A 57671-nucleotide genomic window follows, 5' to 3' on the forward strand; every position below is an offset into this window, starting at 1 on the left:
TCACGTACAACCTGGCACCCGCGATCTGGCGGAAGGGTGCTTTGGCCCGGGAGGCCAAAACAAAGAGCCCGTAGGAGGGCAGCAGCATGACCTCCACGAACACGAACAGGTTGAAAAGATCTGCTGTGAGCAGGGCTCCGTTCACACCTGCCACCAGGACCAGGAGAAGCGGCGCAAAGTACTGGGAGGTGGCGTAACCCGAGTACAGAGCAAACACCGCACAGGTCACGGAGAGCAGGCCCGTGACGGAGAGCATCAGGGCTGCGAACATGTCCGCGGCAAATGGGATGGCAATTCCAAAGGGCCACAGAGCCACCCCGTGAGCCATGGGTCCGGTGTGGGTGAAATGGGCCACCAAAGCCATTCCGGCCACCATGGAGGCCACCAGGTTGGCCATCAACAGCACCACGTGCAGTTTGGGCCGGCCCCCAAAAATGCTCAACAAACCCGCGGAGACAAAGGGAATGCCGATGAAAAACGGCAGAAGAGCTGCTGCGGTCATCGGGCACCTCCTTGATTCTCGGCACCATTCTCAGAGGAGCCCAGCGGGGCCCTGCCACCGTGATCTGCCAGCCCCAGATTGTCGGCCAGGCCCGGATTGTCTGCCAGGCCCATGTTGATGGTCTGCGTGGTGATGTCCTCCGGCTGGATGATGCCCTTGGGCAGGGTGGACACATTGAACTCGGGATCGTCGTCGTCACCGGGTGGCTCGGTGGTGTCGTCGTCGTCCTTGCCGGTGACTGCTAGCACCAGCATGAAAATGGTGATGGAGAAGGCGATCACAATGGCGGTGAGCACAAAGGCTTGCGGAAGCGGATCGGCCACCGCGGAGGTGTCCACGGGGGTGCCGAACGGTTCCTCCCGGCGTGAGGTGCCACCGGCAGCAATCAGGATCAGGTTGCCGGCATGGCCCAGCAGGATGAAGCCCAGGATGATGCGCAGCATTTCCCGCTGCAGGAACAGGTAGGTGGCTCCGGCCACCAGGATTCCGATGGTGATGGCAATGGTCATCGGGCACTCACCTCGTCATCGATGGCGTCGAATTCGGTCAGGAGAGCATCGTGTTCGTCGTCTTCAGCGTCGTGACTGGGGTGGGTGGGGTCTGAGTGGCGATCGTGACGGCCCAGCAGGTTGAAGGCAGCCAACATCACGCCCAGCACGCCCAGGTACACACCGACGTCGAACAGCAGCGGGGAAGTGAGCTTTAGCCCTAAGATCTCCACGTGCAGCGGGGTCAGGAAGGAGCCTTCCAGGTAGCCCAGGAATCCGGTCCCGGCGCCCACAATGAACCCGGCGCCGATCAAGCTCAGATACGGCCAGCGAATCCTGGCGGCGGCATCAGAAGGCGCTGCCAGGTAGAGCAAGGCGAATCCCGCCCCACCCACCAGGGCGGAAATGAAGCCACCGCCCGGTTCCTGGTGGCCGCGCAGCAGCAGGTACAGGGACAGGAAGATGATCAGCGGTCCCAGAACCTTGGTGGTCACCCGCAGGAACACGGAGTTCTCCACGGCGTCGTAAATGGGGGTCCGCCGGTCCAGGCGAGCCGAGCGAATGGCGGCTGGTGCGCGTGAACGCAGCAGCGCTGCAATGGCAATGCCTGCCACACCCAGCACCGTGACCTCACCCAGGGTGTCCAGGGCACGGAAGTCCACCAGGATGGTGTTGACCAGGTTGGCTCCGCCGGTGGCTTCCTCACCCTGGGTCAGGAAGTATTCGGCAGCTTGGGACATGTCCCGCCGTCCGGTCAGCGCCAGCACGCCCAGGGTGGTGGCCACACCGGCCAGGATGGCAACGGTCCCGGCACCAATGCGGGCTTTGGTGGATTCGCGCGGGAAGCGGTTGGGCAGGCGCCGCAGCACCAACACCAGAACACACACGGTCAGAATCTCCACCAGCAGCTGGGTCAGGGCAACGTCCGCCGCGCCCAACAGGAAGTACCAGACGGTCATGGCGAACCCAATGATGCCCGTGACCACAATGGCCGTGTACCGGGTACGGCTGTAGACAGCCGACCCCACACCTGCGGCCACCAGGAGCAGGAGCAGCCAGTCCTCCGGGCGGGACGGATTGCCCACGACGGACGGCAGCTCACCCACCGTGAACACCCCAGCCAGCGCAATGATGGCCAGGCAGACGGCGGGGATGCCCAGGTGGCGGCGCGGTGAGGTGGAGCCGGACCAGCTGCCCACCACCGCACCGGTGCGGATGATGGCCTTGCGGGTCCAGTCCACGGCGGTCAGCCCGGAGAACGGGATACCACGCGGCACCATGAACGCCTCCACGGGGCGGCGGGCCAGCACCAGCGTGGTACCGGCAGCAATCACGACGCCGGAGATGGCCAACGCCAAATTGAAGCCATGCCACAGCTCTAGATGGGCTTCCACGGGGGAACCCACTGCTGCGGTGGCTGCCGGGCCGATCAGCCCGTCCAGCAGGAAGGGCAGAACACCCAGGACCAAACCGGCAGCAGCCCCCAGGGCGGGAACGGCCCAGAAGGTGACCGGGGCTTCGTGGACTTCCTTCTCCGGCTGTGTCCTGGCACCAGTGGTATTGAAGGTTTTGCCCGTGAAGGCACCCAGGACAATGCGAGCGGAGTAGGCCAGGGTGAGGACCGACGTCGTTGCTGTTCCGGCGATCAACAGGGCCGGGAACCAGGCTGGCCCGGGGACGTCAAGGAAGGCGGCGAACATGCCTTCCTTGCTGACAAAGCCCAGCAAGGGCGGTAATCCCGCCATGGAGGCCGAGCCCAGGATCAGGGCCGTCAGGGTGACCGGCATGCGCATCCGCAGGTGCTGGAGTTTGCGGATGTCACGGGTGCCGGCTTGATGGTCGATCACGCCGATCAGCATGAACAGCGCGGATTTGAACAGCGCGTGCGCCACGGTGTGGACTGCGGCGGCGGTCAACGTGGCTGGGGTTCCCACGCCGATCATGACCACCAGAAGGCCCAATTGGCTGATGGTGGAATAGGCCAGCAGCTCTTTGAGATCAAAGCGGCGCAGAGCACCGGCTGCCCCAAGGAGTGCTGTGATCAGGCCGGAGGTGACCAGCAGAACCGTCCAGACCGTGTTGTCCGCCAGGGCGGGGGAGAAGCGCAACAGCAGGTATATGCCGGCTTTCACCATGGCCGCGGCGTGCAGGTAAGCGGAGACGGGCGTGATGGCCACCATGGAATCCGGCAACCACGCTTGGAACGGGAACTGAGCGGATTTGGTGAAGGCGGCACCGGCCAGAAGAACGGCAACGGTGGTGGTGAAGGCGGGGTCGTTGCTCCAGATGGGGTCGGTGAGGACCTGGCTGATGCGGGTGGTGCCCGTGCCCACGGCCATCATGGCCACCGCTGCCAGCAGCAACAGGCCACCTGCCACGGTGACCAGAAGTGTTCGGACCGCGGGTTCGCGTGCATCCGGTCCGGAGCGGCCGATCAGGAAGAACGAACACAGGGTGGTGAACTCCCACGCCACAAACATCACGATCAGATCATCCGTCAGGACCAGAACCAGCATGGAAGCGGCGAAAGTGGTCATGAGCAGGTAGAACGTGCCGTGCTTACCGGCTTTGCCCAGGTACCGGGCTGAATAAGCCAGGATCAGGCCGCCCAGGACCAACACCAGCAGGGCGAACATGAGGCCCAGGCCGTCCAGGCGCAGGGAGAACTCCACGCCGAGCGATGGGATCCACGGGACAGTCTCCACGACTGGGGTGGTGAAGTCCCCGCCCGTGGCGGCGACGACCGCTGCAGCAGCGGCGAACAACGGCAGAGCCAGAATCCAGCCGGCGTCACGGCCAGCGAATTTGGTCAGCAGCGGGGCAACAAGGCAGGTGAGTGCTGCTATGACAACGCTTGTGAGAAGCAATAGACCACCTAGTCCGGGAGGGTGGGCGGGCGGCGGGACCGATCTTGGGAGGGTGCTCCAGAGCGGCCGCGCAGGGTCCAGGGATCAGGCGTTGGTCACAGACGGCGGGCTACCCGCCTGCTGCTCACCCCACGTGGACACGTAGCCGTTGGTGCCCGGCTGCGGGGCATGCCAGAACACCGGCTGGAAGCCGGGGTGCGGTTCTGGGCTGAGGTGAGACATCCAGCACATTTTACATGCCTGCTGAGCATCTGCACGGGGCTGGGCGGCCTGCCGTCGGGCGCTGCGCCCGGTGCTAGGTCCCGTGCTGGGCCCCGCCGAGCGTTAACTTGTGCCGCTCATGAGGCCCGGTACGCAAATGACCACACAGATCGCCTTTTCATGGCCAAACGCGTACCGGATTGGGCTTAATGCGTACCGGCGCTGCACGAAGTGCCGCTGGGCTTATCCACGGTCCCCGGAATACGTGGCCGTTATGCGTCGCTTGACCCCATCCAGCCTCATTAGGCCTCCGTACGGCAGCACCCACTGCGGCCGGGTGTGGCCAAATGGCACCCCCGCACAGACCACCGCAGACGGGTTGTACCGGTTCACTTGTTCGACGACGACGTCCGCCTGATCCTTCCGGTACTTCTCCTGCTCTGCGGGTGACCGGCGATGTTTGGGCGAACTGGCTGGCGGACGCGCAATCAGGACACCGTTGAGTACTCCCAGAAGGCCACGCTCTCCCAATGCTCGAACACAACGCCTGACCCGATCAGCTGAGGGCAGTTCCTCGCTGGTTTCCAGTAGGAGAATGCCGTGCTCCACCTCGTGTGGACTCGGGAGCTGGCCCGCCACGCCTAGTTGGTCAATCACTTCCAGGCACCCACCCCAGGTGCGCCCCTCAACCGCCCAAGCTGGACCGGCCCACAACCAAGGGTCTGTAGGTGTCCGATATCCGAACTCGGTCAGCGCTCGCGGGTCTGCCCAGTCCAATCCGTAGTCTTCTGATTCGCCGGGATCTGTAATTTCAAGAATGCCACCGTGGAACAGGGTTGCTTGCAGAGAGCGTAGGTGGACATCGTCGATTCGTGGTCCTGCTCCCAAATGAACTTGCGTGGAGCCGCCGTAAAAACCTGGGATGCCGTGGCGCCACAGCCAGTTGAGTAGATGGGTGTTGTCGCTGTACCCGAAGAATGGTTTGGGGTTGTGCCGGATGACCTCCGAGTTCAGATGCGGCAGAACGGTGATTTGATCGTCACCACCAATGGTTGCCATCACCGCTTTGATGGAGGGGTCTGCGAAGGCAGCGTTGACGTCAGCGGCCCGCTCTTGCGGAGAGGCGTGGAGTTGCCGGGTGGTGCGGAACTCCACCGGCACCAGTTGGAGGTCCTCGCGGATACGGACCATTGCTTGCTCGTGGACGGCTTCACCGACTGCGGGTGCAGCGAACGACGGCGAGAGCACGGCAACCGAGTCTCCGGGACTCAATCTTGGGAGGGACATCCATTGCCAAGCGGACTGCATGGTTCCATCCAAGCAGATGCAGGTGATTGTGACCCGTGGACATTTTGGTCAGGGAACCTCTGTTCTGACCAGCTGGGTTGATCTACTGTGACATCAGTCGCGGTCCTTTTGGAGGTTCGCGGACGCTGGCCAAGCCTTGAAGTGGGTTGTTATGCCGTTGTTGCGTGGTGGTCGTGTCGTTTACAGCATCGTCATGGGTGGTGCCCTGGCGGTTGTGGGTGCTAGTCCCGCCCAGGCTGTCCCGGAGTCCACGTGGGATGCGCTGGCGCAGTGTGAGTCCAGTGGCAACTGGTCTATAAACAGCGGTAACGGCTACTACGGAGGGCTGCAGTTTTCGCTGTCCACCTGGCATGCGTTTGGTGGGGTGGGGCGGCCGCAGGACGCTAGTCGTGACCAGCAGATCGCTGTAGCGGAGCAGGTTTTGGCGGGACAGGGGTGGGGCGCATGGCCTGTTTGCTCGGCCATCTTGGGTTTGTCGGACTCAGTGTCCTCCACACCGGGGCACCTATCAGAACCACAGGGGAGCCTTGAGTCGGGTGAAACTGTCGCTACTTCTCAGGTGAGGGCATCTGGGTACAACGTGAGTTTGGTCCCCCCTGATGGGATTACGGTTACCGGTGCTGTGGACCGTGCGGCCTTTGTGGAGTTGCTGTACGTGATGGCTGGCAGCCCTGGTGTCTCGCCTTCCATCGCGGAGAACACGTATTCGGATGTGACCGCTGCGCATCCCCAGGCAGCAGCGATTGCATGGGCTACTGATCTGGGACTGGTTCGCGGGTGGGCTGACGGGTCTTTCCGGCCGGATGCTTCCATTGACCCCGTGGCGGTGAGGACCATCATGTGGCGGGCAGCAGGGTCACCGCCGGAAGTCTCTCTGGATGCGGGCGATCACACCGCAAGTGTTCTAGCACCCCAGTCAACGAGCCTGACAGTGGTGCAGACGGTCCTGGATGGAATCGGTGATGGACAGGTAACTGCAGGGTTCAGTGGTGTTGAGGTCACCGATCTGATGTACACGGCAGTTGAACGAGGTGTTTTGACTGACAACACGGTGCACCGTGAGTTCAGCTTGTACACCAGTGAAGGCAGCCCCTCTGGTGGTACTAGCGCTGTTCCTGGGGGGTCCAGTGAGTCGGCTGTCGGAACGCCGTGGACGACGAGCCCACAGGAGGGGATGTCCGGTAGTGGTGCGGACCTGGTGTCAACGGCTCTGGACGGGTTGGGTGGGCAATACGTTTGGGGTGGAACTGAGTACAAGAGGTGGGACTGTTCGGGATTCACTCAGTGGGTCTATGCCCAGAATGGGCAGCAGATTCCCCGAGTGACGTGGGATCAGTTCGCGGCAGCGACTCGGACCACCACGCCTGAGCCTGGTGATTTGGTGTCCCAGAACAACGGGTCCCACGTTGGGATCTACCTGGGTGATGATCAGATGATTTCCGCGTTGAATCCTGACCAAGGCACCATGATTCACTCGGTGGACGCCATGCCCCTGGATGGGTTCTACACCTTCCGCTGAGACGCTACGCGGGCTGTGCGTAGTCACCTGAATGTCTGGATCAAAAAACTTTCAAAAAAGTTCGCTTCTGATGTGGCGCTTCATGTGATTGTGGTCTACCTTGATCCCATACCGGTTGTTCTCTCCATTTAATCCTCCGGCGACAGGTTGAATGATGGCAATTCAAGACATCATCTCGCGCAGAACTATACTCACGGGTGGTTTGCTCGGCGCAGCCACCATGGGACTCGGTTCTCATCCTGTCCATGCCGCCAGTTTCACGGATGTCCCTGTTGGTGCAGCGTTTTACCGTGAGATCAACTGGGTTGCTGACAATCGGATTGTGGATGGTTTCCCGGACGGTACCTTCCGGCCTTTGCTGACCGTCAATCGAGGCTTCATGGCCGTGTATTTGTATCGATTGGCGGGTAGGCCTAGCTACACCGCGCCTACGCGTGCTTACTTTGTTGATGTTCCGCTGACCAGTCAGTACTTCCGCGAGATCAGCTGGTTGGCTGATCAAGGAGTGACGACCGGATATAACGATGGAACGTTCCGCCCGGGGAATGCCATTCATCGGGATGCTATGGCTGCCTTCTTCTACCGTATTGCTGGGGAACCAGGGTACGTGGCACCCGCGGTGTCGCCGTTCACGGATGTTCCCCACCATGCGGCGTATTACAAGGAAATCTGCTGGATGGCGTCCATGAATATCAGTACTGGGTATGGCGACGGTACGTATCGTCCGCTCGATCCAGTGCGGCGGGATGCCATGTCCGCTTTCTTGTACCGTTTCCACTTCAACGTTCTGTCAGGTTCCTGACTTTCGGCTTTCCTGCCCTTTGTGTGGGCCAGGAATTTCCTTCTCAATTTCACCGGTCATGACCTGCCTGCGCGTGTGCGCGACAGGATTTTCTCAGGAGACTCAGTGATGAAAACGCTGAACCGTGCGATTTCTGCCCTCGTTGTGTGTTTTGCCATGATTGCCACCATGCTGGGAGCAGCATCACCGGCGCTGGCAGCGTTGCAGGACGTCTCGTCGATCAAGGAGACGGCGGATACGGGGGTGCGCCCGGCGGCCACGCGGCTGCCGGTGGCTTTGAGCCCGGAGATTCAGGCATCAGTGGATGTGGGGACAGGCAATCTGAACACCACGATGAGCATTGAGGGTTTCACCTTTGCTCATAACTCGTTGGTGCCCGCGCCCTCGGGCAATGGTGTGCGTAACTCGTGGCGGGTCAGTGGTTTGGGAGCAGGGATGCTCTACCGCGAGGCTGGCAACGTGGTGCTGGTGGATGCCAGTGGTCAGCGGGTGACCTTCAACCCAGTGGCCGGTTCTACCACGGACTTCACGGCTCCACCTGAGCGCCGGTACACGTTGAAGAAAACAGATGCGGGGTACACGGTGCTGGCCTGGGACTCACAGTCCACCACGTACTTCAACTCAGATGGTAAGCCAGTCAAAGCAACGGACCGCGACGGTAATACCACCACGCTCACCACCGATGCCGCAGGTATCCCAACCCAGCAGACAGGGTGGCGTGGACCTGCTGCGGCACGCACGTCCTGGAGGACACCGACCAGCTCGGGTGACACTGTAGGTGTCGGTGCCCAGTCAAGTTCGCTGGTGCGTTCCTGGACTCTGTCGGCGACCAATGGGAAGTACTCGGCTGTCACCAACCCTCGGGGCACTCAGACAAAGATCAGTTATGACTCAGCCGGGCGGATCTCGCGGGTGGATACCGCTGATGGCGGGTACACCAAGATCACATATGACTTGAAGAACCGGGTGGCCAGTATCACGACCCCTGGTGCACCTGGCTCTGCGGCTACGGAAGCGGTTACTCGGTTCAGTTACCCAGATGCGGGTAAAACATTGGTGGCAGCAGCCAACACGGATCAGTCCAAGACCGTGGCTGCTGTGCCCCACACCACCTACACGCTGACAGCTGCGGGACGTCGGGTGCAGTCGGTGGTGGATGCTGATGGGAAGCAAACCTCCAAGACCTACACGCCACAGCTGTCCACGGAGTCGATGACTGCTGGCGCGGGGGATACTTCGGCCACCAGTTCTTTCAAGTACGACGCCAACGATGGTGGGTCTTTGACCTCCGGGACCGGTCCTGGTGGGGAGACGGGTTCAGCGGAGTACAAGAACACGGCTGCCAACACCAAATATGCGCCGTCGACCTCGACTGATAGTCGGGGTAACCAGCGTGGGTACACCTATTCTGGGTCCGGGGCACTGGCTAAGACCACGGATGCGTTGGCTGCTACTGCCGAGTTAACTTTTAATGCGGATGGAACGGTGGCAACAGCCACCGCGCCAGGTAACGCCGGCAACCCCACTCGCTACACGTACGATGCGAACAAGCAACTGTCCAGGGTCACGCCTGCTACTGGCGGATCGATCAAGGCCGAGTCTTACACGTACGACTCAATGGGGCGGTTGTCCAAGAAAACCACTGGACGTGGGGGCGTGGTGACCTACACCTACGATGGGTCATCATCTTTGGTCACCCGGGTCACCGCAACTCCTGCGGGTACGACGACTCCGGATACCCAGGTGGATACCACTTACGACACCATGGGAAGGCCTGTCACGGTTACCAGCTCAGCTAAAGGCAAACAGACACAGAAGGTGACCTATGCCTACAGCAACCGTGGTGAGGTCACGCAAAAAACGGTGAGTCAGGCTGGGATCGGGAGCGAGGCCGCTCAGTCCACCACAATGACCTTCGGGTATGACCGTGAGGGCCGGATGACCAGCAAGACGGTGGGTGGTTTCAAACACTCTTACGCTTACACCGCCGCGGGTACCTTGGACAAGATCACGTATCCGGAAGGTACCGAGCAGCGGGTGATCAACTTCAAGAGCGATGACAAGGGCCGTCGCACGGACATTTGGTATGGGTCGGAGAGGGCTGCCCCGGAGCAGGGATGGACGGTGTGGAAGCACACTGATTATGACGTCTCTGGCAACATTGCTCGTCAGACGGTGAAGCGATCTGGGGCGGTGACGCCTTCGGCCACGAACCCGGATGGGGTTCAGACCTTGGATGACAAGTGGTACTGCTACAAGCCTGGTGTTGAACCTCGTGATTGTGGTGCCTCCACGGTGCCTTCAGTGGATAAGGTTCAGTCGATGTACACCACCCTGGCAGGTACCACCACCGGCTACACCACCAAGTACTCGTATGACAAGGTGGGGCGTTTGACTGGGGTAGACACCCCAGGGACCGCTGATGGGAAATACGTATTCACCTATGATTCTCGTGGCAACCGGGTGAAGAAGGAACGCACCGTGGATGGTCAGGCACCGGTTACCGAGACCGATACATATAACGCGCAGAACCAGGTCACCAGTGATGGTTGGGTGTATGACGCGGACGGCAACGTGACCAAGGATGAGAAGGCCACGACGGTTTTCAATGCCGCCAATCAGAAGGTGGAGACAAAACTTGCCGATGGGACGAACAACACGACCAGTACCTTTGCTGGGACCTCGCAGAATGAGCTGATCGGGCAGGTGAGCTCCAAGCAGGGTTCGTTTGTATATACGCATGGTTTGACGGACCGGTACGGGAATCCGCAGATCGAGAAGATCACGCATGAGGGCCGTCAGGCGTATGTGGAGCACGATCCGGTCACGCATGAGCCGTTGTTCTTGCGTGACACGAACAAAACGAGTGTTCACATGTATATCGGGGATCCGGTGGATTCGGATATTCGCATGGTTCAGGGTGATGGTAGTACTGCTGACTACAAGGAGTTCGATCCGTTCGGTGCGCGTCCTGAGAAGATTTCTCCGCGGGACAAGGAGAAGTTCGACCCGTACCGGTACCGGTTTGGGTTGGTGGATCGTGGGGGCACGGGTCAGTACTTGTTCGGTGCACGGTTCTATGACCCGAATCAGGGTGTATGGACCCAGCAAGATTCACTGGATGCGCCACTAGACCCGGTGAATGCGAACCGTTACGCTTACGCTGGGGCGGACCCCATCAACAACATCGACCCGAGCGGCACGGATGCCTGGGAGACTAAACTCGAGGTCTGCGCTGGTCTTTGTGTTGCTTTTGGTCCAACTTATGACACCGGAACTGAGGAGCTTAGTCTTGATGCGAGCTTTGGGGTGGGAAAATTGTCCGGAGCAGTAACATCGGGGTGGACCGAATCCTCACCAGCGGATAAATTTGGATTTTCGGATTCAGTGTCATGCTCTGCCGCCTACGGGTTTGGAGCCTATACTAGCTCCACAATGGGACTTGGTGGAAATCCGGGAGAGAGAAGTGTAGGGGGTGTAGCCGGACTTGGTGGTGGATGCAGTTACAACATTGACATGAGCATCCCTATAAAGTGAATTTTTCGGAGGTGGAAAATTGATTACACCTGGAGATTCGAGGAATTTGTGAACTTCATTCTGGTGGTGTCTATGGTGGGCCTCCCACTCTCGATGATAGCTCTAATTTTGATTATGATGAATAAAAAAAGATTAGAGTCCAGCGAATCTGCCTCACTTTTCCCGTTTTTTGTGACTGGACTATCCGGAATGTTCCTACTGTTTTTATTATCTATTCTCCAAGAAATTTTCTAGATAAGTTAGCCGCTGGACGGTCACCAGGAATTTAGGGTTTCCTGTCCGATTAAACTTAGAGTGATAGAACGCCTCCCTTGGTGTCCTGGGTACGGGAATCCGCAGATCGAGAAGATCACGCATGAGGGCCGTCAGGCGTATGTGGAGCACGATCCGGTCACGCATGAGCCGTTGTTCTTGCGTGACACGAACAAAACGAGTGTTCACATGTATATCGGGGATCCGGTGGATTCGGATATTCGCATGGTTCAGGGTGATGGTAGTACTGCTGACTACAAGGAGTTCGATCCGTTCGGTGCGCGTCCTGAGAAGATTTCTCCGCGGGACAAGGAGAAGTTCGACCCGTACCGGTACCGGTTTGGGTTGGTGGATCGTGGGGGCACGGGTCAGTACTTGTTCGGTGCACGGTTCTATGACCCGAATCAGGGTGTATGGACCCAGCAAGATTCACTGGATGCGCCACTAGACCCGGTGAATGCGAACCGTTACGCTTACGCTGGGGCGGACCCCATCAACAACATCGATCCTGCCGGTTTGGCATCGTGGGAAAATCGATGGTTTGCTTGTGTTGCAATATTCTGTGGATCAGTAGGTACTAATACTGACATGGAAACAGAAGACACAAGCTTCTCTATTCAACTTGGTTTCGGTGGCCCTTTATCAATCGGGCAACAGTCTGGTCGATCAAACAGTGGTCCTAGCAAAGGCTGGATGTTGGAAGAAACGACGGGTTGTTCATATGCCTATAAAGGCTTCGGCGGATACTTCTCTGATACATCCAGTAGGCCGCTGAACCCGTTCGCCTCCGCCCCAGAGAGCGGACCACTGGATGGCTGGAGCTACGGGGGTGCGACTGGTGTCGGCTTATCGTGTAGTATGACTGCCGGAGTGTCGTTTCCAGTTAATTAAGAGCATGGAGCGAGGTACAAGAATGTGGCTAGATAAGATTATACTTTCTTATCTAATAATTGGCGGCATATTTAGCCTAGTTTTCGGCCTCCGACGTCGAAAGAGAGTAATTCGAAGAGAATTGCCCGAAGATGACCCAAAATACCGCGGGCAAATCGCAGTCGGCTTAGGAATTACATTCACGGCTAGCTTGGCTCTGCTGATGCAATTTATCAATTAGAAATCAACAGAATAGTTCATATTGGGAGAACATCATGGGTTTTGGTCTGAGTCTTTTCCTGGTAGGAGCAATGGGGCTTATATCAGCTGTTGCTCTGGTTCATTGCGCATTGCACCCAGATGGATCATTGGCACGTCATATTCCTGAAGCATTTAGGGAGTCAATAAAAATATATACTCCAGTGCCTCTTTTTGTCATGAGTCTCATCCTAATGGTCGGTGGTGTGATCCAAATATTGCAATAAATAAAATTTTTGCGAGAAAAGACTTGAGAATTCTATTTACTTTAAGGAGTTTCTCAGGATAGCAGTATTAACTAGAGCAACTGCTCTTTGTTGAAATTAGATTAAACGTTCAATTAAGTGCCAGATACAGATATCATGTAGGTTGACAGTGATTGCGCAGGAAGAGTGAAATGATTATTCGTTATATTAACGCCACAATGGTATAGCTATCGCATTTTCATTGCCGCTGGAAATATATTTAATTGATTGGCAAGTTTTGTTCATTCTAAACTAGTAAAGTAATGAACTTCCGACTCAAGTAAAATTAAATTTTATTTCATTTGGAGTTGTCAATGTTTAACATTAAACAAATTCGCAAGAACATCACATTGATCCTTGCCGGTTCGCTGGCACTGGGAGTCGTATATTTAGGGGCAAGATTAAATCTACTCACATTATCATTGGTGGGGATCGCTATGTTCATCTCACTGTTTGTTTGGAGCTCCTTTAAGGTGGGAAATTTGCTGTCGTCCACGGACGAGCGCGATGATGATCGTGCGGGAGGAAGTGGACTCGTATTGATTGGCCTATTTTTCATCGTCCAAGAGCTATACATATAAGGACATTGGAGACTTGATTGGAGAGTCAGACTGTACGTAGCGTCACTGCTTTTCGCCTGGGCAACTAATCGGGGTTGCAAAATTGTGCGCCTGAATCGGCCATCATTATCAGTTTCGATGAAGGGGGTAATCCTGGCCTGAGGATTACTTAACTACTGAACACATGTGTCGGTTTTCGCGAGAGAGGTCGAGGGTCATCCCATGAGAAGGGGAACTATTGCTTACGCTGTTTACATGCTGATGAGCGGCATTGGCATTATTGGTTTGAGTATATATGCGCAAACTTGGCTTGGAATAATCGGAGGATTAGTTGTGATGGCTTGTGCAATAGCGTTCTATTTTATAGAAAAGCGCAGCCAATATCCTCTCCGGTAATCACCGCAAGGGATCCTCATTAGTGAGTCACGTGCGTCAAATACGGAGCTGCATCTGGAGGTGTTTGTAACTTGCTCAATTTCAAAGAGAACGTCACGCGGGTGAACTATATTGTTGCTGCAGTGGCATTCATTCTGGTGCCAGCGGGCTCAGTGATCATCAATCGATTCCCTCATGGCTCGCTCGGCATGTGGGTTGGATTTTCGATTGGTTGCGTTGGGGTGATCGTTATGTTGATCAACGTTTGCGCTATATTCCTTCGCGGGTACCAGCAAGATGTGGACCAGGTCTTGGGAGACCGCACATCTGACAAGTGAATCCCCTAACGATTTCAATTCCGACCGAGCGGTAACGCTGCGTCAGAACGCACCGGGACAGGCTTGTTCGGGCGGGTCACGCACGCAACTGTAAGCCGTCTACCGCCTCCGACCAGCCCCGAAACATATTTAAAGCGAAACCACCCCAAAAACCAGCGGCCCCGCACCTCCCAAGAGGTGCGGGGCCGCTGAGTCGCAGCTAGCGAAGGAAATCAGGCGTTGTTGCCGTCCTTGCCCTGAATCTGCTCCTTGATGTCCTGCGCCGTGTTCTTGGCATCCTCGGCCACGGACTTGGCAGCATCCACGGGGGAGGAGGCTTCCTTGGCGTCGTCAACCTTCACGCCGGAGCCGGCGGCAACGGTGGTGTTGGGGTTGACGGGGGAAGCAGTCACGCGCGGGGAGGTGGAAGCCGGGGTCTTCCAGGGGTCCTGCACGGGGCGGGAAGCCTTGAAAGCAGCGGCACCGGCCACAGCACCAGCCACCACCAGACCGAAGATCAGCCAGCCCTTACCGGACTTCTCAGCCTTCTTCTGCTGCTTGGCGTAATCCTTGGCAACCTTGGCGGCAGCCTTCTGGGCCTTGGCAACAGCCTTCTTGTCGCCGGTCAGGCGGGCCACAATGGCTTCCAGCTGCTCGGGGGTGTCCGCATTGGCGAACTTGCCGGCCAACTGGGCTGCAGCAGCGTTGTACCGCGCGGAGGCGGCGTCCTTGCCATCCTGGAACACCTTGGACGCACGCTCAGCCTGGTCCGTGTTCTTCACGCGGGTCACAGCCTGATCGGTGGCAGCACTCACGGCGGCCAGAGCGGGGGCAGCGTTCTTGCGTGCCTTGCCTGCGGCATCCTGCGCCTTGCCCAGACCGTCCTGAACGTACGGGCCAGCCGTGTGCACGCCGCCGGCCAGGGTGGCGGCACCGGACTTGGCGCCCTTCTGCAGAGCCGGGGCGATTGCACCGATCTCCTTGGCAATCCAGTCACCGGCGTCAACAATGCGGTTTTCGACGGCGTTCTGCTGCGACTTGGCCTTCTTCTGGGCCTTGGACTTGAACAAGCTCATGGAAGCTCCCTCCTAGGGTGACGAGTCTCCTGATCCAGCATACGGGCATGCCCGGGACCAAGCACGATTGACAGTGCCCTTACGCGGCCGGTGAGCCCCTTTACACGCGGATTTTCACTGTGCGCTGAACGGTGAGGGGGCGGCGTCGTCGTCCATTCGCGGGCGCGAGCCAACGTGCGATACTGATCCCCATGACTGCTAACGCAACCGCCAAGGCGACCATCCACACCAACCACGGGGACATTGTGGTCAACCTGTTCGGCAACCACGCTCCCAAGACCGTGCAGAACTTTGTTGGCCTGGCTGACGGCTCCCAGGAATGGGTCAATCCCCAGACTGGTGAGAAGGGCGAAGGCCCCCTCTACAAGGACGTCATCTTCCACCGCATCATCAAGGACTTCATGATCCAGGGCGGCGACCCCCTGGGCCAGGGCGTGGGCGGCCCCGGCTACATGTTCGACGACGAAATCCACCCCGAGCTCTCCTTCAGCAAGCCCTACCTACTGGCCATGGCCAACGCAGGCAAGCGCGGCGGCAAGGGCACCAACGGCTCCCAGTTCTTCATCACGACGACGAACACCGAGTGGCTCAACGGCAAGCACACCATCTTTGGTGAAGTGGCTGACGATGCCTCCCGCAAGGTGGTTGACGAGCTGAACACCGTGACCACCGGCGGTATGGACCGCCCGGTGGAGGACTGCGTGATTGAGTCAATCGACATCGAGCAGCTGTGACCACCTGAGCAACTGTGACCATCCGGCAGCTGTGACCACCTGAGCAGCTGTCCACCAGTTCAATTCTGAGGGCCCCGCCATTGGCGGGGCCCTCAGTTGGTTGTCAGACCCCGCGCCTAACCTGGTGGTCCGCAGCACCATCTGGTGAGTTCCAGCAATGAAAAGGATCAGGTGTGGACCAGCCCCGCTACGGCGCCCAGCAGCCGCAAGACCCGCGCGATGACCGCGGTGGCCGGCCAGCGTTACAGCCTTGTGCACAGCATCCCGAGCGTGTGACGGGGGTGCGGTGCCAGCGATGCGGTCGGCCCGTGTGCGGGGACTGCCAAACGCAGGCCGCAGTGGGGGTGCACTGCCCGGTGTGTGTGCAATCCGCTCGTGCCGCCCAGCGCACTGTGCGCACACCCCTGGGCGGTGCCGTGAACAACAGCAACCCCATGCTGGTCACCTGGACCCTGATTGGCGTGAACTTGGGTGTTTACGCCGTGATGTGGTTGCTGCAGCTGGTCAACATCCAAGCCATCTACTGGTTGGGCCTGGCCCCCGTGGTGGCGTTGGAGGAACCATGGCGCATTGTGACCAGCGGGTTCGTTCACTCCATGACCAATCCCGCGCACATTCTGTTGAACATGTACACGCTGTGGATTTTCGGTCGCATGTTGGAGGGCGAACTGGGGCGCCTGCGCTTTGCGGTGGTGTACGCCGTGTCCCTGCTGGGTGGAGCCGTGGCTGTGATCCTGCTGTCCCCACCCACCACGCTCACGGTGGGTGCTTCCGGGGCCATCTTCGGACTGTTCGGTGCGGTACTGGCTGTGACGCTGTGGGGACCCAAACAGCACCGCTCCAATCTGACCAGCATCCTGGTGCTCATCGGCATCAACGTGGTTTTCGGTTTTGTGGTCCCGGGAATCTCCTGGCAGGGACATTTGGGCGGTCTGATCGCAGGCACCGCCACCATGGGACTCATGTTGGCGATGGGGCGGCGCGCTCGCCGTCGTTGACGGGTTGGAGCAGCCCGGGCTGAGTCGGCCGAACTCGCTTCTCTCGCAACCAGTCCACAGGGGTCATCCACAGCAGTGGGCAACTCTCATCCGTGTAATTCCACACGTGTGAACAAGTCTGTGGATGGCCAAAACACTGGGAACCGAGCCGTGATCCACGGTTCCGGTTCACAATGTGCACAATGTTCTCCACACCTGTGGATAACTTTCTGCACCGGGTGGGGACTCTCTTTCGCAAAGCGTCACACAGTACGGGCCATGCACTATGTTGATGAAGCGGAAAGTATGCGGAACCACGGCAAAGGCGGCGCTGGTGAGCGGAAATGAAGGTCGGCCCATGGTGTTCAACCACATCACCCTGGGGCAAAGGGTGTTGTTCGGAACCGGCATGGCGGCCGAGCATGTGACGCAGGAGATCCAGCAGCACGGTGCCCGCCGCGTCATGGTGATCACCAGCGCGCGGGACGTGTCCACAGGCAAAAACCTGGTGGCAGACCAGCGAGTTTCCGTGCGGTGGACCCAGGTGGCCCAGCACGTACCCGCAGATTTGGCTGCCCGCGCCCGGTGGGCCGCTCAGGAGGCGCAGGCCGATCTTCTGGTCGCCCTGGGTGGCGGGTCGGCCATCGGGTTGGGCAAGGCCATTGCCCTGACCACACGGCTGCCCCTGATCGCAGTCCCCACCACGTACGCCGGGTCCGAGGCCACAGACATGTGGGGACTCACGGAGAACGGGGTCAAGACCACGGGCACCGCAGCACAGGTGCTACCGATCGCAGTCGTGTACGACTCCACTCTGTCCACCACCCTTCCCGTGGAGCTTTCCGTGAGTTCGGGGATCAATGCACTGGCGCACTGCGTGGATTCCCTGTGGGCACCGCGCGCTGACCCCATCAACCAGGCCATGGCCCTGGAGGGTGCCCGCGCCCTGGGAACCGCTCTGCCCCAGATCGTCCTGGACCCACTGGGCCAACAGGCCCGTGAGCAGGCACTGTACGGGTGCTACCTGGCCGCAGTGGCCTTTGCATCAGCCGGTTCTGGCCTGCACCACAAGATCTGCCACACCCTGGGCGGGGCGTTCAACCTGCCCCACGCCCAGACCCACGCGGTGGTCCTCCCGCACGTGCTGGCCTTCAACGCGCCGGGGGCACCGGTTGCCTCCGGCCGTTTGGCTGCCACCCTGGGCGCTGTGCCTCCACACGACGACGACGCTCCCGCCACCGCCGTCACCGCCCTCACCCATCTGCTGCATCAGGTGGATGCGCCCACCGCCCTGGCTGATCTGGGTTTGACGGGAACCGACATCCCAGAGGCCGTGCAGCGGGTGGTGAGCGCGGCGCCGTCGTCGAACCCGGTGCCGGTGACGGAATCCGGTGTGCGGCGGCTTCTGGAAGCCGCGTTGACAGGTCGGCACCCGGTGCTGTGACCGCCTGATGAACGGCGGCGGGCCCCTGTGTTCCGGGTCGGCGTCCCTGGTCATCCTGGGGAATGACCTGATGTTTCATCCACCAACCAGAGCATGACAGTCCCGGTCAAAAATCCATCCTGCGGCCCGATGCGCCACAGCCGTTCCCCGGCGCAATCTGGACCCATGACCTACCCCATCCTGCAAGCCCTGAACCTGACTCAGCGTTTTGGTCCCTCCACGGGACGCGCCGGCTTCACCGGGCACCGGCGAAAGTCGCCCGTTGCGTCTGAGGAGCGGATCGCGCCGGCACACCCCACAGTTGCACTGGACAATCTGTCCGTCACCATTCTTCGCGGGCAGTCTGTGGCCATCATGGGCCCGTCCGGTTCCGGGAAGACCACGCTGCTGCATGCGTTGGCGGGCATTGACCTTCCGCAGTCCGGGGAAATCTACTTTCACAATGCCAACGGGCCGGATGCCGTGCACCTCATGAGACCAGAAGCCAGGGCTGACCTGCGCCTGCGCCACTTCGGCTTCGTGTTCCAATCCGGGTTGATGCTGGATGAGCTGACGGTGGTGGAGAACGTGGCGCTGCCGCTGATGCTGTGCGGTGTTGACCGGGCCAGCGCGTATCAAACGGCGTCGTCCTGGCTGCAGAGACTGGGTCTGGAAGGGTTGGAGGACCGCCGTCTGGGTGAGATTTCCGGTGGTCAGGCGCAGCGGGTGGCCATAGCCCGAGCGCAGGTATGCGGTCCGGAAGTGATCTTTGCGGATGAACCCACCGGGGCGCTGGACTCTGCGGCGGCGCGGGACGTTCTGAACGCGCTGCTGGAGTCCACCACCCAACGCGGCGCCACGCTGGTACTGGTGACTCACGATCCCACCGTGGCTGCCCAGTGCTCACGAACCATCCACCTGCGTGACGGCAAGATCGTGGGGGACACCCGGGACATGGACTCCGGACCTGACGCGGTTGAGTGTGGTGGTCTTGCGGTTTCTGCTCGGATGCGCTCCACGCAAAACGCCGTGCACGTGGGACAGGTGCGGTCATGACCGCCTGCGGGTGCACGCACGCTTCCATCCAAGCTCACCGCGCCCCCGTGGTGGCACCGGCGGTATTGGGACTGCTGCTGCGTACATCGGTCCGCGATTACCGTTCCTGGCTGTTGCCTGTGGCAGCTTATGCACTAGTCAGCGGCCTGTTGCTCTCCGTGGTGGCTGGGGTGCGGATGTACTGGAGTTTTGACTACGCGGATAATTCCTCCGCCATGGTGTACCGGGCGCTGTCCACCGTGGCGTTGTGCATCTTGGCGCTACCCCTGATCAACTTGGCCTCCGCCGCAGCCAGGATGTCCACCCGCCGCAAGGACACCCGGCTGGCCGGTCTGCGTCTACTCGGTGCCTCTCGGTGGATGCTGCGCCTTGTGGTGATCGGCTCCGCACTGGTGCAAGCCGTGGGCGGTGTGCTGCTGGGTGGGTTGCTGTACGCCGCGTTGATTCCGGCCCTGGGGTTGCTCTCCGTGGACGGTCACCGGGTGGGCGCCGCTGCCATGGTGCTGCCGGTGAGCCTGACCGTGGGCATGTGGCTGGGGCTGCTGTGCCTGGCTGTGACCAGCTCTGCGTTGGGCCTCCGCCGTGTCTCCATCCATCCGCTGGCAGTGCGCACTCGGCGGGATGTGCCCACCATGCACTGGCTGCGTGCGGCCCTTGCGGTGGCCTTGCTCGTGGCCGTGACCATGCTCTGGCGCAACCTGCTGAATGCCCCCGAAATCTTTGTGGCATTGAGCCTCAGCACAGTGGTTTTTGGTCTGCCCATGGTGGCCATGAACTGGGCGGGACCGTGGATTGTGGCCAAGGCCGCTGAGCGGATGCACCGCCGTGCCCGCACACCGCACCACCTGGTGGCTGCCCGCATGATCCTTGCCGATCCCCGCGACACCTGGCGTCAGTTGCAGTCCGTGGTCCTGCTGGGGTTTGTGGCAGTGACCGTTGGCGGTGGCTTGGCATTGATCGCCACGGTCCAGAACAACCCCACCACGGCAACTCTGGTGGCGGACATGCGCAGCGGCGCAGTCCTGACCCTGCTCTACGGCTTCCTCACCGTGGCCTGCGCGGTGGTCATCAACCAGAGCGCTGCCATCATTGACCGCAAGGGACTCTGGTACACGCTGGATGTTTTGGGCATGCCCGTGGGCAGCATGGACCGCGCTCGCCGACTGAGCCTGATTTACCCCTTGGGTGTGCTGATGAGCGCGGCGGTGGGGGCCGCCGTCGTGATCCAAGCTCCCGTGCTGGGGGTGGGGATTGTGCTGTCCCCGCTGAGCATTCTGGGGACCGCGGTGATTGTGCTGGTGGGGATGGGGCTGGTCATGGTGGCGGCCGCAGTGGGGCGCAAGACACTGACCACAACGTTGCGCACCTTGCCGCGTCCCACCTTGTGAACGGTGGTCTATGGGGACGTATGCGGCAACACGTGTGGCAACAGGCGGCAGGTTTGACCTGGATCAAGGATTGGGTGCAGGGGGAGTCGTAGCCTCCATCCGGGCCGGCCAATGACGGTCTGCCACCAAGACGTCGGGTAACAGCCCGAGGAAGAAGGATCCATGCTCTCGGAGAAGTCCAAGCCGTTGATCGAGGCCACCGCTCCGGTGATCGTGGAGCGGCTGCCGGAGATCGCTCCCAAGTTCTACCAGTCCATGTTTGAGGCGCACCCAGAACTGCTCAACGGCGTTTTCAGCCGTGCCAACCAGAAATCCGGTGCGCAGCCGCTGACTTTGGCCGGCTCCGTGATCGCCTTTGCCCAGCACCTGCTGACCCACCCGGATTCATACCCGGATGAAATGCTCTCCCGCGTGGCCCACAAGCACACGTCCCTGGGCATTGTGGAGTCCCAGTATCCGATTGTGCATGACCACCTCTTGGGTGCCATTGCCGCTGACTTGGGGGATGCCCTGACCCCGGAGATCGCTGCGGCATGGGATGAGGTCTACTGGCTGATGGCGGAGGCCCTTTTGAAGTTGGAGCGCGGTCTCTACGCAAGCCAGACCAACAATGTCATGTTCGCGCCCTACCGCCTGGCCGAACGCACGGAAACCGGTGGTGACACCGTGGTGCTGACCTTTGAGCCGGCCGATGACACCCCGCAGACCCCGTCCGTACCGGGCCAGTACGTGAGCCTCCAAGTGCGGATGCCGGACGGCATTGACCAGCCACGCCAATTCACCCTGATTCCCGGGCCGGAGGGTACGCGGCGTGTTGCCGTGAAGAAGGACATGGACGGGGAGGTCAGCCCGGTGCTGCACGCCCTGGAAGTGGGTGCTGAACTGCCGATCTCCAATCCCTATGGCGATGTTGTGCTCACCGATTCAGATGCCCCACTGGTATTTCTGTCTGCCGGAATCGGGGTGACGCCCATGGTGGCTTTTCTGGACAAGTTGGCCGTGGATGGCTCTTCCCGGCAGGTTCGCGCCCTGCGCGTTGACCCCACGGATGCTGACGCTCCGCTGCTGGCCGAGCAAACCCAGGCTGTGGCCCAGCTGGCCAACGGAACGCTGGAGCGGTGGACCACGCAGTCGGAGGAAGGGGACCACACTGGCCGCCCGGATTTCTCTGCCCTGGGTGTGACCCCGGATTCGCACGTGTACCTGTGTGGGCGTCTGGAGTTCATGCAGGATGCGCGATCCGCGCTGGTGGAGGCTGGGGTGCCGGGGCAGAACATCCGGTACGAAATCTTTGGCCCGGACCTATGGATGCTCCACGACGACGCCGCCCGCACCCAACCTGCCTAATCCCCTCCCCTCCCCTCTCCCTCCCCTCCGACCCTCCGCCGAAATCATGGTTTGGCTAGAAAAATGGCTCTGAAATTGGGTCTAACCATGATTTCGGCGGAGGGGAGGGAGGCCCAGGTGGTCGGCAGGTTCCATCAGCCGGGAGACCACGTAGCCGATCACAATTCCCCAAAATGCGGCATGGATGTTGAACAGGTCCAACCCGGAGACCGTGACCACAAACGTCACCAGCGCACCAAACGTGAACTGTTTGGAAAACGCGACCACAAACGCATTCTGCAAAGCCCTGATCATGGCCAATCCACCCAAGGCCAGGATGAATGCTTCCGGGGTGGCCAGCATGAAGCGTGTGAAAGCCGGTGCAAAAGCCGCGCACACCAGGGACAGCGCACCGTAGGTCACAGCCGCCGTGTACTGCCGATTACGCTCCCCGGAAGCAGTGAGCAATGCGTTGGTGGGCCCCGTGACACAGGCACTGACCGCGCCCACACCTGCGTTGAGCAGTGAAAACACCCCGGAGGTCACGGCAAAAACATTGATGGGCGGCTGCTGTCCGGCCGAGCGCAGCACAGCAATCCCCTGCCCGTTTTGCACCACAAGTACCGTGATGGCCAGCGGAATCACCAGTTCCAGCTGGGCCGCCCAGGTGAACTCCGGGGTTGTGAACAACGGCTGCGCCAGAACTGGTCCTGTCGTATCAAAATGGAACTGACCGCTGAGGGCCACAGCCCCCACCCCGACCAGTACCGTGGCCAGAATGGGTGGCACGTACCGGCTCAGAACAGGAACAGAGGAGAAGACCACAAAAGCCACCACCATGGGCAGGCCTATCCCCGGTGTCTGACGTGATGCCGCAATGATGTCCGTGCCAAAGCGCAAGAACACGGCGGCCACCATGGCCATGATGATGGGCATGGGGATCGCGGCCATGGCTCTGCGAACCACACCGGTGGCGCCCAGTGCCAGGACCAGGACACCGCAGCTGAAAAACGCGCCCACCACTTCGGCAAAACTCAGATGCTGCAGGGACGGCCCCAACAGCACGGTGCCGGGAATCGACCACGCAAAGCCCAACGGCTGCCGGTACACCAGCGACATCACCAGGGTGGCCAGCCCCGCCGAAAGGAATATGCCGAACACCCAGGACGCCAATTCCGCGCTGCTCAAACCCCCGGCCGCCCCCACCGCCAACGTCACGGCAATGGGGCCAGAGGCCGAAAACACCAGCCCGATCAGACCGTTGACCCCGTACTCCGGAGCCCAGTCACGGAGGACAGTTCGCAAGCCAGCGGGCTTGGTCCCGGGGCGCTCCAGGATGGCCGCGCGCGTTGCCGCCATCACACCCCTCCTCCGTGCCGAGCCGCTGCAAACCTGCCGACGACGGCGTCGTACACCTTCCGTCTGGGCGTCCGGTCAGTCCACCAGACGGTGTGTGACGTGGGAAGGGGTGAGACCCCCAGTTTTGGCGACGCCGCCCCGGGGGAGCATTAATACGCCGAGATCATGGATTGCCCCAAAAAATTAGAAGATTTTTGAGGCAATCCATGATCTCGGCGGAGTTGGTGGGTCAGGCGCCCGGGGCACCCGTGGGCGGTTCGCCCATCCCACCGCCACCGGAAGGCATGGAGCCGCCGGTCGGCTCGGTGGTGGTGTCCACACCCACCACCAGGGACACGTTGTAGCCCGAGTCCACGGAACCGGTCACGGTGGCCATCTGGTGGGCGGCTTCGTCCTCCCCGAACACGTTGTCCGTGGCCAGAGAGATCTGGGACAGGTTGGTGACCGACTGTTCGTACCCCGTGGTGGCGTAGACGGTTTCGCACACGTCCTGTGGCAGGGCCAGCTGAGAGGTGGAGATGGCGTTGGTGGAATCCGTGATGGAGGCCTGGTCCGGGTAGACCTCAAAGTGGATGTGAGGCCAGCGGCCGGCGTAGCAAGCGGGGAAGATGCTGGTGAAGGTCACCTTGCCCTGACCGTCCACAATCTGCACACCGCGCAGGTAGTTCTCGTCGATGATGGCCTCCGAGTACATGGAGTACTCACCGTCCCGGTTGCAGTGCCACACGTAGACTGCAGCGCCGGTGAACGGCTTGTTGCCATTGGCCATGTCAGCAATGGTCAGTTCCAACGTCATGGGAACGCCCTCTGCGGTGCCGCTGGCGCCGTCAAAGCTGGAGCGGATGTCGCTGCGCACCACCCCTGACTGTTCCAGGACATCGGCGCCGTTGGAGCCGTCACCGGGGTAGGGTCCGGCGGTTTCGTCCGGAATCTCAGCGTCGACGTCGATCGCATCCCCCGTGGCGCTGGCCGATCCCGTGGCTGACGCGGAGGCGGTGGCACCGCCTGATCCTGACTGCGGGCTGCAGGCGGCCAGCCCGAGTGCGGCCGCACCCAAGCCCACCACGGAGACCACGCTGCGACGGTTGACCAAGGTTTGCAGATCGAACCCGAGGCCCTGATCCACAACTTCGTCCTCTTGGCGGGGCAGTTCCCGGCCCTGGTACACGTGCTTGCCGTCCACCATGTGCATTTCAATGCCGAAGGGATCCCGGTACGTAGTCTGGTCCTGGTTTTCGGTGGATTCGTCTGTGACGGGGTGGTTGTTCTGAACTGACATGAGGGTCTGACTCCTGGGTGTTGTTGGCCGGCTCCGACTGTTGTAGCAGCAGGTGGGAGCCGTATTGATCTTCAAGATAGAAGCCAACTCTGTGGCCATGTCCGCTTTGACCTGTGAGCTAGCTGTGCGCTTCCTGCACCCCTCAACTCCGCCGAAAACATGGTTTGACCCAATTTCAGGGCCTCAAATCCCAAAATTCCATGATCTCGGCGGAGGGGAGGGGGGAGGTTCAGGACTGCATCTGGCGCACTTCCACCGGCTGATGGCATGCGGCAGAGGCTTGCGCTCCCAAGTCAAGAGCTTCCTCACGGGATTTGGCCTCCAGAATCCAGAAGCCCCCGAGCTGGATGGGCGCACCGCTGGCCGTCCCGGAACTGATCACGGGCTCCGCGCCGGAGGCGTCTACCACCTGGGCGGCGGTGGCAGGCTGCTCCAAGGCCCCGATGAACACCACACGCTGCTCATCCAGCATCTTCTGATTGAAAGCCATCACGGCGGCGTGAAGATCCTCAAGGGCAACACCGTCCGGCAGCCCGGCGTCGTCAGTGTGGTTGACGGAAATGAAAAACTGGGACACGGCACACTCCTGGTATCACAACGGTCCGACCGCGGTGTTCCCCGGCCGGCCATGCGTCAGCGGGTGTTCCGCCGCATGTGATGCTCAGTGTAGGACCCTGTAGCTGGAACTGACCATGCCGGAGGAACTAACGGCCGTGGCCAGGTGGCTCAGGTGGAGATCTTCCGGGAGGGCACCGAAGAGCGGGAGGCCCGTGCCGATCAGCACGGGCACGTGATTGACCACAACATTGGTGATCAGACCTGCCGCCAGGAAGCTCTGTACGGTGCGCCCACCATCCACGTACACGTGTTGAGCGCCGCGAGCGTCCAGAAGCCCAACCGCCTCCGCCAGGGAGCGCGCCAGCAGAACTCCGTGCGGCTGCCGGTCGCTCAGGGAGGTGCTGAGCACAATCACCTGCAATGGCGTGTAGGGCCAAAACCCCATGTCAACCACCTTCTGGAAGGTGGAACGGCCCATGACCATGTGGTCCGCTGCGGCCAGCAGAGAATCAAAATCGGGTACGTCCGGATTCGGCTGAGCCGGTGAGTGCGGTGCCTGGGGAAGGTTCTCCAGCCAGGTGATGTCGTCATCCAACCGGGCGATGAACCCGTCCACGCTCAGTCCCGCAAAAACTGTTGCTTCCCAGGTGTGTTCACTCATGCGGCCATGATGACCCACAGCTCGGACAGCGGTCGCGGTGCACAACTTGCAGCAGCACGTGACACCACATCAGCCCATGAACACCAGTTTGGCGGCGATCAGCAACATCACCACGCCCACACCCACGTCAATCACCTTCCAGGTGCCGGGCCGATTCAGCGGCTTGGCCAGTGCTCGCGCCCCAATGCCCAGCACGGAGAACCAGAGCACGGAGCCCATGGCGGCACCGCCGGCGAACATCCACCGCAGATCACCCTGCTGATTGGCCAGATTGCCCAACATCACCACGGTGTCCAGGTAGACATGCGGGTTCAGGAACGTCAGCGCCAGGGTGGTGGCCAGCACGCGGCCCGCGGATTTGGCCGCCACAGCGCCGTCGGCCTGCTTCAAGGACTGATTGCTGAACGCGGAGCGGAAGGATTGCACCGCAAACCAGATCAGATACGCCGCCCCACCCCACCGCAGCGCCACCAGAACGCCGGGGAACCGCTCCACCAGCGTGCCGATTCCCAGCGTCCCCACGGTGATCAGTACGGCATCCGCCACCGCACACACAACGACGACGATCGCCACGTGCTCCCGCCGGATTCCCTGCCGCAGTACCCAGGCATTCTGTGCTCCGATGGCGATGATCAGGGCCAGCCCGGCCAGCATTCCCGTGAAGAAGATTCCCATGGAGCAAGAACTTACGTGCGGCCCACTCCTGCGTACAGCGAAAGATTCTTAAGTGTCTAAAGAATCACTTATGTAGCTGGTCGCACGTGGTGCCCACGCAAAGCTAAGGCGCAGCCTCACATCACGTGCACCACAGGACGCACGGCGTCATCGGGAACGGCGCGACGCAGGACTTCATGCAGGTTGGTGGCGGTCTGACCGCGGCCGAAGAGCAGGAAGCGCAGGTGGTTCAGCGCTGCCGAACCCTCCGACCATTCCAGGTACACGTGGGCCACATTGCCGGTGCGCTCGCCAATGTCCAGGGCCAAAGCAGCCAAGCAGGTGGCCACGGAAGACCCGTCCACGTGCAGCACCCGGTAGCCGTCCACACAGCGGGCGGTCACCCGTAGGTTGTCCTCGAAATCGGATGGGTCGCGCACGTTGACTTCCACGAACAACACGGAGGGGCCTTCATTGAGGCCGTGCCACCGCCATTCATCCAGCAGCTTGTCCGAATAGTCACCGGCGCTGACCCCCTCCGGTTTCTGCGCGATCAACCGGACGGAATGCCCCACGGCCTCATGAATCCAACTCAACGCGCGGTCATCCCAGGTCACGGAATCAACCCGGAGTTCGGAGGCGCGCCAGATCCGGGAGGCAAAGGAGATGACCAGCAGGATGGCCACGAACACCAGGGCAATGTGCAGACCATCCGGCCGTGTGATCACGTTGTCCACGAACGTGTAGATGAACACCAAGGCCACGGCGCCAAAAGCCAAAGCTGTACGGGGGCGGCCGTGTGCCCGGGCGGAGAGGGTCACTGCCACCGCTGCGGAGGTGATCAGCGCCAGCACACCGGTTGCGTAGGCGTTGCCTTGGGCATCCACGCTGGCATCAAAGATCCACGTCACCACCAACGCCGCCACCAGGACCGCCACCACCAAGGGGCGGGTGGCCCGGGTCCATTCCGGTGCCATGCCGTAACGCGGCAGGTAGCGGGGGATCAGGTTGAGCATGCCGGCCATGGCGGAAGCCCCGGCAAACCAGAGAATCAGCACGGTGGAAACGTCGTAGACCGTGCCGAATCCTTCCCCAAAGATCTGGTGGGCCAGATAAGCCAGCGCGCGCCCGTTGGCCGGCCCACCTTCCCGGAAGGCTTCCTGGGGGATCAGGACGGTGCACACCACGGAAGATGTCATCAGGAAGAACGCCATGATCAGGGCGGACACGGTCAACAACCGGTGAGATCCCACCACTTTGGCATGGGTGCTGGTGGGACTGGGCTGGTGCGTGCGGCGTCGTTGCGAACCACGGTGCCGGGCGCCGCTGAGCTGCGGCATCACGGTGACCCCGGTTTCAAAACCGGACAGGCCCAAGGCGAGCTTGGGAAAGACCAGAACCGCTACAACCACTGCGGCCCACGGTGAGGAATGCGAACTCAGCGCTGCGCTCCACCAGTTACCCAGAAGCTCGGGCTGTTGGACCAGTTGAAGCCCTGCGGCCGCGATCACCACCAGATTCACTGCCAAGAACAGCGGTACCAAAACCATGGCCACCCGAATGGCCTCCGAGAACCCACCCAGGAACACCGCTGCCAGCAGCAGAAGGAGACCTACGGTGATCCAGAACTGCCACTGGCTGGCGCCCTCTGGCATGTAGGGGTTCTCCACAATGTGCACGGCGGCATCTGCGGAGGACAAGGTGATGGTGATGACAAAGTCCGTGCACGTGAAACCCAGCAACACCAGCACGGTGATCTTGCCCGTCCAGCGTGGCAACAGGCGTTCCAGCATGTGGATGGAGCCTGCCCCGCGCGGGGACACAGCAGCCACCCAGCGGTACACCGGCAGCGCGCCCAGCAGGGTCACGGCCACCAGGACCAGGGTGGCCAGCGGGGAGATGAGCCCGGCAGCCAAAATGGCAATGCTGGGTTGGTAGCCCAACGTGGAGAAGTAATCCACGCCGGTCAGGCACATGACCTTCCACCACGGATGGGTTTTTTCCGTACGATCCGGGCGTTGATGCGGCCCCACATAGGCAGCTGTTGGGCGGCTTCCCTCCAGGAACCAGGCGGTGAAGGCACGCAAACGGTTGGTCATGGTCAGTGCCCGTTCTGATCGGAGGGGCGGTTGCCGGGGGTGTCGCCCTGCCCATCGGGGGCGGTGTCAGCGGCGTGCGGTAACGCCGCCAACACAGTGTCCAACTTGGCGTGCAACTGCGCCATGGCTGCTTCCAGGTCACCGATGCTGGCATTTTGGTCCTGGTGGCGCAGTGTGACCACCACACCTCCACCGGGGGCCAGGGAAGCGGAGCGGACTTCTGAGACATCGTCGGCACCTTGATGGCGCAGCGCTGCGTTGATCTCTTGCAAGTTCAACCCGAGCCGCATCATGGCCGCTCGGTCCAAGTCACCGTCCGTGACCAACTGGGTGGATTTGCCTTCCAGGAATCGCCCAAAAGCGGGCCACTGGTGGGTGGCCCGTTCCAGCATGAAGTTGGTGAACACCAGGACCACTGCTCCCACAAGGCCACCCAGCAGGGAGTTGTCCGGCCCAATGATCGCGTTCTGCACCACGTTGGAGAGCAGCAGCACCACCACCAGGTCCAGCGAGTTCATCTGGGCCATGAGCCGTTTGCCGGCCACCCGGATCAGGAGGGCAATGAACAGGTACACCACCACGGTGCGAATGATCTTGTCCGTGGGCGGGATCTGCATGCTCATCAGATCGGACCACATTGCGGCCCAGGTATTGGCAACCACGTTGGCTCTCCTTGTCAGCATGTGGGCCAACGTGGTTGTTGGTCCTGGTGGGCCACCCCGTGAGTGCCTGGTGCTCATCACCGGTGGGCGGGTGCTTAATGGTGGCGGTAGTAGTGTGCGACTGTTACGGGGCTGCGTCCAGTTCCCGCGCGGGCTCAGGTTCCGTCACGGTCACTCAGCCGGCCGTCACGGGAGCCGGTGAGCCGTGAAGGAGTGACAACTGGGCTGCACATCCAGTTTTTGGCCTGCATCAGTGAACCGTGTCCGCCTGAAGGGAGCCTGCCGTGGATCTTGAGCAGCTTCGCACGTTGGTCACCGTGGTGGATCTGGGGACTTTTGACCGGGCCGCCGCCCACCTGCACATTTCCGCGCCAGCGGTCAGCCAGCGCATCAAAGCCTTGGAAGCTCAAACAGGTCACGTGCTGGTCCAGCGAGTGGTTCCGGTGCGTCTGACGGAACCGGGGCAGGAAGTCCTGCGGTTGGCGCGGCAGGTTCTGGCCTTGCACGCAGACACCTTGGAACACTTGGGCGCTGGGGAGAGCCCGGGTGGGGTGCCGCGGCAACTGCCGGTTGCAGTCAATGCGGACTCACTGGCCACCTGGTTCAGACCGGTCCTTGCAGAGTTGGGCGGTCCACAACCGCATCCCGTGCTGCTGCGCATCAGCGTGGAGGACCAGGACCATTCGCAGGCTCTCCTACAATCGGGGGCGGTGGCCGCAGCCATCACGACGTCGCAGCGCACCGTCACCGGGTGCCGCGCCGTCGCTCTGGGTCAGATGATCTACGAACCGTGCATCAGCCCGCGTCTGCTGGAGGCTCTGGGACCTGAACCGGATCTGAGTACCGCACCCGTGGTGGTGTTCAATGACAAGGACGATCTTCAGGATTCTCAGCTGCGCCGCATTCCTGGGGGCAGCAACGCTCCGCAGCATCGCGTACCGTCCTCAGAAGCCTTCGGCCGGGCGGTGGCTGACGGGTTGGGCTGGGGCATGGTCCCAACATTGCAGATGATGGGCGCCCCGTTCAGCGTGGTGGATCGTGAATTGGTGCCGGTGCCGCAGTTGCGGCGGGAGACGGTGACGCTGTTCCTGCAGCGCTGGAAGATGCCGCTGCCGGCCTTGGACCGTTTGGAGCGGTCAGTGACGGAGCAAGCCGAGCGGTACTTGGGGTAACGCAGGAGATCGTCATGGCAACGGCCTACCACTGATGGAATGATTCACAACATGACTTCCACAGCACCGCACACCGCTGACCCGTCTTTGCCGGAGGGCCCCACCGTGGACGTGGCCTGGCTGGCAGCAAATCTGGACCGGGTAGTGGTGGTGGATGCCTCTGCCATGGATCACCGCGGGGCCACCACGGGGATTCCCGGCGCTCGCCGCTTTGACTTGGACGGAGAGTTTTCCGCGGACACTGACCTGCCCCACACCATGCTGCCGGACGGTGATTTTGCCGAGCGGCTGGGGGCTTTGGGGATCGGCCAAGACACCGTGGTGGTGGCTTATGACCGCGCCGGCATGTTCTCCTCCGCCCGCGCCTGGTGGATGCTGCGCGCCACGGGGGTGGGGGTGCCGTACGTCCTGGACGGTGGTTTCCCAGCCTGGGTTGCTGCTGGTCACCCGGAGGGCCCCTTGGAGCTGTCCCCGCAGCCGGTTGCCCCACCCGTGGTGTCCCTGGCAGACGGTGCCTTCATCAACGACGCCGAGGTGGCCGCCAGACTGCAGAACCCCGCCGATGCGGTGGTGGATGTCCGCAGCCCGCAACGTTTTGAGGGGACTGCGCCGGAGCTGCGTCAGGGGGTGCGCAGCGGACACATGCCCGGGTCCGTCAATGTGCCGTTCACGGATCTGGCGCCGGGAGGGTTCCTGTTGGACGCAGAAGGTCTGCGGGAGAAATTTGCCAGTCGTGTTGGCAAGCGCCAGCGATTGGCGTTCAGCTGTGGTTCCGGGATCACCGCATGCGTGGGCGCCTTGGCCGCAGTTGTGGCCGGCGCCAAGGAGGTCAGCGTGTATGACGGTTCCTGGGCCGACTGGGGACGTGAAGACCGCGATCCGGAACAACATCCGGTGGTCACGGGTCCATGACCTTGAAGCGTCGTGACCTCCTGCGCGGTGCGGGAGGGCTGGTGGTGGGTGGTGTGACGGCCGTGGCGCTGACCACGGCGGTCCCCAGCGGCACCGCGCAGTCCCGGGTGGTGGCAGGCCACAGGCGTGCGGGCAAACCGGTGGATCGCGGCCGCGTGACCTGGGGCCAAGATGAACAGCGTCAGACCGGTTGGCTGTATGTCCCGGACCCGGCGGCATGGTCCGGTGGCTCCCGCACACCCACCTACCCGGTGGCTGTGGTGATCCACGGGGGCTCCTGGAGTGATGACTCGGATCCCAGCTACATGGCAGATGTTGCCATTGACCTGGCCAGATACGGTCTGGCGGTGTGGGCTCCCACCTACCGTGGATTGGATGGCCCGGGAGGGTGGCCGCAGACATTCGAGGATGTTTCGGATGCCGTTGATTACGTTGCGCAGTTGGCAGGTCCGGGCCGATTTGAACCGGACCTGCAACAGGTCCACTTGCTGGGCCACAGCGCCGGTGGGCACTTGGCCACGTGGGCGGCGGGGCGTTACAAGTTGCCGGAGGGAGCTCCGGGCGCGCAACCCCTGGTGAATGCCGCCAGTGTGACCTCCATGGCCGGGCTGTACGATCTTGCCTTGGCCGAAGAGCTGGACAACGGTGACTTGGTTGAATCCCTGATGGGTGGGGTCACGGCCCAGGAGGACCCGCAGCGTTACAACTGGGCTTCACCCATCAATCGCTTACCCATGGAGCTTCCCGTCAACGCCCTGCACGGCACGGCGGACACGGTGATTCCGCTGGAGGCGGTGGAGGGTTTCTTGAATGAGCTGGAGGCCACGCAGAACCCGGGTGTGGTGGAGGTGCTGGCCGGTGTGGACCACACCGCGTGGACCGATGTCCTGGGTCAACCGTGGGCGCGCGCCCGTCAGGCATTTCTGGACTGCGTGGTGCAGCCATGAAGCCACTGCCCCGTAGAGCGTTGTTCACAGCCGGTGCCTTGGGTGTACTGGCCGGTGCCGGTCTGGCCTCCAGTTCTGTGGTCGGCACTGGTGCAGCTCAGGCCATGGTGGTGGCCGGCCGTACGCGGGCCGGGACCCCGAGCGAAACCAAGATTCAGTGGGGCGCAGACCCGCAGCGTCAGACCGGTCAACTGTTCCTCCCCGATCCGCAGCATTTCGGCGGTGGGGAAGGGACGACGTCGTACCCGGTGATCATGTTCATTCACGGCGGGGGATGGACGGATAAATCCGGTCCCCTGTATTGCCAGGCGGCGGCTCAGGATTTGGCGCGCTACGGCGTGGCGGTGTGGCTGCCAACCTACCGGGGGACACCGTGGCCGGGAGGGTGGCCCATGACGTTTCAGGATGTTTCCGATGCCCTGGATCACGTGGCTCGCCTGGGTGAGTACGCGGATTTTCAGCCGGACCTGACGCGCGTTCACCTCACGGGTCACAGCGCCGGTGGTCACTTGGCGGCCTGGGTGGCCGGCCGCGACCAATTACCCGCTGACATGCCCGGGGGCCGCAACACGTCGTCAGGCGATCCCCACGCCGTCCGCGTCACCGTTCAAAGCACCACCCCTCTGGCGGGAGTGCTGGATTTTGAGAAAGCTGTGTACGAGGACAACGACAACTGGGTGGTTGACGTGATGGGTGGGCGCCCGGAGGAGGAGCCGCAGCGGTACAAGGCGCTGTCCCCGATTGAGCAGCTTCCCCTGAACATCCCGGTCAACGTGCTGCACGGCAAGGCGGATGCCACGGTGCCGGTGGCCACGTTGCGCGATTACATCAGCAAGCACGCCCAGACCGGCAACACCGGGCGCGTGGTGTTGTTGGACGGGGTGGAGCACAATGACTTTGTGGACATCCACCACCACGCCTGGACCGTGGCCAGGGAGGTGTGCCTGGCCAGTGTGGGCAAGCCGTACGCAGTTTGATACCTCATCAGCGCTGATGAGGTATCAAACTGCGCACGGCTTGGCGTGAACCGCTCAGCGCAACAGCCGTACGACGGCGTCCACGGCCAGCAGGAGCCCCGCTGCCAGGATCAGAGCGGTGGCCAGGGCGTTGACGGCAGGTGCTGCGCGCAGCCATCCGGCCCGCATGATCTGTGCCAGACGTCGGTAACGCCCGGCTGCCACGGCCACTGTCAGAATGACCAGGGGAAATTGCGAAAGTGCCGCCCAGAGCACCCACCCCGCTGCGCTCAGGGGCAGCGGTGCGGAACCGGCTTGCACCACCTGAACGTCAAAAGCTGGGTCCCCAGCCACCACGGCCACAAACCCCAGCGCGATCACAGTCAGGCCGCGGGATTTCTTGGCTTCCTTTGGATTGGAGCCCTCCGGGGTGTCTTGGATTTTGTGTGATTGAGGACGACGCCGCAGCCGGTGGGCACGTAGCAGGCGCAGCACACCCCAGGCCAGCAACACCGTGCCCAGCGCCAGCATGATCCAGGCCGCCACGTTCCCGGAGCGGGCAAGGTGCAGCCAGTGGACATCACGGATGCGTGGGCCCAGGAGGCTGGAGAGCAGCAATCCCCACACGGCGGTCCCACCCACCAGGACGGTGGTGAAAGTCAGGATGGAGCGGCGCCGTGCACCGGCACCCAGCGCTCCCAGTGCAATCAGGAACGGTGCCGGGTCAAATCCAGCCAGGCCGGCGGCCGCCGTTGCCAGGAAGAAGTGGATCACGTTGACTCAGGGGCAAACCAGGGAGAAACCTGACCAAGCCAGTTCAGGGCGTCCTGTTGTGGAGTGATCCACACGGGTGTGCGGTGCCCGCCGGTCTGGGAGATGTTGGAGACGAGACTGGTGGGGGCGGTGACGGAAGGTTTGAACTTGTTGAGGGAATCAATGGCCGGCTGATCCTGCCCGGCGGCAAAGGCCCACAACCCGATGTCTGGTTTCTGCTGCTGGGCCACCTGGTCCAGCAGGTACTTGGGGTCCTTGGGATCATCCTGCTGCTGGCCGGAAGAATATTCCACGTCAAAATAACCGGCCAGTGAAATACCCCACCCGTACTGATCCGGGTGGCGCATGGAGATCATGGCCGAACACCATCCACCCGCGCTGTAACCGGTGGTGGCCCAGGCTTTACGGTCGTTGACGGTTCGGAGATTGGTGGTGATCCAGGACCGCAAATCCTGTGTGATCCAGGTTTCCCAAGGCCCAGCTTTGCCATCCACGCATTCGGTGTCAGCGTTTTTGGGGAAGACATCCGGGAAGACCATGATGGGGGCTTGCATGGTCTTGTTCTGGACGTTCTTGAGAACCAGATTGTCAATGTCAAGACCATTTTGGTAAGTGCTGACAGAACCGGGTACCCCGGGAAAGCCCACCACAACCGGGTAGGAGCGGTCCGAATTGGCCACGTAGCCCGGTGGCAGCCACACCAAGGCATCAACGGTCAACTGGGTCTTGCTGGTGGAGGTGGGCTTGATGGTGACGTTCAACCACTGACCCGTGCTCTCCCGCGAGCTGACCGAACCCAGCGCCGGATTCGACTGCGGATTACGTTGCAGATCCGTGAGGGTGCCCCCGGTTTGCTGCTTGTACGTGGCGTTCTGAGCCAGGGTGGACCCGTAGGAATTGGAGTCAATGGTGCCAATGTCATTGCTGGCAAACAGATCCCCCCAGGCCCCGTACCAGTTGTTGTCGCGGTTGAGGTACAGGAACGTGGTGGCCAACGCCAGGAAGATCACCAGCACCAGGGCCACTGCCTGCTCCACGTACTTGCGCACCCCCGGCCCGCGTCTGCGCGGGACCACCAGCAGGGCCACCAACAACAACAGGACAAACAGCACCGCGGAGGTGATGAGAATGGGCAGCCCGGTGATGTTGAACATGGAATCCTCATGGTGCACGGGCCGCGCAGAGCCCTGGGGTGGCGCGTTGTCCAGTAGCGCTCCTGTGCGCTCTTCAGCGCCATGGCGGGCACTGTCCTGTTGAATTATGCCCGCAAAGTCTGAGTGCACACATTCCCTGGCAACGCGTGGCCGGGGTGGCGGCAGTGATCGGAGAGTTTCCGGAAAGCACCCAGGAAACCTGTGTTGGTGTGCCGCTGCTGCGGTTGTCACAGACGTGGAATAGTTGTTGATGCCGATCAACGATTCGACCACGTGCCGGTGCCACCGATGTCCTGTCCATCAAGTTGTCCTGTCCATCAACCGGAGGAATTCAGTGTCCCACCCATCACCACCCACACGTCCCCTTGAACAACGGGACCCGGTGGCGGAGCGCCTGGCGCGGATTCTGACCTGGGTTTGGACGCTGGCTGCCGCTGTGGCCGTGGCGCTGTGGATCCTGCGCATCACGGGCCCGCTCACGGTGGTACCGGTGGTGGTGTTCGGTGCGTTGAACATTCCCGTCACACCATCTCTGGTGTCAGCCATTTTGGTGGGTTTGGTGGCTGCGGCCTTGGTGCGCCGCATGCGGCTGGCCCTGCTGGCGGTGATGGCATTCAGCGTGTTCGGGATGATCGTCTCCATCTTGATCCTCACGGACCAATGGATCTGGAGCACCAACAATCACGGCATATTTCCCTATGCCGTTCACGTGGCCATAGAAACCACAGGAATTGTGGTGGGTGGTCTGACGCTGATAGCCGCCATCCGTTCCTGGAAAGCATTTCCGGCGCGGGTCCGCCCCGGGGCGGGATGGGTGGCCGCAGCCACCGGTGCGGTTGGTCTGTTGATTTCATTGGTCCTGACGCAGGCTTTGATTGTGGCCACCACCCAAGTTGGGTGGACTCAATTTGGGGAACTGGGCCGCGTTTTCTGGGCAGCCATGGGCTCTCATCAGGGCGGGTGGCGCCATATCGACGCCGTTCCCCCCTGGGTTCCGCAGATCATTGCCATAGTGCTGGCCGTGGTCTTGATCCTGACCGTGTGGACCTTGCTGCGTGCCGGGCGCAGATCGGCCCAGTGGACGGCCGATGGTGAACTCCACCTGCGGGAACTGCTGGCCCAGCACGGAGACCTGGATTCGCTGGGCTGGTTTGCCACCCGCCGGGACAAGGAGGTGGTCTTCTCTGCCGACGGTCGCGCGGCCGTCACCTTCCGCACCATCGGCGCGGTCAGTCTGGCCTCCGGGGACCCCGTGGGAGACCCCCATTCGTGGCCGGCAGCAATTGCCCAATGGAAAGACCAAGCCCGCCGCTACGGGCTGCTCCTGGGCGTGATCTCCGCCTCGGAAGCCGGTGCCCGCGCCTACGCTGACCGGGACAGTGACGGCCTGGGCATGGCCGTGACCACCATGGGGGATGAAGCCGTCCTTCACGCGGATCGCTTCACCTTGAGCTCCACCAACATGACGGAAGTTCGCCGGGCGGTGCGCCGCGCTCGCCGGGATGGGCTCACGGTCACGGTGCAGCGCCACCAGGACGTTGATCCCATCGAGCTGGCAGACTTGGGCGTCTTGGCTGACCAATGGCGGGGGGCAGAACCGGACCGCGGGTTCTCCATGGCGCTCAACAGGTGGGGAGACTTAGGCGATGGGCGCAGCGTCGTCGTTGTGGCGCGGGATGCCCAAGGCCAGGCCGTGGGGCTGCTGTCCTTTGTGCCGTGGGGCCGGCGGGGGCTGTCCCTGGACGTGATGCGCCGCAGTCCGCAGGCGCCCAATGGAGTCTCCGAGTTCATGATTGCCGAACTCATGCGCACCGCTGAGCAACTGGGCGTGGCCAAAGTGTCCCTGAACTTTGCCATGTTCCGCGGCGTGTTTGCGGACGCAGACCGCTTGGGTGCCGGGGCCATGACCCGGTTCAACTCAGGTGTGCTGGGCAGGTTGGACCGGTTCTTCCAGCTGGAACGTCTGTACCGGTTCAATGACAAGTTCCACCCCGAATGGGTCCCGCGCTACGTGGTGTACGAAAACCTCCTGACTCTGCCCCGGGTGGCCATTGCCTCCGGGATTGCGGAGGGCTTTGTCCCGGACCTGTGGCCGCGTTCTGGCCGTGGAGCCACCGGCCATGACGGCCACAGCCTCACCGCCGAGCAGCAAGAACAGATCAGGCAGACGGAGCAGCGTCTGCTGGAACCGCAGGCTGATGCGGTGCTGAGTGAGCTCGGCCCGCGCCGGACCCCGGAGGAGATTCACCGCAAAGAACATGCCGATCACCTTGCGGAATGTGGTGAGCCGCCCTGGCCCGTGGGGATTCTGGACGTTGATCCTCTGGCGGTCGCGGTAGAGGCACTGGCCACCCCGGGCCGCAGCGTGCGGTTCTCCGGCCGGGTGCGGCACCACCGGGATCACGGTGGCGTCCAGTTCCTGACTCTCACGGAGGCTGGTGCCGATCTCCAGGTGGTGATGGAGCGAGCTGCCGTGGGCCAGGAACAGTTCGAGCTGCTGAACCACACTGTGGACCTGGGCGACATCCTGGTGGTGGATGGCAGGAGCGGGAGCTCGCGCAACGGCACCCCGTCCATCCTGGCCAGCGGGTTGACGGTGGCGGCCAAGTCGCTGCGGCCCGTCCCGTTCGCCGGCTTTGAAGACCCGGAGGCGCGGCTGCGGCGTCGTTCACTGGATCTGGTGGTCCACCCGGACCGTCTGCGGCTGCTGCACCAGCGGGCCACGGTCATCCAGACCGTGCGTCATTTCCTGCTGGAGGCGGGTCTGCGGGAGGTGGAAACCCCCGTGCTCAACACCGTGCACGGCGGTGCCTCCGCTCGCCCGTTCCGCACCTGGATCAATGCTTACGGCATGGGGCTGAGCCTGCGCATTGCTCCGGAGCTTTACCTCAAACGGCTCCTGGTGGGTGGATACGGTCCGCTGTTCGAGGTGGCGCGCAACTTCCGCAACGAGGGCGCCGATGCCACCCACAACCCCGAGTTCACGGCCCTGGAGGCTTACGTCCCGTGGGCTGACTACACCACCATGCGTCACCTCACGGAGGCCATGGTCAAGGCGGCAGCCACGGCTCTGTACGGACGCCCCGAACTGCCCCTGGTGGACGTTCACCGCAGCCACTCGAACGGTGATCACACCCGGAACGACGACGCCGCACCCACCGTGGACTCTCAGACCCCGCAGATTCTGGACATCTCCGGGCCCTGGCGGGTACGGACCGTCACGGAAGCCGTGTCAGAAGCAGTGGGCCAGGAAGTCTCCGTGGACACGGACATTGACGTGTTGCTGCAGCTGGCCCGTGACAACAATGTCCCGGTGGGTCCCGCCATGGGGCCCGGTGCGGTGTTGGAGGAGCTGTACGGGGAGTTGGTGGAACCCAACACCATGGAACCCACCTTCTACTGTGATTTCCCCGTGGAGACCTCCCCGCTGACTGCACCGCATCGCTCCAAGCCGGGGCTGGTGGAGCGCTGGGACCTGGTGGTGGGCGGCATGGAGTTGGGAACCGCGTACTCGGAGATGACAGATCCCGTGGAGCAGCGACGGCGATTCACCCAACAGTCCTTGAAGGCCGCCGCGGGTGACCCGGAGGCCATGGAGATTGACGAAGAGTTCCTCAGCGCACTGGAACTTGGCATGCCACCCACCGGTGGGTTGGGCATTGGGCTGGACCGGTTGGTCATGGTGCTCACCGGAACCACCATTCGGGATGTCCTGGCCTTCCCGTTTGTGCGCCCACGTCCCGGGAGGGACTGAACCCCCTTTCGCGCGGGATTCCCCTGACCGGGCATCCCCGAGGCCCCTGGTCACTGCTGAACCCCCCTTTCGCGGGGGAGTCCCTGACCCATAGACTGCCTTGCCGTGAGTTCGGGCAAACGCGGTCTTGGAGCGGCACGTGGGGCAACTGCCCGCGCGGCCGGTCGAGCCGTTGCCCCCTTCAGCTATCAGGGGTATCCGCGCTTGGCGTTGGCCATGTTGACCATGGTCATGGGGCAGGGCACATGGGCTGTGACCACCATTTTTCAGGTCATGGCCATTGACGGTTCCCCGGTGGCGCTGTCCACGGTCACCGCCATTGGCGCGTCCGGTCTGGTGGTGTTTGCCCTTCTGGGTGGGGTGGCCGCGGATCGGTTGCCGCCGCACCGTGTGCTCCTGGGCGTGACCCTGAGCATGACTGCCGCAGTGGCTGTGGTGACCTACCTGAGCCTGACGGGGCTCCTGGCGCTGTGGCATCTCTCCATTGCGGCGTTCATCATCTTTGCCGGTGTGGGCATGTTCTATCCGTCCTACTCGGCTTCTCTGCCCCGGCTGTTACCCCCTGACAAGCTGCTGGCTGCCAACGGGGTGGAAGGTACAGCCCGTCCACTGCTGCAAACTGCCGCAGGACCGGCTGCTGCCGGTCTGCTGGTGGCAGCCTGGGGTCCGTGGGCTGGATACGCGGCGGTGACCCTGTGCGGGCTGCTTTCCGTGGGCACACTGTTCGCTCTGCGTGTGCCCTCCTTGGAAGAGGTGGAGCACGGCAAGCAGGTGGGGCAGCCGGGAGGCGCGGAGAAGCCGGAGGACGGCAAGGGCGAACCACAGGAAACACCCGTGCAGACGGGAGCCATCAACATCACCGGAATTGGTGCACAGGCTGCCGCTTCCGGGGCTCCCGTGGAACCTGCTGCCGCACCCGCGGGTGGAGTGGGCAAAGTTCTGGGAGATCTCCTGGAGGGTGTCCAGTACACCGTGCGCACCCCGTGGCTGTTGGGCACCCTGGTGTTTGCGGTCATCACCATCTTCTTTTTCCTGGGACCCCTGGAAGTTCTGCTGCCCTTTGTGGTCCGGGACAACTTTGGCGCCGGAGAGGCTGAATTCGGTTTGCTGCTGGCGGTCACGGGCGTCTCAGCGGCCATCGGAGCCATGATCACCGCCGGATTGCCCTATCCGCGGCGCTATCTGACGCTGATAGTCACGGTGTGGGGCTTTGGCACCTTGCCGCTGGCCTTTGTGGGTTACACCAATTCCTGGGCCGTGATGGTGGTGATCCTGGTGATTGTGGGTGCCACGGATGGAATCGGGCAGGTGCTGTGGGGCACTTTGCTGCAACGCCGTGTCCCGGGACGGATGCTGGGTCGGGTCTCCAGCCTGGACTTTTTTGTCTCCTTGCTGCTGTTGCCCGTTTCCATGGCTCTGGCCGGACCCATGGCTGTGGTCATTCCCATTCCGGTGATCTTTGTGATCGCTGCGATCATCCCAGTGGTGGCTGCCGTGGCGGTGTGGTGGATTGCCGGCATGGCCAAGGACGAACTGGCCAACCCGCTGCGTGGCTAGGGCTACATGGCTTGGGGATGAACCTCGTGCCACACGCTGCTCTGAACGCGCCGCCATACGCTGAACGTGCTGTCCCACGCTGAACGTGCTGTCCCACGCTGAAACGCTCTGAAACACCCTGGCACCTGAACCGGTGTGTGTTCGGGCACAGCGGGGTAATTCTTGGCATTCAGCCATGGAAAGTGCGCCTGAATAGGGAAGGATGGAATCCTCCCCATTTTTTCCAGCGAAACTTTGCCCGTTCGCTGTATGTACTTCTGCCCGCGCCACCACAGGTTGTTGAATGTCCCACCACCCCCATGACCACCACACACCGCATGCCGCTGCGCTGCGGGGTGTGGTGCGGCGTCGTTTTTTGGGTGGGATGGGAGCGGCAGCGGCCGTGGCGCTGGTGGGATGCGGGGCCGATGACTCCGCAGATGAAGCTGCTGCCTCCGTATCTCCTACGGAGCAGCCAACCCCACAACCCACGGTGGCTCCCACGGAGGCACCCCTGCCCATCAGCGCGGAGACCACGTACGAAGTGGCCGAGCCGGTGACTTTGGCCTACGGGCAGGCGAGCGACCGTCAGTACGGGGAACTCACGGTGCCGCTGGGGCTGCCGGAAAACATCAAGGTGCCGGTGCTCATGGTGCTGCACGGGGGATCGTGGCAGGCCACCTCCACGCTGCACTACATGCGCGCCATGGCACGCAACATGGCCTCCTACGGAATTGCCACGTGGAATGTGGAGTACCGCGGAATTGGTGGCGGTGGTGGCTGGCCGAACACCTTTGTGGACGTGGCTGCAGCCATGGATTTTGTGCCCAAACTTGCCGAACACATTGGTAGGCGCATTGACCGGCAACGCTTTTTCCTCACCGGGCACAGCGCCGGAGGGCATTTGGCCACCTGGGCGGCATCCCGCCACATGCGGGGCTCAGAGCAACCCGGTGGGCGCCCGGTGATTCGTCCCGCTGCGTGCGTGTCCTACGCCGGTGTCTATGACCTGACATTTGCGCAGCGATCCGGTCATCGGCACATGGTCAACCTGATGGGCGGTACCCCGTCGCAGGTGCCGCAGAACTACACCTTGGCCTCTCCCATCCACAACATTCCCCAGGACGTCCGGTTTGTCTGCTGTCATGGAACCGCCGACTCCGTGGTGCCGATCAACCAGACCTACAACTACGCCGCCGTGGGAGAGCAGGACGGCAACCCCGCCGAAACCGTGATTCTGTTGGACACGGAACACTCTGCGTGGGCCGATTCCAAAACCTACGCCTATGCGGTGGGCCAGCAGCGGCTACTGGAAACCATCACGGCGGTGGATGTCTCCGCCTGACAGGCCCCGGCACCTTCAGATGGAGGACTCAGGCGGATGCCAGGGTGGCAATGATCCGGTCATGTGCCACCTGCCACGGATGTGATTGATGGGTGGTCCAGGAGTTGTGGGAGGCATCAGGCAAGATCACCGCCTCGGCATTGTCTCCGGCCTGTTGCGCAGCCGCCAGATATTCCTTGGCCTGGTCCACCTTCACCACGGAATCATTCTCCCCGTGGAAGCAGATGAAGTGACGGTGCGTGGGGAGATGGTCAATGGGGGAGGCCAAAGCGTAGCGGTCCGGACACTGTTCGGGTTCGCCGCCCAGTAACGGGATCATGTAGGGATCCTTGTTGTCCTCGGCCAAGGTGAGGTCATACACACCGGCCATGGGGAAACACCCTCTGACGTCAATCTTGGGTTCACCGCCTGGTTGACCGGCATTGTTGACATGCCGTGAGGCCGCCCACGCGGCCAGATTGCCTCCGGCACTGTGGCCGGTGATGAAGAACCTGGTGGAGTCCACCGGAGAGCCAATGTGCTCGGTCAGGTTGGGCACCAGATCCATGGCGGCCGCAACGTCTGTGAATGTCTGGGGCCAACCACCCCCACCGTGGACCCCGCGATACTCAATGTTCCAGGCCACAGCCCCGTGGGCAGCCAGTGACTTGGCCAAAGGTTCCATGTAGGTCAAGTTTGAGGAGGCCAGCCAACCTCCGCCGTGGATGATCATGACCACAGCCGCCGGACTGTTGGCCGGCAGATTGGGTGGAATCCACAGTTGCCCGTACTGGCGGTCCGATTCATTGCCGTAGGTGACCTTGACCGGGTCCGCCACCTGATAGGTGTCAGAGGTGCTGACCGCCACAGGGGTTGGCGACGCCGTATCAGAGGCCGCAGCGCCGGAGCCACCGTCCGAACCGGTCTGTGTGCAGGCGGTCAGACCCAGAGTGCCTGCCACACCCAGGCTCATTCCCAGGCTGTGCAGTACCTGCCGCCGGGACAGTTCAGCCTTGGAGGTGATGCCTTTGTCCTGCTGCAGCCCGGAGGGTTCTGTGTGAGTCACGCTCTGAATTTTAGGCTGGCTCCCGGCACCCGGTGTGGCCTCCAGGGCGAAATGACCGCCAACTCTCCGATGGTGGGCGGGTCAGTCGTGCATGTCCTCCAGCTCCACGCCCTTGGTTTCTCTGACTGCCTTGATCACGAACAGCACGGAGACCGCCGCAAAGAACGCGTAGAGCCCGTAGGCAAAGACCAGGGACACATCCGAGATGATGGGGAAGGTCACCGTGACCAACCAGTTGGCCATCCACTGCACAAATCCGGCCACGGCAAGGGCGGCACCGCGGATCTTGTTGGGGAACATTTCTCCCAGCAGAACCCACATCACGGGGCCCCAGGAGATACCAAAGAACACCACGTACAGATTTGCAGCCACCAGGGCAATGGGTCCGGCGGTGTCACCCAGAACGGGTCCGGCATCCGTCACGGTGGCCGTGGCAAAGACTGCCGCCATGGTGCCCAAGCTGAGCGCCATGCCGATGGAACCGATCAGCAGGAGACGTTTACGGCCAATCTTGTCCACCAGCAGGATGGCCACGATGGTCACGGCCACGTTGGTGATGGAGGTGATGGTGGAGATGGTGAACGCATCACTCTCCTGGAAACCAACGGACTGCCACAGCTGGTTGGAGTAGTAGAAGATCACGTTGATGCCCACCAGCTGCTGCAGGGCAGCCAGGCCAATACCGATCCACACAACGGGCTTGAGCCCGAACGCCTTGCCAGCCAGGTCTGCCAACCGCGGGTTGTGTTCCTTGTCCAAGGTGCGGTCAATGACGGACAGGCGGTGCTGAGCGGGGCCTTCACCCTGCAGCCGGACCATCACCGTCATGGCGTCATCCCTGCGGCCCTGCTGGACCAACCAGCGCGGGGATTCGGGGATGGTGTAGGCGCCCACCAGGTAAACCAGGGCGGGAATGGCCTCCAGAAGGAACATCCACCGCCATGCGTCCATGCCGAACAGCCACGTGGCTTCTGAGGACCCGGCCAGACCCACAACAATGCGGTTGGCGATTTGGGAGGCAAAAATGCCCAGCACAATGCCCATCTGTTGCAATGAGCCCAAACGTCCGCGAATGTCCGCCGGGGCGATTTCGGCAATGTAAGCCGGGGCAATGATGGAGGCCACGCCAACACCCACACCGCCGATCACGCGCCAGGCCACCAGCCAGTAGAACCCACCCATGTCCGCACCAAAGAAGGGGTCAATGGCGCAGAAGATGGATGAGACCAGGAACAACACCGCCGCAACGCGCATCATGCGCACGCGGCCCCACTTGTCCGCCAGGCGTCCGCCCATGGCGGCACCCGCGGCAGCACCCAGCAGGGCAGATGCCACTGCGGTACCCAATGCGGTGGGACCCACACCAAAGTACTCACGCATGGCAGAGGTGGCGCCATTGATCACGGCGGAGTCGTAGCCGAACAGGAAACCGCCAATGGCGGCCACAATGGTGATTCGCACCACTGCGCCGGTATTGGCGGTATGACCCGCCACGGAGGTGGGGGAGGTGTATGTGGACATGCTCAGCTCCTTGGCCGTCCCAGGTGGAGCTGCCGCCTATGGCCCCAGTCACACCGAAAAGTTCCTGACAGAGTAAAGGGCAGCAATGTGAGTGTCCACACGGTGACGAATTCATGTCGGTTTGATGTCAAAGGGGAGGGTTGCCTCCTGCCTCGGCTCGCCCCGGTTGGCCCCGCCCAGTTGACCACGTAGAAGGGGACAGGCGCGGCGTCGTCGTTGTGGGCACGGCGGCACACGGAGTTGCCGTTTGGCCTTGCTGGACGCGGTGATGCGTCACTAAAATTGCAAGAGAGCTTCATGTTGTTTCGCCAAACTGTCCCCTATCCCGGTGATCGGACCCCATCTCCAGATGCGGTGAATTGCCGGCGGCAGTTCAGTTGGTGACAGCACGGAAGCTGGGTTCGCGGGGGAGCGAATCCTTGGGGCTGCGTTCGTTGCGGGAGCCGGGATTCCGGGTCCGTGCCACGGGCGGCGGGAAGCAAAGGGGGAACGCGTGGGCGGCAACGGCCGGACGCGTGGGTTCATCAAAGGTCGCGGGCGTCACCGGGACCCAAAGGCCCATGCCATGTGGCACTTGCGTATGCCGGCGTCCTCCAGCGGTGTGCCCGTCCACATCACCGTGGTGGCCGGCGTTGTGGTGGCCGGGATGATCACCACGGTGGCGCCCAGTACCACTGCGGAAACGCTGCGCTCGGATCTTGTACCGCCTCAGCAGCACTCTTCTGATGATTCGTCCATGACCGCACGGGGATCATCACCGCAAGCCTCCCCGCAGGTCACCATTACGGCCTGGCCGGATGCCGGGGCACGTGATGGGGAAACAGACCCGAGCCACAGCCCCACGGCTGCCCTGCCGCAGGTGGGCACGGGAAAGGGCGCCAAGACCTACGTTCGGCCCAACCCAGCTGGAGTTTTTCGTGCGGGTTCCGCCGTGAGCCAGATGGGGCGCGGTGTGGGCAGCGTGTTCTCCACGGAGGGCCGGCGCACGTGGAGCACGCACCCCACCGTGGATTTGCCGGCACCACCCCCGGACCGGGGCACCGTGGTGGGAAGCGTGTACGTGGCCATGCCCGCACGGAGTGTGGATGCGCTGGTGGCGGGGGTTCCAGAGGCCACACACGTGGAGATCGGCACCATGACGCGGTTTGCCCCTTTCCCGCCATTGCGTGAGGCCGTCCCGGTGGTGGAGTTGACGATCCCCACACCCGTGCCGCTGGCCGCGCCAGGCGTCATGCGCACCGCGGGGGAACGCACAGACCTGATCTTGGTCCCCGCCACGGTGATTGAGGTCCCTGCCGATTCCGTGCCCGCAACTCCACAGGACACCGCACCTGCGCTCGGCTCCGAACACCTCCTGGCCCAGGCACCACCCACGAGCGCAGAGGAATCGGATTCCACCATGGCCGTGGCGCGTTCCGGGCCGGTTTCACCGTGGGCCACCGCCCCTCACGACGACGACGCCCCCACCACCCGCCCCGCACATCAAGACCTTGCCGGTGATCACGAAAATGATGGTGCGCAGGTTGCCCCGTGGGTGCTGCCGGTCGATGAAGCCACACACGTGGATTCTGATGCCTCGGATTTTGACACTCCGGGTTCAGACACTCCGGACTTTGACACTCCAGATTCTGGCACTCCCGTTTTTGGTAATCCGGTCCTGGGGGAGTTCATCGCCGAGGATCAGGGCGAAGACCCTGGTGAAAGCCTCCTCCACGCCCCGGTGTGGGAAGCCCCGGCGGATGAACCGCCATCATCCGAGCTGGAGCAGTTGCAAGAGTTGCAACAACTGCAGGAGCAGGGATGGGTGGAACCTCTGGAACAGGTGCAGCAGACGGTCCCCGGTCCCACCACCGGCGCTGTGGAAGAGTCTCCCAATGCTCCCGTGGAGCCTTGACTTCCTGGGAAGGTGCTTAAAAATATTCCCGATTGTTGTTCAACTTCGACGTGGCGTTTAGAGATTTCTGCGAGTGATGCCACAATTGAAAAATGTCTTCCCCGGCGCAGAACACTTCCCCCTCGCCGGACCGCACGACCTGGCGGCTGCCGCAGCTGGAGCACTGGATCATCATCCCGCTGATTGTCATCCTGACAATCGGAACCTTGGGACGGATCATCAGCTTCACTCCGCAGCTTCGAGCCGCTGAGTCGCAGGTCCTTGCGGCACTTGAACCCGTGCGTTCTTCCATGGTGCTGGCCGCTGCCAATTTTGTGCACGGCGCTTTCAGCGCACCCATGATTTTCGCCGTGATCGCAGCGTTGACTGCATGGCTGGTGGTGATCCGCCGTTCCGCTCGGGATGCAGCAGGATTTGCGGTGACCGCCGTCGTCGCTTCCCTGGTGTGCTTCATGACCCAGCAAATTGTGGCGCGCCCCGCCCCCATGATTCCAGGGGAATCCCTGACGGCCGCTGAGACCGCGTCTTCCATGCCGGCCGGTGCGGTGTGCGGTGCCATTGTGATCACCCTGGCGCTTCTGGTCACGGCGCGCCACCACACCAAGTCCACGCTGCTTCTGGCCGTGGGCGGTGGCGTGACCCTGATGGTGGCCGCGGCAACGCTGATCGGCTCCAGTGCCTACGTGCTGGACATCCTGGCAGCGCTGCCCGTGGCTTGGGCCGGGATTGCACTGGGCTGCGGTGTGGCCAATCAGGCCGTACCTGCCTTGGCGCAGACTTTTGGCTGGGATCTGGATCAGAGTCAGCGCAAGCTGAACTACCGCAGCCCGGACCGCAGCGTGGCGTACGCGGAGGCTTATTCGGACTCCCACCAACGGCAGCCCGTTCAGGTTCCCGCCCCGGCAATGCACACCGCGCCGTCCATGGAGCACGACGACGGCCCCATCACCGAGGAGATCCCTGTCATTCGGCACAACGCCGCCTGACAGCCGGATCTCTCACGCCCAGTGCGCAGTTGTGTGGCCCCCGATTCAATCGGGGGCCACACAACTGCGCACTGGCATGTCAGGGCTGTTGGATCACGGCTGGATCTTCTTGTGGAAGGGCCACCAGATGATCCGTCCGGCGTCGTAGGTCAGTGCGGGGACCAGCAGGGACCGCACCAGTAGAGCATCCAGCAGCACGCCAAAAGCCACAATGAAGGCCAGCTGAACCATGAACACAATCGGGATCACGGCCAGGGCGGCAAAGGTGGCGGCCAAGACAATGCCCGCGGAGGTGATCACTCCGCCGGTCAGCACCAGGCCACGCAGAATACCGGCCCGAGTGCCATGCACCAGGGACTCCTCCCGGACGCGGGACATCAGGAAGATGTTGTAGTCAATCCCCAATGCCACCAGGAACACGAATGCGTACAGCGGCACGGAGGCATCCGAACCCGGGAAATTGAACACGTGATTGAACAGCAGCGCCGAAACCCCCAGCGCGGAGGCAAAGGAGATCACGGTCAGGATGATCAGGATGACCGGCGCCAGGATGGAGCGCAGCAACAGCATCAAGATGATGGTGACCACCACCAGGATGATGGGGATGATCAGGTTGCGGTCGTGAATGGAGGCCGCCTGGGTGTCCATGGTGCTGGCAGTCTCACCGCCCACAATGATCCCGGAATCCACGTCCTTGAGGTCGGTGCGCAACTGCGTCACGGCTTCCTGAGCCTCATCCGAATCCGGGGCCACCGTGGTGGTCACCTGAATTTGGACGTCCCCGTCCACCACGGTGGGTTCCACATCCGCAAACGGATTGGCGCCTTCTGGAGCATCCTGGAATTGTTCGGCCTGTTCATCTGCGGCACGTCCCAGCGGCAGGGAGCCCGACGGCGAATCGGTGGCCGTGACCGTCACGGAGTCCGTGACATCCAACTGGCCGGCCACCGCCGCCACGTCATCGGCCGTGCCCTCCGGGGCGATCACGGTGATGGGTGATCCCGTGCCGCCGGGGAAGTGCGCGGACAGGGCATCCTGCCCATCGGAGGCGGGGGAGGCGCCGATCAGCGTCTCGGACTGCTTGAGGCCGGAGGCCTGCAACGTGGGGGCAAATGCCGCCATGACCAGCAACGCCAAGGTGGAGACAATCCAGACCACCCGGAACCGACGGGCCACAAAACGGCCGATGCCGGCCCACAGCCCCTTCCCCGTGACGCTGGGCAACCCCTGGGCCCCGCCGTGGTCCACCACTCGCACAGCATCCGGGCGGTCGGGATCAAACTTGGGGCGCGAAGGCCAAAAGCCCGCTCGGCCCAGCACGTAGAGCACAGCCGGCAGGAAGGTCAGGGCAGCCAGCATGGAGAAGGCAATGCCGGTGGCCGCAGCCGGGCCCAACGCCTGCGTGGAACCAAGGTCAGAGAACAGCAGGCACAGCAACCCGGCGATCACCGTGGAGCCGGAGGCCAGCACAGGTTCAATGGTTCCGCGAATGGCAGTGCGCGTGGCTGCGCTCTTGCTGCGGTGCTGGCGCAGAGCCTCCCGGTAGCGGGCCGTGTAGAGCAGGCAGTAATCCGTGGCGGCACCCACCACCAGGATGAACAAGATGCCCTGGACCTGCCCATCAATTTGGATCAGACCGCTCTGGGCCATCAGGTACACCACAATGATGGCCGCGCACAGAGCCGCCATGGCCGTGATCAGCACAATGATGGGCAGCAGCGGTGATCGGTAAACGATCACCAAGATCACGAACACCACGGCCAGTGCCACCAACAGCAAGATGCCGTCAATGCCCGCAAACCCCTCAGCCAGTTCAGTGGCAAAGCCGGCGGGACCGGTCACAAAGGTGTTCAGCCCATCCGGTGCGGTGTCTGCCATTTCCGAACGGAGCTCACCCACCTGTTCGTCGTACCCGCTCTCATCCATGGGTACAAAAATTTGGAGGGCCTTGCCGTCCTCAGACTCCACGGGCGGGGAGGCAGCTTCCTCGGCCAGCCCCGCATCCACCAGGGACTCACTGAGATTTTCCGCCCACTGCCGGTCTTCATCCGTCAGGCCGTCGTCGCGCTGGACCACCGCAATGGCGGGGATGAAAGGATCCTGCACAAAATCGTCTGCCCGGTTGGACACCTGGGTGGATTCTGCCGTTTCCGGGAGGAAAGAAGATTGGCTGGACTCCACCACGTTGCTGATCCGCCCAAAGAACGGACCACCCAGGCCGATCACCACCACCCAGGCAAGGAGCGCAAAAGCTGGTAGCAGCACTCGCAGCCACGTGGGGCCACGCTTGCCGTTTTCCTGTTCGGGGGTGGTGCGTCGTCGTCCGGATTCCCCCTCAGCCCACGGCAGGTCAGGATCGGGTGTGGTGTGGGGTGGCTGGGAGGGTTGCGCGGGGGAGGTGCTGGGGGCCATGTGGGATGCTCCAATGCGGTGTGGGTCCAGCAGGCGGACGACGAACCGCAGGTGGTGCGCACGGTCCCAACCGGAGGGTCCCCGGGGTGGTCACATCTGATGAACGGGGGCGATTGGCTCAGCCGAACCGCCCCCGCAGTTTACGTGTACTTCACGTTTTGTAGTACCGGATGGCACTACCGTTGAGAGTTCAGTTGAACTCCATGGGGTCGGGGCCCAGGCGGCCGTCCTCCCGGCCCAAGCCGGTCAGGCGCTCCAGCTGCTCCTCATCCAGCACCACGTTCAGCGCACCCCAGTTTTCGCGGATACGTTCCGGCGTCACGGACTTGGGGAACACAATGTTGCCAATGGCCAGGTGCCACGCCAGCACCGTCTGCGCCGGGGTGGCACCCACTTCATCCGCGATCTGGGTGACCACGGGGTCGGTCAGAATCTCCCCACCCTGGCCCAGCGGGGACCAGGCTTCCGTGAGCACGCCGTGGGAGGCATTGGCTGCCCGTAGCTCCACCTGCGGAAAATACGGATGCAGTTCAACCTGGTTGACGGTGGGAGTCACGCCGGTGCCCACGAGTTCTTCCAGCAGGTCCGCGGGGAAGTTGGAGACACCGATGGAACGGACTCGGCCGCTGTTGCGCAACTCCACCATGGCCTCCCAGCTGTCCCGGTACAGACCGTTGGCGGGGCAGGGCCAGTGAATCAGATACAGGTCAAGGTAATCGGTTCCCAAGCGTTCAAGGGACTTGTCCAAAGCCTTGAAGGTGGAATCGAAGCCCTGGTCCTCATTCCAGAGCTTGGTGGTCAGAAAGATCTCCTGGCGGGCCAGGCCGGATTCAGCGATTGCGCGGCCCACACCTTCTTCATTCCCGTAGATCGCGGCGGTGTCAATGTGGCGGTAGCCGGTCTCCAGGGCTGTTGCCACGGATTCCTGAGCAACGTCTGCTTCCACCTGCCACGTGCCAAAACCCAGTTGGGGAATCGTGTGATCGTCATTCATCGTCAGAATGGGTGAGGTGCTCATGTGTACTCCTGTCAGGCGGCAGGTCAAGCCGCAGATGATGAACCTTGTGTCCAGTCAACCCCTAAGCACACGCCGATCACAAGCTGGCTGTTAACAGCGGCAGGGCCTCACCGGAGGGCAACCGCACTTCAAAATCGGCGTACGCGGAGAACTCCGTGGGCTCGGGATTGATCTCCACCACAGGTACCCCGAGGCCCAGTGCGGTCAGGGGCAGGGAGGCCGCCGGCTGCACGATTCCGGAGGTACCCACCACCAACACCAGGTCTGCGGTGGCCATGGCTTCTTCTGCCCGCTGAAAAGCCTCCATGGGTAGGGCTTCACCAAACCAGACCACGCCCGGACGAATGCTGGCATCACATTCCAGGCACTCGGGTGGGGTCTGCGGCTGTGGGTCCGAATCCACGGGGGAATCCAGCCGGAGATCCGCAATTTGCCAGCTGTCCGCGGGGCGCCCACATGCCTCACAGCGGAAGTCAAAGAGCGATCCATGCAGATGGGCCTCCACCGTGGAACCCGCGCGCTCATGAAGATCGTCCACATTCTGAGTGCTGATACTCACGGTGGCGTGCTGTGCCCAGCGCGCCAGGGCCGTGTGCCCGGGGTTGGGTTGCACGCCCCGCACCATTCGAGCGCGCTGCACGTACCACGCGAAAACGACGTCGGGGTCATCCTCCCAAGCCTCCGGAGTGGCCAGTTCCTGGGGTGAATAGCGGGCCCACAACCCGGTTTCCGGGGTACGGAAGGTGGGCCCCCGGATTCAGCCGAAATCCCGGCTCCGGAGAGCACCGCCACGTTCCGGGCGGAGCGGGCAAGGTCCAGCACGGCGGGATCAATACTCATGTCTCCACCGTAATGGCGGGTGTGTGCGCGGTGCAGTCGGTGCTGGTGTGGTGAAATGGGATTCATGAAGTTCGACTTCCGCCGCCTGACGCCCGCATTGGTGACCTCACTTGCCCTGATCTTCTTTGCTCTGCTGTGTGCAAGCATTGGCTGGACGGTGTTTGCGTGGCTGGTGGGCCTGGCGGGTCTGGTCCTGAACGTGGTGGGTCTTGCCGTGGTGCAGATTGATGATTCCCAGTCGCCCGCCAGTGGTGATTCGGGCGAATCCAAGACCGGCACCTTTGCGCACAAGACCAAGAACGCCCGGGCGGCGTTGCGCGATTCAGCTTCGCGGGCCTCCGGTAAGGATTCGGGCACCGGATCAGCATCCGGCGCCAAGACTGCTTCCGGTTCCAAGGCTCCTGCTGGCGGCAAGACTGCTGCCGACTCACAAGAGAGCCAGACTCCCAAGGTCACCAAGCGGTTCTGAGCGTGACTGCCACCATTCTGGCCGTGAACACGGGTGCACGCCGGAGTAACCCTGTGTCCAACAGGCTGGACACCGGCATCTTCAAAACCCCGGTGGAAGGCCCCGTGGAAATCCGTGACCCCGGGCTGCGCGGTCAAGGGCCCGGTTCCGGACTGGTGGATGACTACATTGGCGATGACCAGCACCACGGCGGCGACTACCAGGCCGTTTACGCCTTCAACCGTGCCGAGCTCGATTTTTGGGAAACCGAGTTGGGGACCTCCATTACCAACGGCACCTTTGGCGAGAATCTGACGGTGGATGGGTACGACGTCGACTCCGCCCTCCTGGGTGAAATCTGGCGGATCGGAGAGGTGCGGCTCCAAGTCACGGGAGGCCGCACTCCCTGCCGGACCTTTGCCGCTGTGATGCAGCAACAGGGCTGGGCCAAGACCTTCACCCAGCGTGCGCGCACCGGGGCGTATTTCCGGGTGTTGAGCCCAGGATTTCTTCAAGCCGGTATGGAGGTGACCGTGGAGTTCCGGCCGGAGCACGATATTACGGTGTCCCAGGCTTTCCGTGCCGCGACCACCGAGCAGTCATCGCTGCCCCAGATGATGGCGGCTGAGCCTTACCTGCACCCGGAGTTGCGGCGTCGTGTGGAGCGGGCGCTGGCCCGTCCGTAGTTCGGCCGCGCTGCGGTTGAGTGCATCGAGCGGAGCGAGTGAGGTCAGTGGCGCGGGTGGGTCAGCGGATCGGGTGGCGTCAGTTCAGGGCTGCGCCGCGGTAAATCTTCTCCACAGCTTCCGGTTCCAACCGAGTTTCAATGGCGGTGGTGGTTTCCGGATCCCGGCGTAAGTAGCGCACCGGCCCGTGTTGACCAACCTCCAACCGCAGCGCATCCACCGTGGCGTAGCGCTGCAGGGAGGTCGCAGTGAACCGTTGGCCCTGAACCGGTGAAACAGACAGCGTCAGTTCCACCTCCACGGTGGGAACCTCCGCCGGGGCGTCTGCATCCGAGTCGGCTGGGGTGTCGTCGTCGTTCACGGGCTGGGGGGCCGGGGTTTGGCTGGAATCGGGGAAGCCTATGGCGCGGACCACGCCCACGCCGTAGCCCACAGAGCCCACCAGGTGATTGCCCAGCACCTGCCTGGCTTGGGACATCACGGCTTTCACGCGGGAAATCCACACCAGGGCGGCCACCACCAGGATCACGGCAATCACCGCGAGCCACACCGCGGAGTCTGTGGCGCGCCACTGGAGCCAGGCGGGAATCAGTAGGATCACGGCGATGACCGGTGCCAAAACCACCCAGATGTTGCCCTTGACGCCGCCGATGGCACGCAGCGCTTGGGGGTCGGAGCGCAGTTCGTCCATGACCTGCCGGTCAAAGTCGCGCTCGCCGCTGCTGCCGTCTGCAGGCATGGGTGTGGGCCAGGTTCCCTGATCGTCCATGGGCCCATTTTGGCAGAGATGCGACACGCCGGTGATCGCCCGGTGGTGCTCCGTGGTGAACGAGCAGCGGCCCGCAGAAATAAAGGGAAGTAGGCTGATATTCGCGGACGCAAAGATCTGTTTTGATTTAGTTGATGTGTCAAATAACGATATTCAGCAGTATGATTACCTTCATGTCAGAAACCAAGTGGCTGAGTCCGGAAGAGCGTGAGGCATGGTTGGGCCTCATCTCAGTCATGTTCAAAACCCCGGGCACCATTGAACGGCAGCTGGTCGAGGATTCATCGCTGAGCTTTGCCGAATATCTGGTCTTGGCGATTCTCTCCGAGGCCCCCGAGCGCAAGCGCCGTATGTCAGACCTGGCCACCGCCACCTACACCGCACAGTCCAGGCTGTCGCGCATTGTGACTCGGTTGGAGGACCGGGGCTTGGTGGAGCGCTACGGGGACGGCGGAGACAAACGCGTTGTGGTGGCCGTCCTGACCGATGCCGGTGTGCGGTGCGTGGAGCAAGCCGCCCCGGCTCATGTGGCACACGTGCGCAAGGTCATCTTTGACAAGCTGACACCGGAGCAAGTGGGTCATCTGGCCACCATCTGCCGCACGTTGCTGGAGGCCGGTGGGTCCGGGGCGTCGGAGGCAGAGGTTACTGACGCCACCTGAGCCCACAGGCAGTGCCGCTTGCCATCATCGAGGGCGCCACCACTGACCGATTGGGCCAACCGGGGTGGCGGGCTGATGGCGAAAACATGAGCACCGGCGTCGTCCACGGCCCTAGAGTGTGCGCGTGAGTATGCACAATTCCCCCATGGCGTTGCTCTACAACGCAACGCGGGGGCAAGAGTTCAAGGGCAGCCGGGTTTCACGCGCCACCGTGGCGCGGATTTTCCGGTTTGCCCATCCGCACCACCGCATGATGCTGGTGTTCCTGCTGGTTTCCGTGGGAGTGTCCGGGCTGGGAGTGATAACCCCCATTTTGGCCGGTGACGTGGTGAATGCGATCACCAGCGGTGGGCCGGTTGACCTGGTGGTCTGGCTGGCCGTGTTGATCGCGGTGGTGGCCATTGCCACGGCCGGGCTGGGGATTCTCAACCGCTGGCTGTCCTCCACGATCGGTGAAGGGCTGATTCTGGATCTGCGTACTGCGGTTTACAACCACGTGCAGACCTTGCCGATCGCTTTCTTCACGCGCACGCGTACGGGTGCGCTGGTCTCCCGGCTGAACAACGACGTCATTGGGGCCCAACGGGCGTTCTCCAACACCCTGTCCGGCGTGGTGTCCAACCTGGTCTCCGTACTGCTGACCGTCGGCGTGATGTTGACCATTTCCTGGCAGGTCACGCTGCTTTCTCTGCTTCTCCTGCCAATCTTCCTGATCCCAGCTCGCCTGGTGGGTGGCCGTCTGGCCAATTTGCAGCGACAGGCCGCGCAGTACAACGCGGACATGTCCACACAAATGACGGAACGCTTCTCCGCCGGTGGCGCCACTCTGGTCAAATTATTTGGCGACCCCCGTGCTGAATCACGCGAATTCGCGGATCGGGCAGGCCGCGTCAAGGGAATCGGCGTGCGGGTGGCCATGTTGCAAGCCACCTTTGTCACCGCCCTGACCCTGGTCTCCGCCCTCGCCCTGGCCCTGGTCTACGGCTTGGGTGGCGTGCAGGCCATCCTGGGCAATCTGGATGCCGGGCAGGTGGTCACCTTGGCCATGCTGCTCAGCCAGCTCTACACCCCTCTGACCATGCTGGCCAACGCCCGCTTGGATGTGATGAGTGCACTGGTCAGTTTTGAGCGGGTTTTGAGGTGCTGGATCTCAAGCCCTTGCTGACCGAACCTGTGGTGCCGCAACGGATACCGGCCGGACCGGTGTCCTTGGAGTTCGACGACGTCGCCTTCACCTATCCGTCAGCCGATGAAGTCTCCTTGGCCTCCTTGGAGGATGTGTCCGTGCTGGACCCGCGAGCCAACGAGGAGGTTCTGCACGGCGTGGACTTCACCGTCGAGCCGGGGCAGACCGTGGCTCTGGTGGGTTCCTCCGGTGCAGGCAAGTCCACCATTGCCTCCCTGGTACCCAGGCTCTACGACGCCACCAGCGGGGCCGTTCGGTTGGGCGGGGTCAACCTCAAGGACACCTCTTTTGAACAGCTGCGCCAGACCGTGGGCATGGTGACGCAGGACGGTCACCTGTTCCACGAGTCCATCCGGGCCAACATGGCGCTGGTCAATCCGGATGCCACGGATGAGGACATGTGGTCCGCGCTGAGCCGGGCTCGGATGGATCACGTGGTGGGGGAGTTGCCGGACGGGCTGGACACCGTGATCGGTGAGCGCGGCTACAGACTCTCGGGCGGTGAGCGGCAACGGTTGACCATTGCGCGGTTGCTGTTGGCCTCCCCGCGGGTGGTGATTCTGGATGAGGCCACCTCCGCGTTGGATTCCACCAATGAGGCGTACGTGCAGGCTGCCCTGGATGAAGCCATGACTGGGCGGACCGCACTGGTGATTGCCCACCGGTTGTCCACCGTGCGTAAAGCAGACCAGATTTTGGTGATTGAAGGGGGGCGCGTGGTGGAACGGGGTCCGCACGCGCAACTTTTGGCTTCCGGAGGCCGTTACGCGGAACTCTACGAAACCCAGTTCGCGGAGCAGGAGTAACCCCTCCCCTCCGCCGAAAACATGGTTTGGTTAGGATTTAGGCCCAAAAATTGGGTCAAACCATGTTTTCGGCGGAGGGGTGGCGGGTGGTGAGCTTCCCCTTTCCGCGACCGGTCAGAGCCTTGGTGCCTTCAATCACCAGGACCACCGCGGCACCCCAGACCAGGCCCAGCACCGCCGAGAAAAAGGTGTTCACAATCCACGCCACCACACTCGCCAACACCGGCACCGCGTGGGCGGCGGCCTCAGCGGCGTGATGCACAAAGTCATAGATGGGATGCCAGCCGAGTTCGTACAACCCCACCAGAATGATGTGTCCGCCCACCCACAGCATGGCAACGGTGCCCACCACGGAAATCACCTGCAGCACCTTGGGCATGGCGGCCACCAGGAAACCGCCGAACTTCTGTGCCGCAGCGGATTCCCGACCGGCCAGTTTCAGCCCAACATCGTCCATACGGATCAGCGCCGCGACCACGCCGTAAACCAAGATGGTGATGCCAATGCCGACCACCACCAAGATGATGGCGCGGTTCAGGATGGGCTCGGCGGCCACCTCGTTGAGGGAGATAACCATGATTTCGGCGGAGAGAATCAGGTCCGTGCGGATGGCGCCACCCACCATCTTGTCTTCGGCGGACTTGCCACCTTTGCCGTCGTCGCCGGCCTCCACCACGGGTTCAATGTGCTTGCTGTGCCCGGAGATCGCTCCCCAAATTTTCTCCGCACCTTCAAAGCACAGGTAGGTCCCGCCCAGCATCAGGATGGGCGTCAACGCCCACGGCGCAAACTGGCTCAGCAGCAGCGCAATCGGCAGGATGATCACCAATTTGTTGAACAGTGATCCCTTGGCAATGCGCCAAATGATCGGCAGCTCGCGCTGGGGGTCCACATCGCGGACGTACTGCGGGGTCACCGCGGTGTCATCAACGACGACGCCCGCCGCCTTGACGCTGGCTCTTCCCGCTGCGGCGCCAATGTCGTCAATGGAGGCAGCGGATGCTCGGGCGAGTGCGGCGACGTCGTCCAAGAGAGCGATCAGACCGCCGCTCACGGAGCTGACTCCCCGCAGGTGTTCACCGGGTGACTGGAAATCATGAGCTAAGAGTACGTCTCCCAGGTCAGTAGAAACGTTAAGTCCACTGATGATGTCTGAGGCATGGCATAGGCTGATCCAGTCAATCGAGGTCAGGAAAACCTGCCATGGGCCAAAATGCCATCAGCTTCCGGAATGTGCGGAAGACCTACCCGGACGGGACCACCGCCGTAGATGATTTGAACCTGGATGTCCCGGAGGGTTCACTCACTGTGTTCGTGGGTCCATCAGGCTGTGGGAAAACCACCTCATTGCGGATGATCAACCGCATGGTGGAGCCCTCTGCGGGGCAGATCCACGTCAATGGCCAGGATGTCACCGCTGTACCGGCGGCCAAGTTGCGCCGCTCCATGGGGTATGTGATGCAGGCTTCCGGGTTACTGCCGCACAGAACGGTTT

General features: G+C 62.2%; 46 protein-coding genes and 2 pseudogenes (2 of these 48 only partly in view). 26 read left to right on the forward strand and 22 right to left on the reverse strand.

The features are described 5' to 3' along the window. The 5 genes from Q4G32_RS09560 to Q4G32_RS09580 form a co-directional block, all read right to left on the reverse strand. A protein-coding gene (locus Q4G32_RS09560) for a monovalent cation/H+ antiporter subunit D family protein (RefSeq protein ID WP_303350997.1) crosses the window boundary here: on the reverse strand, nt 1-502 show its start. The gene continues 1058 nt to the left of window position 1, outside the view; only the first 502 of its 1560 coding nucleotides appear in the window; the start codon lies at nt 500-502; its stop codon lies beyond the left edge, outside the window. Then, nucleotides 499-1011: a sodium:proton antiporter gene (locus Q4G32_RS09565; protein ID WP_303350998.1), complete on the reverse strand. Its 513-nt coding sequence runs from the start codon at nt 1009-1011 to the stop codon at nt 499-501. The genes Q4G32_RS09560 and Q4G32_RS09565 overlap by 4 nt, the downstream gene beginning before the upstream one ends. Then, nucleotides 1008-3857: a DUF4040 family protein gene (locus tag Q4G32_RS09570; RefSeq protein WP_303351000.1), complete on the reverse strand. Its 2850-nt coding sequence runs from the start codon at nt 3855-3857 to the stop codon at nt 1008-1010. The genes Q4G32_RS09565 and Q4G32_RS09570 overlap by 4 nt, the downstream gene beginning before the upstream one ends. Nucleotides 3858-3941: 84 nt before the next feature. After that, nucleotides 3942-4079 (reverse strand): hypothetical protein, encoded by a 138-nt coding sequence (locus Q4G32_RS09575; RefSeq protein WP_303351001.1) that lies wholly within the window; start codon nt 4077-4079, stop codon nt 3942-3944. 222 nt (nt 4080-4301) lie between these two features. Then, nucleotides 4302-5366, reverse strand: coding sequence for a S66 family peptidase (locus Q4G32_RS09580; RefSeq protein ID WP_303351003.1), 1065 nt, complete (start codon nt 5364-5366; stop codon nt 4302-4304). A 193-nt stretch (nt 5367-5559) separates the two neighbouring features. Here Q4G32_RS09580 and Q4G32_RS09585 point away from each other — a divergent pair. The 6 genes and pseudogenes from Q4G32_RS09585 to Q4G32_RS09615 all read left to right on the forward strand — a co-directional run. Then, a pseudogene (locus tag Q4G32_RS09585) lies at nt 5560-5848 on the forward strand (transglycosylase family protein); the annotation flags it as partial. A 98-nt stretch (nt 5849-5946) separates the two neighbouring features. Continuing rightward, nucleotides 5947-6885, forward strand: a complete 939-nt coding sequence (locus tag Q4G32_RS13965; protein ID WP_368660386.1) for a C40 family peptidase — start codon at nt 5947-5949, stop codon at nt 6883-6885. A 154-nt stretch (nt 6886-7039) separates the two neighbouring features. Beyond that, complete coding sequence (locus tag Q4G32_RS09600) at nt 7040-7687, forward strand: S-layer homology domain-containing protein (RefSeq protein WP_303351005.1); 648 nt, start codon at nt 7040-7042, stop codon at nt 7685-7687. A gap of 108 nt (nt 7688-7795) precedes the next feature. Then, nucleotides 7796-11224, forward strand: coding sequence for an RHS repeat-associated core domain-containing protein (locus Q4G32_RS09605; RefSeq protein WP_303351007.1), 3429 nt, complete (start codon nt 7796-7798; stop codon nt 11222-11224). A gap of 294 nt (nt 11225-11518) precedes the next feature. Further along, on the forward strand, nt 11519-12367 hold the full coding sequence (locus tag Q4G32_RS09610; RefSeq protein ID WP_303351009.1) for an RHS repeat-associated core domain-containing protein: 849 nt from the start codon (nt 11519-11521) through the stop codon (nt 12365-12367). Nucleotides 12368-13876: 1509 nt separating this feature from the next. Further along, nucleotides 13877-14122, forward strand: coding sequence for a hypothetical protein (locus tag Q4G32_RS09615; protein ID WP_303351011.1), 246 nt, complete (start codon nt 13877-13879; stop codon nt 14120-14122). 212 nt (nt 14123-14334) lie between these two features. On the opposite strand, the gene Q4G32_RS09620 is transcribed toward Q4G32_RS09615, so the two are convergent. Continuing rightward, a complete protein-coding gene (locus Q4G32_RS09620; RefSeq protein ID WP_303351013.1) occupies nt 14335-15177 on the reverse strand; it encodes a hypothetical protein in 843 nt (280 codons plus the stop codon). Nucleotides 15178-15368: 191 nt separating this feature from the next. Between Q4G32_RS09620 and Q4G32_RS09625 the strand changes: the two genes are divergently transcribed. The 6 genes from Q4G32_RS09625 to Q4G32_RS09650 all read left to right on the forward strand — a co-directional run bounded on the left by Q4G32_RS09625 (nt 15369) and on the right by Q4G32_RS09650 (nt 22102). Then, nucleotides 15369-15911: a peptidylprolyl isomerase gene (locus Q4G32_RS09625; RefSeq protein ID WP_303351015.1), complete on the forward strand. Its 543-nt coding sequence runs from the start codon at nt 15369-15371 to the stop codon at nt 15909-15911. 173 nt (nt 15912-16084) lie between these two features. Next, nucleotides 16085-16909 carry a rhomboid family intramembrane serine protease gene (locus tag Q4G32_RS09630; protein ID WP_303351016.1) on the forward strand — a complete coding sequence of 275 codons (825 nt, stop codon included), beginning with the start codon at nt 16085-16087 and terminating at the stop codon, nt 16907-16909. Between the two features lie 313 nt (nt 16910-17222). Beyond that, nucleotides 17223-18332, forward strand: coding sequence for a maleylacetate reductase (locus Q4G32_RS09635; RefSeq protein WP_441327487.1), 1110 nt, complete (start codon nt 17223-17225; stop codon nt 18330-18332). A 165-nt stretch (nt 18333-18497) separates the two neighbouring features. Next, nucleotides 18498-19367, forward strand: a complete 870-nt coding sequence (locus tag Q4G32_RS09640) for an ABC transporter ATP-binding protein (protein ID WP_303351017.1) — start codon at nt 18498-18500, stop codon at nt 19365-19367. Further along, nucleotides 19364-20755, forward strand: coding sequence for an FtsX-like permease family protein (locus tag Q4G32_RS09645; protein ID WP_303351018.1), 1392 nt, complete (start codon nt 19364-19366; stop codon nt 20753-20755). The genes Q4G32_RS09640 and Q4G32_RS09645 overlap by 4 nt, the downstream gene beginning before the upstream one ends. A 162-nt stretch (nt 20756-20917) precedes the next feature. Continuing rightward, the gene (locus Q4G32_RS09650; RefSeq protein ID WP_303351019.1) at nt 20918-22102 is read left to right on the forward strand and encodes a globin domain-containing protein; all 1185 of its coding nucleotides are present in this window, start codon (nt 20918-20920) and stop codon (nt 22100-22102) included. 81 nt (nt 22103-22183) lie between these two features. On the opposite strand, the gene Q4G32_RS09655 is transcribed toward Q4G32_RS09650, so the two are convergent. From Q4G32_RS09655 to Q4G32_RS09685, 7 genes are all read right to left on the reverse strand, one after another. Then, nucleotides 22184-23440: a benzoate/H(+) symporter BenE family transporter gene (locus tag Q4G32_RS09655; protein WP_303351020.1), complete on the reverse strand. Its 1257-nt coding sequence runs from the start codon at nt 23438-23440 to the stop codon at nt 22184-22186. Between the two features lie 229 nt (nt 23441-23669). Then, on the reverse strand, nt 23670-24632 hold the full coding sequence (locus Q4G32_RS09660; protein ID WP_303351060.1) for an intradiol ring-cleavage dioxygenase: 963 nt from the start codon (nt 24630-24632) through the stop codon (nt 23670-23672). A 316-nt stretch (nt 24633-24948) separates the two neighbouring features. Then, entirely contained in the window at nt 24949-25296 is a 348-nt protein-coding gene (locus Q4G32_RS09665) for a YciI family protein (protein WP_303351021.1), read from the reverse strand. Nucleotides 25297-25380: 84 nt separating this feature from the next. Further along, nucleotides 25381-25938: a dihydrofolate reductase family protein gene (locus Q4G32_RS09670; RefSeq protein ID WP_303351022.1), complete on the reverse strand. Its 558-nt coding sequence runs from the start codon at nt 25936-25938 to the stop codon at nt 25381-25383. A 69-nt stretch (nt 25939-26007) separates the two neighbouring features. Next, nucleotides 26008-26613, reverse strand: coding sequence for a LysE/ArgO family amino acid transporter (locus Q4G32_RS09675; RefSeq protein WP_303351023.1), 606 nt, complete (start codon nt 26611-26613; stop codon nt 26008-26010). A gap of 116 nt (nt 26614-26729) precedes the next feature. Next, nucleotides 26730-28691, reverse strand: coding sequence for an amino acid transporter (locus Q4G32_RS09680; RefSeq protein ID WP_303351024.1), 1962 nt, complete (start codon nt 28689-28691; stop codon nt 26730-26732). A 2-nt stretch (nt 28692-28693) separates the two neighbouring features. Continuing rightward, nucleotides 28694-29353, reverse strand: a complete 660-nt coding sequence (locus Q4G32_RS09685; RefSeq protein ID WP_303351025.1) for a DUF421 domain-containing protein — start codon at nt 29351-29353, stop codon at nt 28694-28696. 284 nt (nt 29354-29637) lie between these two features. Here Q4G32_RS09685 and Q4G32_RS09690 point away from each other — a divergent pair, with 284 nt between their 5' ends. The 4 genes from Q4G32_RS09690 to Q4G32_RS09705 are packed head-to-tail and all read left to right on the forward strand — an operon-like array spanning nt 29638 to nt 33361. Further along, complete coding sequence (locus Q4G32_RS09690; protein ID WP_303351026.1) at nt 29638-30525, forward strand: ArgP/LysG family DNA-binding transcriptional regulator; 888 nt, start codon at nt 29638-29640, stop codon at nt 30523-30525. Between the two features lie 51 nt (nt 30526-30576). Beyond that, nucleotides 30577-31437 (forward strand): sulfurtransferase, encoded by an 861-nt coding sequence (locus Q4G32_RS09695; protein WP_303351027.1) that lies wholly within the window; start codon nt 30577-30579, stop codon nt 31435-31437. Next, entirely contained in the window at nt 31434-32384 is a 951-nt protein-coding gene (locus Q4G32_RS09700) for an alpha/beta hydrolase family protein (protein ID WP_303351028.1), read from the forward strand. Before Q4G32_RS09695 ends, Q4G32_RS09700 begins: the two co-directional genes overlap by 4 nt. Then, the gene (locus Q4G32_RS09705) at nt 32381-33361 is read left to right on the forward strand and encodes an alpha/beta hydrolase family protein (protein WP_303351029.1); all 981 of its coding nucleotides are present in this window, start codon (nt 32381-32383) and stop codon (nt 33359-33361) included. Before Q4G32_RS09700 ends, Q4G32_RS09705 begins: the two co-directional genes overlap by 4 nt. Before the next feature lie 54 nt (nt 33362-33415). Here the strand turns inward: Q4G32_RS09705 and Q4G32_RS09710 are convergent, their stop codons facing one another. Further along, nucleotides 33416-34114: a hypothetical protein gene (locus Q4G32_RS09710; protein ID WP_303351030.1), complete on the reverse strand. Its 699-nt coding sequence runs from the start codon at nt 34112-34114 to the stop codon at nt 33416-33418. Next, a complete protein-coding gene (locus Q4G32_RS09715; RefSeq protein WP_303351031.1) occupies nt 34111-35268 on the reverse strand; it encodes an alpha/beta hydrolase in 1158 nt (385 codons plus the stop codon). The genes Q4G32_RS09710 and Q4G32_RS09715 overlap by 4 nt, the downstream gene beginning before the upstream one ends. A gap of 334 nt (nt 35269-35602) precedes the next feature. Between Q4G32_RS09715 and lysX the strand changes: the two genes are divergently transcribed. The 3 genes from lysX to Q4G32_RS09730 all read left to right on the forward strand — a co-directional run bounded on the left by lysX (nt 35603) and on the right by Q4G32_RS09730 (nt 41903). Then, nucleotides 35603-39022 (forward strand): bifunctional lysylphosphatidylglycerol synthetase/lysine--tRNA ligase LysX, encoded by a 3420-nt coding sequence (gene lysX / locus Q4G32_RS09720; protein ID WP_303351032.1) that lies wholly within the window; start codon nt 35603-35605, stop codon nt 39020-39022. Nucleotides 39023-39127: 105 nt separating this feature from the next. Beyond that, complete coding sequence (locus Q4G32_RS09725) at nt 39128-40579, forward strand: MFS transporter (protein ID WP_303351033.1); 1452 nt, start codon at nt 39128-39130, stop codon at nt 40577-40579. A 283-nt stretch (nt 40580-40862) separates the two neighbouring features. After that, nucleotides 40863-41903 carry a prolyl oligopeptidase family serine peptidase gene (locus tag Q4G32_RS09730; protein ID WP_303351034.1) on the forward strand — a complete coding sequence of 347 codons (1041 nt, stop codon included), beginning with the start codon at nt 40863-40865 and terminating at the stop codon, nt 41901-41903. Between the two features lie 28 nt (nt 41904-41931). On the opposite strand, the gene Q4G32_RS09735 is transcribed toward Q4G32_RS09730, so the two are convergent. Next, nucleotides 41932-42948 (reverse strand): alpha/beta hydrolase, encoded by a 1017-nt coding sequence (locus Q4G32_RS09735; protein ID WP_303351035.1) that lies wholly within the window; start codon nt 42946-42948, stop codon nt 41932-41934. Nucleotides 42949-43029: 81 nt separating this feature from the next. After that, nucleotides 43030-44469, reverse strand: a complete 1440-nt coding sequence (locus Q4G32_RS09740; RefSeq protein ID WP_303351036.1) for a sugar porter family MFS transporter — start codon at nt 44467-44469, stop codon at nt 43030-43032. 565 nt (nt 44470-45034) lie between these two features. Between Q4G32_RS09740 and Q4G32_RS09745 the strand changes: the two genes are divergently transcribed. Together Q4G32_RS09745 and Q4G32_RS09750 are read left to right on the forward strand one after the other, a co-directional pair. Next, complete coding sequence (locus tag Q4G32_RS09745) at nt 45035-46363, forward strand: hypothetical protein (RefSeq protein WP_303351037.1); 1329 nt, start codon at nt 45035-45037, stop codon at nt 46361-46363. A gap of 92 nt (nt 46364-46455) precedes the next feature. Continuing rightward, entirely contained in the window at nt 46456-47349 is an 894-nt protein-coding gene (locus Q4G32_RS09750) for a hypothetical protein (protein WP_303351038.1), read from the forward strand. A 93-nt stretch (nt 47350-47442) separates the two neighbouring features. On the opposite strand, the gene Q4G32_RS09755 is transcribed toward Q4G32_RS09750, so the two are convergent. From Q4G32_RS09755 to Q4G32_RS09765, 3 genes are all read right to left on the reverse strand, one after another. Then, nucleotides 47443-49761 (reverse strand): MMPL family transporter, encoded by a 2319-nt coding sequence (locus Q4G32_RS09755; RefSeq protein WP_303351039.1) that lies wholly within the window; start codon nt 49759-49761, stop codon nt 47443-47445. Between the two features lie 190 nt (nt 49762-49951). Then, nucleotides 49952-50779 carry an aldo/keto reductase gene (locus Q4G32_RS09760; RefSeq protein WP_303351040.1) on the reverse strand — a complete coding sequence of 276 codons (828 nt, stop codon included), beginning with the start codon at nt 50777-50779 and terminating at the stop codon, nt 49952-49954. Between the two features lie 76 nt (nt 50780-50855). Then, nucleotides 50856-51500, reverse strand: a complete 645-nt coding sequence (locus Q4G32_RS09765) for a Sir2 family NAD-dependent protein deacetylase (RefSeq protein WP_303351041.1) — start codon at nt 51498-51500, stop codon at nt 50856-50858. A gap of 183 nt (nt 51501-51683) precedes the next feature. On the opposite strand from Q4G32_RS09765, the gene Q4G32_RS09770 reads away from it, so the two are divergent. Together Q4G32_RS09770 and Q4G32_RS09775 are read left to right on the forward strand one after the other, a co-directional pair. After that, nucleotides 51684-52088 carry a hypothetical protein gene (locus tag Q4G32_RS09770; protein WP_303351042.1) on the forward strand — a complete coding sequence of 135 codons (405 nt, stop codon included), beginning with the start codon at nt 51684-51686 and terminating at the stop codon, nt 52086-52088. A 2-nt stretch (nt 52089-52090) separates the two neighbouring features. After that, entirely contained in the window at nt 52091-52753 is a 663-nt protein-coding gene (locus tag Q4G32_RS09775) for an MOSC domain-containing protein (RefSeq protein WP_303351043.1), read from the forward strand. Nucleotides 52754-52832: 79 nt separating this feature from the next. On the opposite strand, the gene Q4G32_RS09780 is transcribed toward Q4G32_RS09775, so the two are convergent. Next, entirely contained in the window at nt 52833-53522 is a 690-nt protein-coding gene (locus Q4G32_RS09780) for a hypothetical protein (protein WP_303351044.1), read from the reverse strand. A 173-nt stretch (nt 53523-53695) separates the two neighbouring features. Here Q4G32_RS09780 and Q4G32_RS09785 point away from each other — a divergent pair, with 173 nt between their 5' ends. Both Q4G32_RS09785 and Q4G32_RS09790 read left to right on the forward strand, forming a co-directional pair. Next, nucleotides 53696-54184: a MarR family winged helix-turn-helix transcriptional regulator gene (locus Q4G32_RS09785; protein WP_303351045.1), complete on the forward strand. Its 489-nt coding sequence runs from the start codon at nt 53696-53698 to the stop codon at nt 54182-54184. A 124-nt stretch (nt 54185-54308) separates the two neighbouring features. Further along, nucleotides 54309-56176: pseudogene (locus tag Q4G32_RS09790) on the forward strand (ABC transporter ATP-binding protein). Between the two features lie 55 nt (nt 56177-56231). Here Q4G32_RS09790 and Q4G32_RS09795 read toward each other — a convergent pair. Further along, nucleotides 56232-57230 (reverse strand): DUF808 domain-containing protein, encoded by a 999-nt coding sequence (locus Q4G32_RS09795; protein ID WP_303351046.1) that lies wholly within the window; start codon nt 57228-57230, stop codon nt 56232-56234. A 149-nt stretch (nt 57231-57379) separates the two neighbouring features. On the opposite strand from Q4G32_RS09795, the gene Q4G32_RS09800 reads away from it, so the two are divergent. Continuing rightward, nucleotides 57380-57671 carry the start of an ABC transporter ATP-binding protein gene (locus Q4G32_RS09800; RefSeq protein WP_303351047.1) on the forward strand. The gene runs 932 nt beyond the window's last position, so the window shows 292 of its 1224 coding nt (coding positions 1-292); it begins with the start codon at nt 57380-57382; its stop codon lies off the right edge, out of view.

Source organism: Kocuria sp., from assembly GCF_030538595.1.
Classification (GTDB): domain Bacteria; phylum Actinomycetota; class Actinomycetes; order Actinomycetales; family Micrococcaceae; genus Kocuria.

What these genes read in the sequence shown, in the direction of transcription:
- Q4G32_RS09565 (WP_303350998.1), bottom strand. Translation starts at nt 1,011, where the DNA reads ATGACCATTGCCATCACCATCGGAATCCTGGTGGCCGGAGCCACCTAC.
- Q4G32_RS09575 (WP_303351001.1), bottom strand. Translation starts at nt 4,079, where the DNA reads ATGTCTCACCTCAGCCCAGAACCGCACCCCGGCTTCCAGCCGGTGTTC.
- Q4G32_RS09580 (WP_303351003.1), bottom strand. Translation starts at nt 5,366, where the DNA reads ATGCAGTCCGCTTGGCAATGGATGTCCCTCCCAAGATTGAGTCCCGGA.
- Q4G32_RS09600 (WP_303351005.1), top strand. Translation starts at nt 7,040, where the DNA reads ATGGCAATTCAAGACATCATCTCGCGCAGAACTATACTCACGGGTGGT.
- Q4G32_RS09605 (WP_303351007.1), top strand. Translation starts at nt 7,796, where the DNA reads ATGAAAACGCTGAACCGTGCGATTTCTGCCCTCGTTGTGTGTTTTGCC.
- Q4G32_RS09620 (WP_303351013.1), bottom strand. Translation starts at nt 15,177, where the DNA reads ATGAGCTTGTTCAAGTCCAAGGCCCAGAAGAAGGCCAAGTCGCAGCAG.
- Q4G32_RS09625 (WP_303351015.1), top strand. Translation starts at nt 15,369, where the DNA reads ATGACTGCTAACGCAACCGCCAAGGCGACCATCCACACCAACCACGGG.
- Q4G32_RS09640 (WP_303351017.1), top strand. Translation starts at nt 18,498, where the DNA reads ATGACCTACCCCATCCTGCAAGCCCTGAACCTGACTCAGCGTTTTGGT.
- Q4G32_RS09645 (WP_303351018.1), top strand. Translation starts at nt 19,364, where the DNA reads ATGACCGCCTGCGGGTGCACGCACGCTTCCATCCAAGCTCACCGCGCC.
- Q4G32_RS09650 (WP_303351019.1), top strand. Translation starts at nt 20,918, where the DNA reads ATGCTCTCGGAGAAGTCCAAGCCGTTGATCGAGGCCACCGCTCCGGTG.
- Q4G32_RS09655 (WP_303351020.1), bottom strand. Translation starts at nt 23,440, where the DNA reads ATGGCGGCAACGCGCGCGGCCATCCTGGAGCGCCCCGGGACCAAGCCC.
- Q4G32_RS09660 (WP_303351060.1), bottom strand. Translation starts at nt 24,632, where the DNA reads ATGCACATGGTGGACGGCAAGCACGTGTACCAGGGCCGGGAACTGCCC.
- Q4G32_RS09670 (WP_303351022.1), bottom strand. Translation starts at nt 25,938, where the DNA reads ATGAGTGAACACACCTGGGAAGCAACAGTTTTTGCGGGACTGAGCGTG.
- Q4G32_RS09675 (WP_303351023.1), bottom strand. Translation starts at nt 26,613, where the DNA reads ATGGGAATCTTCTTCACGGGAATGCTGGCCGGGCTGGCCCTGATCATC.
- Q4G32_RS09680 (WP_303351024.1), bottom strand. Translation starts at nt 28,691, where the DNA reads ATGACCAACCGTTTGCGTGCCTTCACCGCCTGGTTCCTGGAGGGAAGC.
- Q4G32_RS09695 (WP_303351027.1), top strand. Translation starts at nt 30,577, where the DNA reads ATGACTTCCACAGCACCGCACACCGCTGACCCGTCTTTGCCGGAGGGC.
- Q4G32_RS09700 (WP_303351028.1), top strand. Translation starts at nt 31,434, where the DNA reads ATGACCTTGAAGCGTCGTGACCTCCTGCGCGGTGCGGGAGGGCTGGTG.
- Q4G32_RS09705 (WP_303351029.1), top strand. Translation starts at nt 32,381, where the DNA reads ATGAAGCCACTGCCCCGTAGAGCGTTGTTCACAGCCGGTGCCTTGGGT.
- Q4G32_RS09715 (WP_303351031.1), bottom strand. Translation starts at nt 35,268, where the DNA reads ATGTTCAACATCACCGGGCTGCCCATTCTCATCACCTCCGCGGTGCTG.
- Q4G32_RS09730 (WP_303351034.1), top strand. Translation starts at nt 40,863, where the DNA reads ATGTCCCACCACCCCCATGACCACCACACACCGCATGCCGCTGCGCTG.
- Q4G32_RS09740 (WP_303351036.1), bottom strand. Translation starts at nt 44,469, where the DNA reads ATGTCCACATACACCTCCCCCACCTCCGTGGCGGGTCATACCGCCAAT.
- Q4G32_RS09745 (WP_303351037.1), top strand. Translation starts at nt 45,035, where the DNA reads ATGTGGCACTTGCGTATGCCGGCGTCCTCCAGCGGTGTGCCCGTCCAC.
- Q4G32_RS09750 (WP_303351038.1), top strand. Translation starts at nt 46,456, where the DNA reads ATGTCTTCCCCGGCGCAGAACACTTCCCCCTCGCCGGACCGCACGACC.
- Q4G32_RS09755 (WP_303351039.1), bottom strand. Translation starts at nt 49,761, where the DNA reads ATGGCCCCCAGCACCTCCCCCGCGCAACCCTCCCAGCCACCCCACACC.
- Q4G32_RS09760 (WP_303351040.1), bottom strand. Translation starts at nt 50,779, where the DNA reads ATGAGCACCTCACCCATTCTGACGATGAATGACGATCACACGATTCCC.
- Q4G32_RS09770 (WP_303351042.1), top strand. Translation starts at nt 51,684, where the DNA reads ATGAAGTTCGACTTCCGCCGCCTGACGCCCGCATTGGTGACCTCACTT.
- Q4G32_RS09780 (WP_303351044.1), bottom strand. Translation starts at nt 53,522, where the DNA reads ATGGACGATCAGGGAACCTGGCCCACACCCATGCCTGCAGACGGCAGC.
- Q4G32_RS09785 (WP_303351045.1), top strand. Translation starts at nt 53,696, where the DNA reads ATGTCAGAAACCAAGTGGCTGAGTCCGGAAGAGCGTGAGGCATGGTTG.